The 56,146-nt window shown below is 62.0% G+C and carries 54 protein-coding genes and 2 pseudogenes (2 of these 56 cut by a window edge); 31 read left to right on the top strand and 25 right to left on the bottom strand.

Features of this window, described 5'->3' with window-relative positions:
- Positions 1-242, top strand: the final stretch of a protein-coding gene (locus tag REH34_RS12440) for an LrgB family protein (RefSeq protein ID WP_226506293.1). Its footprint begins 475 nt before the window's first position; the window shows 242 of its 717 coding nt (coding positions 476-717); its start codon lies beyond the left edge, outside the window; the stop codon is at positions 240-242.
- Between the two features lie 9 nt (positions 243-251).
- Positions 252-842: an LON peptidase substrate-binding domain-containing protein gene (locus tag REH34_RS12435; RefSeq protein ID WP_226506294.1), complete on the top strand. Its 591-nt coding sequence runs from the start codon at positions 252-254 to the stop codon at positions 840-842.
- 100 nt (positions 843-942) lie between these two features.
- Here REH34_RS12435 and REH34_RS12430 read toward each other — a convergent pair whose 3' ends face one another.
- Together REH34_RS12430 and REH34_RS12425 are read right to left on the bottom strand one after the other, a co-directional pair.
- Positions 943-2,277, bottom strand: a complete 1,335-nt coding sequence (locus REH34_RS12430) for a bifunctional DedA family/phosphatase PAP2 family protein (protein ID WP_226506295.1) — start codon at positions 2,275-2,277, stop codon at positions 943-945.
- Positions 2,278-2,997, bottom strand: coding sequence for a DNA-3-methyladenine glycosylase (locus REH34_RS12425; RefSeq protein ID WP_311971793.1), 720 nt, complete (start codon positions 2,995-2,997; stop codon positions 2,278-2,280).
- Between the two features lie 188 nt (positions 2,998-3,185).
- On the opposite strand from REH34_RS12425, the gene REH34_RS12420 reads away from it, so the two are divergent.
- The 15 genes from REH34_RS12420 to REH34_RS12350 all read left to right on the top strand — a co-directional run bounded on the left by REH34_RS12420 (position 3,186) and on the right by REH34_RS12350 (position 16,798).
- Positions 3,186-4,457 carry a glutamate-5-semialdehyde dehydrogenase gene (locus REH34_RS12420; RefSeq protein WP_311971792.1) on the top strand — a complete coding sequence of 424 codons (1,272 nt, stop codon included), beginning with the start codon at positions 3,186-3,188 and terminating at the stop codon, positions 4,455-4,457.
- A complete protein-coding gene (nadD, locus tag REH34_RS12415) occupies positions 4,458-5,138 on the top strand; it encodes a nicotinate-nucleotide adenylyltransferase (protein ID WP_226506298.1) in 681 nt (226 codons plus the stop codon).
- A 70-nt stretch (positions 5,139-5,208) separates the two neighbouring features.
- The gene (gene rsfS / locus REH34_RS12410) at positions 5,209-5,703 is read left to right on the top strand and encodes a ribosome silencing factor (protein WP_226506299.1); all 495 of its coding nucleotides are present in this window, start codon (positions 5,209-5,211) and stop codon (positions 5,701-5,703) included.
- A gap of 9 nt (positions 5,704-5,712) precedes the next feature.
- Positions 5,713-6,180, top strand: coding sequence for a 23S rRNA (pseudouridine(1915)-N(3))-methyltransferase RlmH (gene rlmH, locus REH34_RS12405; RefSeq protein WP_311971791.1), 468 nt, complete (start codon positions 5,713-5,715; stop codon positions 6,178-6,180).
- Between the two features lie 15 nt (positions 6,181-6,195).
- Positions 6,196-8,091: a penicillin-binding protein 2 gene (gene mrdA / locus REH34_RS12400; RefSeq protein ID WP_311971790.1), complete on the top strand. Its 1,896-nt coding sequence runs from the start codon at positions 6,196-6,198 to the stop codon at positions 8,089-8,091.
- Between the two features lie 31 nt (positions 8,092-8,122).
- A complete protein-coding gene (rodA, locus tag REH34_RS12395) occupies positions 8,123-9,226 on the top strand; it encodes a rod shape-determining protein RodA (protein WP_226506474.1) in 1,104 nt (367 codons plus the stop codon).
- A gap of 17 nt (positions 9,227-9,243) precedes the next feature.
- A complete protein-coding gene (gene mltB / locus REH34_RS12390; protein WP_226506302.1) occupies positions 9,244-10,254 on the top strand; it encodes a lytic murein transglycosylase B in 1,011 nt (336 codons plus the stop codon).
- Positions 10,254-11,264, top strand: a complete 1,011-nt coding sequence (locus REH34_RS12385; RefSeq protein ID WP_311971789.1) for a septal ring lytic transglycosylase RlpA family protein — start codon at positions 10,254-10,256, stop codon at positions 11,262-11,264. The genes mltB and REH34_RS12385 overlap by 1 nt, the downstream gene beginning before the upstream one ends.
- Positions 11,265-11,372: 108 nt before the next feature.
- Positions 11,373-12,533, top strand: coding sequence for a D-alanyl-D-alanine carboxypeptidase family protein (locus tag REH34_RS12380; protein WP_311971788.1), 1,161 nt, complete (start codon positions 11,373-11,375; stop codon positions 12,531-12,533).
- Between the two features lie 79 nt (positions 12,534-12,612).
- Positions 12,613-12,924, top strand: a complete 312-nt coding sequence (locus REH34_RS12375) for a DUF493 domain-containing protein (RefSeq protein ID WP_226506305.1) — start codon at positions 12,613-12,615, stop codon at positions 12,922-12,924.
- Positions 12,924-13,580, top strand: a complete 657-nt coding sequence (lipB, locus tag REH34_RS12370) for a lipoyl(octanoyl) transferase LipB (RefSeq protein ID WP_226506306.1) — start codon at positions 12,924-12,926, stop codon at positions 13,578-13,580. The genes REH34_RS12375 and lipB overlap by 1 nt, the downstream gene beginning before the upstream one ends.
- 1 nt (position 13,581) lies before the next feature.
- Positions 13,582-14,601 (top strand): lipoyl synthase, encoded by a 1,020-nt coding sequence (gene lipA / locus REH34_RS12365; protein WP_226506307.1) that lies wholly within the window; start codon positions 13,582-13,584, stop codon positions 14,599-14,601.
- A 219-nt stretch (positions 14,602-14,820) separates the two neighbouring features.
- Positions 14,821-15,774: an LD-carboxypeptidase gene (locus REH34_RS12360; protein ID WP_311971787.1), complete on the top strand. Its 954-nt coding sequence runs from the start codon at positions 14,821-14,823 to the stop codon at positions 15,772-15,774.
- A gap of 152 nt (positions 15,775-15,926) precedes the next feature.
- Complete coding sequence (locus REH34_RS12355) at positions 15,927-16,586, top strand: M15 family metallopeptidase (protein ID WP_311971786.1); 660 nt, start codon at positions 15,927-15,929, stop codon at positions 16,584-16,586.
- Positions 16,562-16,798 carry a hypothetical protein gene (locus REH34_RS12350; protein WP_311971785.1) on the top strand — a complete coding sequence of 79 codons (237 nt, stop codon included), beginning with the start codon at positions 16,562-16,564 and terminating at the stop codon, positions 16,796-16,798. Before REH34_RS12355 ends, REH34_RS12350 begins: the two co-directional genes overlap by 25 nt.
- A 49-nt stretch (positions 16,799-16,847) precedes the next feature.
- Here REH34_RS12350 and REH34_RS12345 read toward each other — a convergent pair whose 3' ends face one another.
- The 5 genes from REH34_RS12345 to leuS form a co-directional block, all read right to left on the bottom strand.
- Positions 16,848-18,176, bottom strand: coding sequence for a lytic murein transglycosylase (locus tag REH34_RS12345; protein ID WP_226506310.1), 1,329 nt, complete (start codon positions 18,174-18,176; stop codon positions 16,848-16,850).
- A gap of 62 nt (positions 18,177-18,238) precedes the next feature.
- Positions 18,239-18,403, bottom strand: a complete 165-nt coding sequence (gene arfA, locus REH34_RS12340) for an alternative ribosome rescue factor ArfA (RefSeq protein ID WP_226506311.1) — start codon at positions 18,401-18,403, stop codon at positions 18,239-18,241.
- A 49-nt stretch (positions 18,404-18,452) separates the two neighbouring features.
- Entirely contained in the window at positions 18,453-19,490 is a 1,038-nt protein-coding gene (gene holA / locus REH34_RS12335; protein WP_226506312.1) for a DNA polymerase III subunit delta, read from the bottom strand.
- A gap of 48 nt (positions 19,491-19,538) precedes the next feature.
- Entirely contained in the window at positions 19,539-20,144 is a 606-nt protein-coding gene (lptE, locus tag REH34_RS12330) for an LPS assembly lipoprotein LptE (protein WP_226506313.1), read from the bottom strand.
- 75 nt (positions 20,145-20,219) lie between these two features.
- Positions 20,220-22,826 carry a leucine--tRNA ligase gene (leuS, locus tag REH34_RS12325; protein WP_311971784.1) on the bottom strand — a complete coding sequence of 869 codons (2,607 nt, stop codon included), beginning with the start codon at positions 22,824-22,826 and terminating at the stop codon, positions 20,220-20,222.
- 228 nt (positions 22,827-23,054) lie between these two features.
- Between leuS and REH34_RS12320 the strand changes: the two genes are divergently transcribed.
- Both REH34_RS12320 and REH34_RS12315 read left to right on the top strand, forming a co-directional pair.
- The gene (locus REH34_RS12320) at positions 23,055-23,363 is read left to right on the top strand and encodes a hypothetical protein (protein WP_226506315.1); all 309 of its coding nucleotides are present in this window, start codon (positions 23,055-23,057) and stop codon (positions 23,361-23,363) included.
- Between the two features lie 192 nt (positions 23,364-23,555).
- The gene (locus tag REH34_RS12315) at positions 23,556-24,320 is read left to right on the top strand and encodes a YdcF family protein (RefSeq protein WP_226506316.1); all 765 of its coding nucleotides are present in this window, start codon (positions 23,556-23,558) and stop codon (positions 24,318-24,320) included.
- 76 nt (positions 24,321-24,396) lie between these two features.
- Here REH34_RS12315 and lnt read toward each other — a convergent pair whose 3' ends face one another.
- The 5 genes from lnt to miaB all read right to left on the bottom strand — a co-directional run bounded on the left by lnt (position 24,397) and on the right by miaB (position 29,814).
- Positions 24,397-25,920, bottom strand: coding sequence for an apolipoprotein N-acyltransferase (gene lnt, locus REH34_RS12310; RefSeq protein ID WP_311971783.1), 1,524 nt, complete (start codon positions 25,918-25,920; stop codon positions 24,397-24,399).
- A 15-nt stretch (positions 25,921-25,935) separates the two neighbouring features.
- Entirely contained in the window at positions 25,936-26,781 is an 846-nt protein-coding gene (locus REH34_RS12305; RefSeq protein WP_226506318.1) for an HlyC/CorC family transporter, read from the bottom strand.
- A 5-nt stretch (positions 26,782-26,786) separates the two neighbouring features.
- Positions 26,787-27,281, bottom strand: coding sequence for an rRNA maturation RNase YbeY (gene ybeY / locus REH34_RS12300; protein ID WP_311971782.1), 495 nt, complete (start codon positions 27,279-27,281; stop codon positions 26,787-26,789).
- On the bottom strand, positions 27,274-28,269 hold the full coding sequence (locus REH34_RS12295; RefSeq protein ID WP_226506320.1) for a PhoH family protein: 996 nt from the start codon (positions 28,267-28,269) through the stop codon (positions 27,274-27,276). The genes ybeY and REH34_RS12295 overlap by 8 nt, the downstream gene beginning before the upstream one ends.
- 219 nt (positions 28,270-28,488) lie before the next feature.
- Positions 28,489-29,814, bottom strand: a complete 1,326-nt coding sequence (miaB, locus tag REH34_RS12290) for a tRNA (N6-isopentenyl adenosine(37)-C2)-methylthiotransferase MiaB (protein WP_226506321.1) — start codon at positions 29,812-29,814, stop codon at positions 28,489-28,491.
- A gap of 152 nt (positions 29,815-29,966) precedes the next feature.
- Between miaB and REH34_RS12285 the strand changes: the two genes are divergently transcribed.
- Positions 29,967-30,293 (top strand): DUF1820 family protein, encoded by a 327-nt coding sequence (locus REH34_RS12285; RefSeq protein ID WP_226506322.1) that lies wholly within the window; start codon positions 29,967-29,969, stop codon positions 30,291-30,293.
- A gap of 75 nt (positions 30,294-30,368) precedes the next feature.
- On the opposite strand, the gene REH34_RS12280 is transcribed toward REH34_RS12285, so the two are convergent.
- The 4 genes from REH34_RS12280 to REH34_RS12265 form a co-directional block, all read right to left on the bottom strand.
- Positions 30,369-30,917, bottom strand: a complete 549-nt coding sequence (locus REH34_RS12280; protein WP_226506323.1) for a tetratricopeptide repeat protein — start codon at positions 30,915-30,917, stop codon at positions 30,369-30,371.
- Between the two features lie 142 nt (positions 30,918-31,059).
- Positions 31,060-32,346, bottom strand: a complete 1,287-nt coding sequence (gene hemL / locus REH34_RS12275; RefSeq protein WP_226506324.1) for a glutamate-1-semialdehyde 2,1-aminomutase — start codon at positions 32,344-32,346, stop codon at positions 31,060-31,062.
- Between the two features lie 44 nt (positions 32,347-32,390).
- Complete coding sequence (thiE, locus tag REH34_RS12270; RefSeq protein ID WP_226506325.1) at positions 32,391-33,017, bottom strand: thiamine phosphate synthase; 627 nt, start codon at positions 33,015-33,017, stop codon at positions 32,391-32,393.
- 86 nt (positions 33,018-33,103) lie between these two features.
- Positions 33,104-33,901, bottom strand: coding sequence for a hydroxymethylpyrimidine/phosphomethylpyrimidine kinase (locus tag REH34_RS12265; protein ID WP_226506326.1), 798 nt, complete (start codon positions 33,899-33,901; stop codon positions 33,104-33,106).
- Between the two features lie 277 nt (positions 33,902-34,178).
- On the opposite strand from REH34_RS12265, the gene REH34_RS12260 reads away from it, so the two are divergent.
- The 4 genes from REH34_RS12260 to REH34_RS12245 all read left to right on the top strand — a co-directional run bounded on the left by REH34_RS12260 (position 34,179) and on the right by REH34_RS12245 (position 40,776).
- Positions 34,179-36,578 carry a 7TM diverse intracellular signaling domain-containing protein gene (locus REH34_RS12260; RefSeq protein ID WP_311971781.1) on the top strand — a complete coding sequence of 800 codons (2,400 nt, stop codon included), beginning with the start codon at positions 34,179-34,181 and terminating at the stop codon, positions 36,576-36,578.
- A 71-nt stretch (positions 36,579-36,649) separates the two neighbouring features.
- The gene (locus REH34_RS12255; RefSeq protein ID WP_311972085.1) at positions 36,650-38,293 is read left to right on the top strand and encodes an acyl-CoA dehydrogenase family protein; all 1,644 of its coding nucleotides are present in this window, start codon (positions 36,650-36,652) and stop codon (positions 38,291-38,293) included.
- A 163-nt stretch (positions 38,294-38,456) separates the two neighbouring features.
- Positions 38,457-39,929 (top strand): AMP nucleosidase, encoded by a 1,473-nt coding sequence (amn, locus tag REH34_RS12250; protein WP_226506328.1) that lies wholly within the window; start codon positions 38,457-38,459, stop codon positions 39,927-39,929.
- A 280-nt stretch (positions 39,930-40,209) separates the two neighbouring features.
- Positions 40,210-40,776 carry a pseudouridine synthase gene (locus REH34_RS12245; RefSeq protein WP_311972084.1) on the top strand — a complete coding sequence of 189 codons (567 nt, stop codon included), beginning with the start codon at positions 40,210-40,212 and terminating at the stop codon, positions 40,774-40,776.
- Between the two features lie 121 nt (positions 40,777-40,897).
- Here the strand turns inward: REH34_RS12245 and REH34_RS12240 are convergent, their stop codons facing one another.
- On the bottom strand, positions 40,898-41,377 hold the full coding sequence (locus REH34_RS12240; protein WP_226506329.1) for an Lrp/AsnC family transcriptional regulator: 480 nt from the start codon (positions 41,375-41,377) through the stop codon (positions 40,898-40,900).
- 440 nt (positions 41,378-41,817) lie between these two features.
- Here REH34_RS12240 and REH34_RS12235 point away from each other — a divergent pair, with 440 nt between their 5' ends.
- Positions 41,818-42,933 (top strand): DUF6515 family protein, encoded by a 1,116-nt coding sequence (locus REH34_RS12235; protein WP_226506330.1) that lies wholly within the window; start codon positions 41,818-41,820, stop codon positions 42,931-42,933.
- A 3-nt stretch (positions 42,934-42,936) separates the two neighbouring features.
- Here the strand turns inward: REH34_RS12235 and REH34_RS12230 are convergent, their stop codons facing one another.
- From REH34_RS12230 to REH34_RS12220, 3 genes are all read right to left on the bottom strand, one after another.
- Positions 42,937-43,848, bottom strand: coding sequence for a cation diffusion facilitator family transporter (locus REH34_RS12230; protein WP_311971780.1), 912 nt, complete (start codon positions 43,846-43,848; stop codon positions 42,937-42,939).
- A gap of 12 nt (positions 43,849-43,860) precedes the next feature.
- Positions 43,861-44,280: a polyribonucleotide nucleotidyltransferase gene (locus tag REH34_RS12225; RefSeq protein WP_226506332.1), complete on the bottom strand. Its 420-nt coding sequence runs from the start codon at positions 44,278-44,280 to the stop codon at positions 43,861-43,863.
- Positions 44,281-44,444: 164 nt separating this feature from the next.
- Positions 44,445-45,821, bottom strand: a complete 1,377-nt coding sequence (locus REH34_RS12220) for an L-serine ammonia-lyase (protein WP_311971779.1) — start codon at positions 45,819-45,821, stop codon at positions 44,445-44,447.
- A 114-nt stretch (positions 45,822-45,935) separates the two neighbouring features.
- On the opposite strand from REH34_RS12220, the gene REH34_RS12215 reads away from it, so the two are divergent.
- Together REH34_RS12215 and REH34_RS12210 are read left to right on the top strand one after the other, a co-directional pair.
- Positions 45,936-46,862, top strand: coding sequence for a LysR substrate-binding domain-containing protein (locus tag REH34_RS12215; protein ID WP_226506334.1), 927 nt, complete (start codon positions 45,936-45,938; stop codon positions 46,860-46,862).
- A gap of 86 nt (positions 46,863-46,948) precedes the next feature.
- A complete protein-coding gene (locus tag REH34_RS12210) occupies positions 46,949-48,082 on the top strand; it encodes a glycerate kinase (protein WP_311971778.1) in 1,134 nt (377 codons plus the stop codon).
- Between the two features lie 248 nt (positions 48,083-48,330).
- Here REH34_RS12210 and REH34_RS12205 read toward each other — a convergent pair whose 3' ends face one another.
- The 4 genes and pseudogenes from REH34_RS12205 to REH34_RS12190 form a co-directional block, all read right to left on the bottom strand.
- On the bottom strand, positions 48,331-48,846 hold the full coding sequence (locus REH34_RS12205) for a DUF4142 domain-containing protein (RefSeq protein ID WP_311971777.1): 516 nt from the start codon (positions 48,844-48,846) through the stop codon (positions 48,331-48,333).
- Between the two features lie 101 nt (positions 48,847-48,947).
- A pseudogene (locus REH34_RS12200) lies at positions 48,948-50,261 on the bottom strand (SDR family oxidoreductase).
- A 47-nt stretch (positions 50,262-50,308) separates the two neighbouring features.
- Positions 50,309-50,542 (bottom strand): hypothetical protein, encoded by a 234-nt coding sequence (locus REH34_RS12195; protein WP_311971776.1) that lies wholly within the window; start codon positions 50,540-50,542, stop codon positions 50,309-50,311.
- A 56-nt stretch (positions 50,543-50,598) separates the two neighbouring features.
- Complete coding sequence (locus REH34_RS12190) at positions 50,599-50,766, bottom strand: PLDc N-terminal domain-containing protein (protein ID WP_311972083.1); 168 nt, start codon at positions 50,764-50,766, stop codon at positions 50,599-50,601.
- Between REH34_RS12190 and REH34_RS12185 the strand changes: the two genes are divergently transcribed.
- From REH34_RS12185 to hrpB, 4 genes and pseudogenes are all read left to right on the top strand, one after another.
- On the top strand, positions 50,690-50,986 hold the full coding sequence (locus tag REH34_RS12185; RefSeq protein ID WP_311972203.1) for a hypothetical protein: 297 nt from the start codon (positions 50,690-50,692) through the stop codon (positions 50,984-50,986). The genes REH34_RS12190 and REH34_RS12185 overlap by 77 nt on opposite strands.
- A gap of 149 nt (positions 50,987-51,135) precedes the next feature.
- Positions 51,136-51,807, top strand: coding sequence for a glycosyltransferase (locus REH34_RS12180; protein WP_311971775.1), 672 nt, complete (start codon positions 51,136-51,138; stop codon positions 51,805-51,807).
- 262 nt (positions 51,808-52,069) lie between these two features.
- A pseudogene (locus tag REH34_RS30195) lies at positions 52,070-52,179 on the top strand (manganese catalase family protein); the annotation flags it as partial.
- Between the two features lie 699 nt (positions 52,180-52,878).
- Entirely contained in the window at positions 52,879-55,407 is a 2,529-nt protein-coding gene (gene hrpB, locus REH34_RS12175) for an ATP-dependent helicase HrpB (RefSeq protein WP_311971774.1), read from the top strand.
- A 132-nt stretch (positions 55,408-55,539) separates the two neighbouring features.
- Here hrpB and REH34_RS12170 read toward each other — a convergent pair whose 3' ends face one another.
- Positions 55,540-56,146 carry the 3' portion of an NAD(P)-dependent alcohol dehydrogenase gene (locus REH34_RS12170; protein WP_311971773.1) on the bottom strand. The gene runs 407 nt beyond the window's last position, so only the last 607 of its 1,014 coding nucleotides appear in the window; the start codon falls outside the window, past its right edge; its stop codon occupies positions 55,540-55,542.

Here is a 56,146-nt window from a genome sequence, read left to right as displayed (position 1 = left end):
CGGTATTCGTGTTGATCACTGGTGTCATCGGGGCCATCTTCGGCCCTGGGATGTTGTCTATGCTGGGAGTGGAGAACCCAGCTGCGCGCGGCATGGCCCTGGGGCTCACGGCGCACGCGGTGGGGACCTCAGTGGCGATCCAGGAAGGTGAGGAATGTGGGGCTTTCGCCGCATTGGCGATGAGCTTGATGGGGGTCTCGACCGCCGTATTGCTGCCATTGGCGGTCAGTCTGTTCGTTTAAGGAAATCCTATGATTTTGCCGCTGTTCCCGCTCAATACCGTGCTGTTTCCGGACTGCGTGCTCGATTTGCAAATATTCGAGGCGCGCTACCTGGACATGATTACCCGCTGCATGAAGCAGGGCACCGGATTCGGGGTGGTATGCCTGTTGGAGGGCGATGAGGCCGGCAATGGCGAAGTGCTGCACGCACCGGTGGGCTGCGAGGCGATGGTGGTCGACTTCAATCCGCAGAACAACGGCCTGCTGGGGATTCGCGTCAAAGGCACCCGGCGATTCGAAGTCAAAAGCTGCGAGACCCAGCGTGATCGGTTGCTTCTCGGCGAAGTGGAGTACCTGTATGAATTCCGCGAGGAGCCACTGAGTTCCGACGAGGACGACCTGTTGGCGCTGCTCAACGCCTTGGCGGAGCATCCGATGGTCGCCGCTCTGGGCATGCTTGATGGCGCAAGGACCCAGCAATCGTTGGCCAATCAGTTGGGTTATCTGCTGCCCTTCCTCAACGGCGACAAGCTGCGCTTGCTGTGCCTGGATGACCCCCGCGAGCGCCTGGATAATATCCAGACGCTGCTTGATGAGCTGCAGGGCGAGTTGTTCGACTGAAGCGGTTCTGGCCTTGCAACGAGGGGGGCTGGCCCCCGACAAGAGCAATCAGCCACTGCGGATGCGTTGTCGTTACCCGTTTTCGGGGACAAGCCCCTTGCTACAGGGTTTGAGCACCATACTGATAATGCGCCATGGCATGGGGCAGGGTGGTTGCCAGATGCCAGCCTAGAATGGCTGCAACCGCTGGCAGTATCCACCACCATACGCGCCCGGCCACGGCAGGCATCGACCCACCAAAGTGTCGGTTGGCCGCGAGGCTGACCGCACACAGGCAGCAGGCGAGCATGGCCCCGGCCAGCACGTCGGTCGGCCAGTGCACACCCAGGTAGATGCGCGATGCGGCGATCATCGTCGCCGGGATGCACGCCAACACCAGCCACATGATGCGCATCCGCGGCGCCTGGCCGAGGCCAGCCAGGAGCGCCAAAGTCAAAAACAGTGCAAACGACGCCGAAGCATGGCCGCTGGGCATGCTATAGGTGCTCAATGGATCGTTCAGTATCTCCGGGCGCCCGCGGGCGAAGAACATCTTCAGGCTGGCATTGCACAGTGCGGTGCCGAGCAGTGCGCCGACGGCAAAGAGGAAATGCCGCCACTGACGGTGGATTGCCAGGATCAGCACCACGGCGGCGGCCAGCATGAACTGTGTGCGGAAGTCGCCCATGGCCGTGGTCATCGCCACGAAGGGATCCATTGCCTCGCTGCGGTGCTCCTGCACCAGTTGCATGAGGCCATTGTCGAGATGGGTCAGGTAGGGCCAGCCGATCAGCAATGCCAGTAGCATGGCCAGGCTCATCAAGGCCACCCACAGGGTCGCGCGGGTATGGCGGCGCAGGCTGCTATTGATGCTCAGGCCGACGAGGATCGCCAGGCCACCGGCGACCGCCCCCGCCTCCGGCCAGAAACCGGGCGGCAGCGGCAAGCGGAAGGCCGCACCGGTGGCCCAGCCGGGGAGTAGATAAGCGATAGACCAGCCGGCCGCAGCCAGCACGCTGACCAGTGCGAAGCGGATCAGCGGCATTTCCAGCATGCCGGCGATCAGCGGCAGCATGGGCCGCAACGGGCCGATGAAACGGCCGATCAGCAAGCCCTCGACGCCATAGCGATGGAAATAGTTTTCGGCCCTCTCCATCCATTGCGGGTGGCGCGCCAGCAAGGGAATACGCTTGATGTCCTGATGATAGCGACGGCCGATGGCGTACGACAACGCGTCGCCCAGCAGGCCGCCGGCATAGCCCAGCAGTAATGTCTGGCCAAGCGACAGGGCGCCGTGACCGGCCAATACGGCAATAGCGAAGAGCACCACGGTGCCGGGCACGATCAGCCCGGCGATCGCCAGGCATTCGACGCAAGCCACTACGAAAATCGCCAGGCCCAGCCACTGTGGGTGAGCGGTCAGCCAGCCAGTAAGGCCGTCAAGCCAAGAGCCCATCTATCGGTTTCCTTTTATCGGTGCGGCGGTGGTCGGTGAGGGGTTGATCTGCAAAGCGTAGTCCTGCCCCTCTCGCTGCCCCCGACGCAGCGGATTGCGCGTGCAATGCCGAGCGTATTCAGGATCGACGAAGCGATAGGGCAGATGTTCATCGCGCCCGGCGGGGATGCCCAGGCGAGTGGTCTGGATGACCTGGGGGACGAGGATGCCGGTGTCCTCGACAAAAAAATGTTCGGGATCGAAGCGCTGGGCGTCCCATTGCGGCACTTTCAGGCCCAGTGCCTTGCACAGAAGCGTCTGCCCTGCGCACAGGCGCTCGGGCGGGCGCAGTTGGCCATTGGCGTCGGGATTGTTGAGCTGCATCTGCGCCAGCGCGTTGCTGTCGCTGACCTCATCGACCCAGGGATAGGCCGACTTGATCAGCACGGCATTGCCAGGCCCGGCAGCGCTGAAATTCAACGAATCGCCACCACGGGCGTAATACATATAGATGTGGCCGCCATCGAGGAACAGCGCTCGGCGTTTTTCGGTGTAGCCCAGCGAAGCATGGCTGCCTTTTTCTGCCGCGTAGTAGGCCTCGGTCTCGATGATGCGCGCTGACAACCAGTAAGGCCCTTGGCGATGCCGGATGATCTTGCCCAGCAGGTCGCGGGCAAGGACTTGCGCGTCGCGATGGAAAAACTCGTCGGGCAAATGCCGGCGGACGGCGGTGGCGGGCATGTCAACATCCAGATGGGTGTGCGGATTTGGGAGCGGCAGCCGGCAGATGATAGCAACCGGCACCTTAATCGGACCTGAATGACCGGCATTTGTTGCCCAATTTCGACCATCCGCCTGCCACCGCTGTGCGTGGCGCGGCGCGGCAGCTATAATCAGCCGCTTTCCCCTTTGCCAAGACCACAGAGACCATGACTGAGTCCGTGCTTGACTACATGACCCGCCTGGGTCGCGCTGCCCGCGAAGCCGCTCGCGTGATCGCTCGTGCCAGCACCGGTCAGAAGAACCGTGCCTTGCTGGCGACTGCCACGGCGCTGGACGCTGCCCGCGAACAACTGGTCGCTGCCAATGAGCTCGACCTGGCCGCCGGCCGCGCCAACAACCTGGAGCCAGCGTTGCTCGAGCGCCTGACCCTAACCCCGGCCCGTATCGACAGCATGATCGTCGGTTTGCGTCAGGTGGCAGCGCTGCCTGATCCGGTCGGCGCCATCCGTGACATGAGCTACCGCCCCTCGGGTATTCAGGTTGGCAAGATGCGCGTACCGCTGGGCGTAGTGGGGATCATCTACGAATCCCGCCCTAACGTGACCATCGATGCCGCCAGCCTGTGCCTCAAGTCCGGCAACGCCACTATCCTGCGCGGCGGCTCCGAGGCCATTCATTCCAACCGCGCCATCGCCACGTGCATCGCTCAGGGCCTGGAAGCGGCGCAACTGCCGGCCAGCGTCGTACAAGTGGTCGAGACCACTGACCGTGCGGCCGTGGGTGCATTGATCACCATGCCCGAGTACGTCGACATCATCGTCCCCCGCGGCGGCAAGGGCCTGATCGAGCGTGTCAGCCGCGATGCCCGCGTGCCGGTCATCAAGCACCTCGATGGCATCTGCCACGTCTATGTCAGCGCCAATGCCGAGCTCGACAAGGCCCAGCGCATCGCCTTCAATGCCAAGACCTATCGCTACGGCATCTGCGGTGCCATGGAGACCCTGCTGGTAGATGCCAGCGTCGCCGCACGATTCTTGCCGCCGATGGCTGCCCAGTTCCGCGAAAAAGGCGTCGAGCTGCGCGGCTGCCCGCGCACTCGCGACCTGATCGAGGCGCTGCCTGCCACCGAAGACGACTGGCACACCGAGTACCTGGCGCCGATCCTGTCGATTTGCGTGGTCGACAGCCTCGACGAGGCCATCGAGCACATCAATCACTATGGTTCCCACCACACTGATGCGATCGTCACCGAACATCAGGGTCAGGCCCGGCGCTTCATGGCCGAGGTCGACTCGGCGTCGGTGATGCTCAACGCCCCGACTTGCTTCGCCGACGGCTTCGAGTACGGCCTGGGTGCGGAAATCGGTATTTCCACGGACAAGATCCACGCCCGTGGCCCGGTCGGCCTCGAAGGCCTGACCTGCGAGAAATATGTAGTGGTCGGTGACGGCCAGTTGCGCGGCCAGGAGTCCATCTGATTGGCTGAAGTCGGCCAGTCCGGGGCACCTACCGTTCGACCGCAGCGCATTGGCGTACTGGGCGGCACCTTCGACCCGGTGCACATCGGTCACCTGCGCAGCGCCCTGGAAGTAGCCGATGCGCTGGCGCTCGACGACTTGCGCCTGACGCCGAACTTCCGGCCGCCGCATCGCGATACTCCGCAGGTGTCGCCCGAGCAGCGTCTGGCGATGGTGCGCAGCGCTGTCAGCGGGGCGGCGCCGTTGAGCGTCGATGACCGCGAACTGCGCCGCGATACGCCGTCGTACACCATCGACACCCTGGAATCGATGCGCGCCGAGCTGGCGCCTCAAGACCAACTGTTCTTGCTGCTGGGCTGGGATGCCTTTTGTGGCTTGCCCTCCTGGCACCGCTGGGAAGAATTGCTGCTGCATTGCCACATCGTGGTGTTGCAGCGCCCTGACGCGGACAGCGAGCCACCGGATGCCCTGCGCAACCTGTTGGCCGCCCGTTCCGTCAGTGACCCGCAGACCCTCAAGGGGCCGGCGGGTCAGATCGCGTTTGTCTGGCAGACACCCTTGTCGGTGTCCGCCACCCAGATCCGTCAACTGCTGGCCAGCGGTAAGTCGGTGCGTTACCTGGTGCCTGACGCTGTACTGGCCTACATCGAGGCGCACGGGCTGTACCGTACGTCGAACTGAATAGGCGCACTTGAAGGCACGAACAGTCCTGTATTCAAGCGCCCGAATATACGAGCAAAACGAGTTTTATATGACGAACAAAGACGTAAGCAAAGTTAAGCGCAAAGGCACGTTCAAGAGCGCTCCCCTCGCAGTGCCGGCCCACACCGGGCCTGAGCTCGCTGGCGAAGAGCTGGTGAAGGTGGCCGTTGCCGCTCTGGAAGACGTAAAGGCTCTGGATATTCAAATCCTGGACGTGCGCGACAAGCAGAGCATCACCGACTTCATGATCATCGCGACCGGTACCTCCAACCGCCAGATCGGCGCGATGCTGGACAAGGTTCGTGACGCCGTCAAAGCCCAAGGCGTCAAGCCGCTGGGTGAAGAAGGCAAGGGCGACAGCGACTGGGTGCTGTTGGACATGGACGACGTGATCGTGCACATGATGACCAGCAACGCTCGTCAGTTCTACGACCTGGAGCGCCTGTGGAAAGGTGCCGAGCAGAGCCGTGCCGTCGATGGCAAGCACCACAGCCCGGAAGTCGGTCACTCGCAGTTCGACAAGCTCAACAAAGACCAGGAATAAGGAACCGCTGTGCGCCTGCGTCTGATTGCTGTCGGTTCTCGCATGCCCAAGTGGGTGGAAGATGGCTGGCACGAGTATTCCAAGCGCCTGCCATCCGAATTGGCGCTCGAACTGGTGGAAATACCGCTCAACACCCGGGGCAAGAATGCTGACGTGGCGCGCTTTATCCGTCAGGAGGGCGAAGCCATGTTGGCCAAGGTCGGCCCCAACGAGCGGATTGTGACGCTCGAAGTGCATGGCAAGCCCTGGAGCACCGAGCAATTGGCGGTGGAGCTGGACAGCTGGCGGCTGGATTCGCGCACGGTGAACTTCATGGTCGGCGGCCCCGAGGGGCTGGCGCCGCAAGTGTGCGCGCGGGCGGATCAACGCTGGTCGCTGTCGGCCCTGACACTGCCGCACCCACTGGTAAGAATCCTGATCGGTGAACAGCTGTATCGTGCCTGGACAGTCCTGTCCGGACACCCTTACCACAAATAATCTGCGCCCAGCCCGATGACCCAGCCGATTCGCCTCAAGGACCACGAGAAAGACGCCCGCACCGTGCGCAGCCGCGTCGTGGTCGGTGCTGTGGTCGTGTGTGCGCTGCTGTTGGTGCTGATCGCGCGTTTGTATTTCCTGCAGGTCATCCAGTACGACTATCACTCCACGCTGTCGGAGAACAATCGGGTGCACGTGCAGCCGATCCCGCCGACCCGCGGGCTGATCTTCGACCGTAACGGCGTGGTCATCGCCGACAACCGCCCCAGCTTCAGCCTCAGCGTCACTCGCGAACGGGCGGGCGACTGGCAGCAGGTGCTCGACCTCATCGTCGAGGTGCTGAGCCTGACGCCCGATGATCGCGAGCTGTTCGAAAAGCGCATGAAGCAAGGGCGGCGGCCGTTCGAGCCGGTGCCGGTGCTGTTCGAACTCACCGAGGAGCAGATCGCGCGGATTGCGGTCAACCAGTTCCGCCTGCCGGGTGTCGAGGTGGTCGCGCAGTTGGTGCGCCATTACCCCCAGGGTGAGCATTTCGCTCACTCGGTGGGCTACATGGGGCGCATCAACGAGAAGGAGCTCAAGTCCCTGGATACTGTGGCCTACAGCGGCACGCATCATATTGGCAAGACCGGTATCGAGCGCTTCTACGAGCCCGAGCTGCATGGCCAGGTGGGCTACGAAGAAGTTGAGACCAACGCACGTGGCCGCGTGCTGCGGGTACTCAAGCGCACCGACCCGGTGCCGGGCAAGGACATTGTCCTGAGCCTCGACATCAAGTTGCAGCAAGCTGCCGAGCAGGCACTGGCGGGACGACGTGGCGCGCTGGTGGCCATGGACCCGAGCACTGGCGAGGTGCTGGCGATGGTCAGCCAGCCAAGCTTCGATCCCAACCTGTTCGTCACGGGTATCAGCTTCAAGGCCTACGCCGAGCTGCGCGATTCCATCGACCGTCCGCTGTTCAATCGGGTACTGCGGGGGCTTTACCCACCGGGTTCGACCATCAAGCCGGCAGTGGCCATCGCCGGCCTTGATACCGGGGTGGTCAATGCCGGTACGCGGGTGTTCGACCCAGGCTATTACCAGTTGCCCAATTTCGATCACAAATACCGCAACTGGAATCGTACCGGCGATGGCTGGGTCGATCTCGACACGGCCATCATGCGGTCCAACGACACCTACTTCTACGATCTGGCGCACAAGATGGGTATCGATCGCTTGTCGACCTACCTCAACCGGTTCGGCATCGGCCAGAAGGTCTCGCTGGACATGTTCGAGGAAGCGCCGGGCCTCATGCCTTCGCGGGAATGGAAACGCGTGGCCCGCAAGCAGGTCTGGTATCCCGGCGAAACCCTGATCCTCGGTATCGGCCAAGGCTACATGCAGGCCACGCCGCTGCAATTGGCGCAGTCCACAGCGCTGATCGCCAACAAGGGCAAGTGGAATCGGCCCCGGCTGGCCAAGACCATCGAAGGCGTGCCGCCGGTTGACGACAACCCCATGGACGATATTGTCCTGCGCGACCCGGCCGATTGGGCCAAGGTCACCCACGGCATGGAGCAGGTGATGCAGGGCGCCCGTGGTACCGCGCGCAAGGCTGCGGCCGGTGCGCAATACCGGATTGCCGGCAAGAGCGGCACCGCGCAGGTGGTCGCGATCAAGCAGGGCGAGAAATACGACCGCAGCAAAGTCCAGGAGCGCCATCGTGACCACGCCTTGTTCGTCGGCTTCGCCCCAGCGCAAAGCCCGAAAATCGTGGTGTCGGTGATGATCGAGAACGGTGAGGCCGGCTCCGGAGTGGCCGCCCCCGTGGTACGTCAGGTGATGGACGCCTGGCTGCTCGGTCCCGATGGCCAGCTCAAATCCGAATACGCCAGCACCCCAGGTGCGGAGATCACGGCACGTGAAGAGTAATTTCGATCGCATCCTCTCCAGTGAGGATGTGATGCGCCGTCGCGCGACCTTTTTGCAACGTATCCATGTCGATGGGCCCCTGCTCATCCTGCTGCTGACCCTGGCGGCCGGCAGCCTGTTCGTCCTGTACTCGGCCAGCGGCAAGAACTGGGACCTGCTGATCAAGCAGGCGACCTCGTTCGGTATCGGCCTGGTGTCGATGTTCATCATCGCTCAGGTCGAGCCGCGGTTCATGGCGCGCTGGGTGCCGCTGGGCTATGTGATCGGGGTGGGCTTGCTGGTGGTCACCGACGTCATGGGCCACAACGCCATGGGCGCGACGCGGTGGATCAACATTCCTGGGGTGATTCGCTTCCAGCCGTCGGAGTTCATGAAGATCCTGATGCCGGCCACCATCGCCTGGTATCTGTCCAAACGCACCTTGCCGCCCCATCTCATTCATGTGGTGGCCAGCCTGGCGCTGATCGGCGTGCCGTTCATTCTCATCGTCCGTCAGCCCGATCTGGGGACCTCGCTGCTGATTCTGGCGGGCGGCACCTTCGTGCTGTTCATGGCCGGGTTGCGCTGGCGCTGGATCATCAGCGTGCTCGCCGCTGCGGTGCCGGTGGCGGTGGCGATGTGGTTTTTCATCATGCACGACTATCAGAAACAGCGAATTCTGACCTTCCTCGACCCCGAGAGCGACCCGCTGGGTACCGGCTGGAACATCATCCAGTCGAAGGCGGCCATTGGTTCGGGCGGGGTGTTCGGCAAGGGCTGGCTGATGGGCACTCAGTCGCACCTGGATTTCCTGCCTGAAAGCCATACCGACTTCATCATTGCGGTGATGGGCGAAGAGTTCGGCCTGGTGGGCATCTGCGCCTTGCTGCTGATTTATCTGTTGCTGATCGGGCGCGGCCTGGTGATCACGGCCCAGGCGCAGACGTTGTATGGCAAATTGTTAGCAGGCAGCCTGACGATGACGTTTTTTGTTTACGTTTTCGTCAATATCGGTATGGTCAGTGGCCTGTTGCCGGTGGTGGGGGTACCGCTGCCCTTCATTAGTTACGGCGGAACTTCGCTGGTGACCTTGATGTCAGCGTTTGGCGTTTTAATGTCGATCCACACGCACCGCAAATGGATCGCACAGGTTTGAAAAAGGTGAGCCACTCAATGCAATCAATGCGTAACTGGGCTACTCGATACGTTCCATGGGTCGGCCTGGTGGGCATCCTCGGTTCGTCGCAACATGCGGCGGCCGGCGATTACGAAGGCTCGCCTCAAGTGGCGCAGTTCGTCGGAGAAATGACACGTGATTACGGCTTTGCCGGTGAGCAGCTGATGGGCGTTTTTCGCGAGGTCGAGCGCAAGCAATCGATCCTCGACGCCATCTCGCGCCCGGCCGAGAAGGTCAAGCCGTGGAAGGACTACCGGCCGATTTTCATCACCGATGCGCGTATCGCCAGGGGTGTGGATTTCTGGCGTCAGCACGAGGTGGCGCTGGCGCGGGCCGAGAAGGAATACGGCGTGCCGGCCTCGGTGATCGTCTCGATCATTGGCGTGGAGACGTTTTTTGGTCGCAATACCGGCAATTACCGGGTGATCGATGCCTTGTCGACCCTGGCGTTCGACTATCCGGCGCGCTCCGACTTCTTTCGCAAGGAGCTGCGTGAATTCCTGTTGATGTCCCGCGAGGAGCAACTCGATCCGTTGACGATCAAGGGCTCCTACGCCGGTGCCATGGGGCTGCCGCAGTTCATGCCCAGCAGCTTTCGGGCGTATGCAGTGGACTTCGACGGTGATGGCCACATCAATATCTGGAGTGACCCCGATGACGCCATCGGCAGCGTCGCCAGCTATTTCCAGCGCCATGGCTGGGTCGCCGGCGAGCCAGTGGTCAGTCAGGCGACGGTGCGTGGCGATCAAGCCGACAGCGGTTTGAGCCCGGGCATTGATCCGGTCAAGACCGTTGGGGAGTTGCGGGCGCTGGGCTGGTCGAGTCATGATGCGCTGCGCGACGATATGTCGGTGACGGCATTTCGCCTGGATGGCGCCAATGGCCCTGAGTACTGGATGGGGCTGAAGAATTTTTACGCGATCACGCGTTACAACCGCAGCGTGATGTACGCCATGGCCGTACATCAGCTGGCGGATTTGCTGGTTCAAGCACGGGGCAACAAGTAATGCGGGTTACGCCGACAAGCGCACCACTCAAGCTGCTGGGCTTTACAGCAATGGCACTGTTGATCGTCAGTTGTTCGAGCACCAGCAGCCGCTCGCCTGTGCAAGGCGGCACGGCTGTTCGCTCGATGCCGGGGCTGGACATCAACCGCGCCCACAAGGACGGTGCCCCTTGGTGGGACGTCGACGTGTCGAAGATCCCCGACGCGATACCGACCCTGCACAGCGGCCCGTACAAGGCCAACCCCTATACCGTACTGGGCAAGACCTACTTCCCGCTCAACGACTCGGCCAGTTATGTGGCCGTCGGCACCGCGTCCTGGTACGGCACCAAGTTCCATGGCCAGAACACCGCCAACGGCGAGGTCTATGACCTGTACGGCATGAGCGCGGCGCACAAGACCCTGCCGCTGCCCAGCTATGTGCGCGTGACCAACCTGGATAACAACCGATCGGTGATCCTGCGGGTCAACGACCGCGGGCCGTTCTATTCCGACCGCATCATCGACTTGTCCTATGCCGCCGCGAAAAAACTCGGTTATGCCGAAATCGGCACGGCGCGGGTCAAGGTCGAGGGCATCGATCCACAACAATGGTGGGCACAGCGTGGTCGTCCGGCACCGCTGATGCTTGATCAACCCCAAGTGGTCGCCGCTGAAACACCCAAGCTGACGGCGTCCACTGGCACCGTTGAACAATATACGCCACCGCCCCAGCAACACGCGGCCGCGATCATGCCAGTGGCAATCGACGCAAAAAAAAACGCTTCTGCGCCAGCAGCTGGCCAGTATCTCCAGGTGGGAGCCTTCGCCAACCCGGACGCTGCAGAGCTCCTGAGGTCGAAGCTCAGCTCGATGGTCAAGGCCCCGGCCTTCACCAGCCCGGTGGTGCGTAACCAGCAAACTCTGTACCGCGTGCGCCTGGGGCCGATTGGCAACCCGGCGGAAGTCCAGCAGGTACAGAACAGTGTTCGCTTGGCCAATCTGGGCTCGCCGAGTGTGGTCACGGAATAACCCTCCGGTACTGGCTCGGTCCGCCGAACCGCAACAACGCCAGGCCTTCAGGCCTGGGAAACGATTTGCCCATCTGGGCATCTGCCCATCAGTAATCTCGAGAGACGGATGAACATCACCACCTTTGCCAAACGCCTATGCCTGCTTGTACCCCTGATGATCGCTCCAACTGCATGGGCGGCTGATCAGATGGTGCCCGCGCCGCCGCAACTGGCGGCCAAAGCCTTCGTACTCATGGAAGCCTCCAGCGGTCAGGTGCTAGTCGAGGACAACGGCGATCAACGCCTGCCGCCTGCCAGCCTGACCAAGCTGATGACTGCCTATATCGCCACGCTGGAAATCCGTCGTGGGCAGATCGGCGAAAACGACCCGGTAACCATCAGCGAAAACGCCTGGCGCACCGGCGGTTCGCGGATGTTCCTCAAGGTCGGTTCGCAAGTGTCGGTCAGCGACTTGCTGCACGGCATCATCATCCAGTCGGGCAACGACTCCAGTGTCGCCCTGTCCGAGCACATCGCCGGTAGCGAAGACGCTTTCGCCGACATGATGAACACCACCGCCGGCAAGTTGGGCATGGCCAACAGCCACTTCATGAACCCGACCGGTCTGCCGAACCCGGAGCACTACTCCACCGCGCACGACATGGCGGTGCTGGCCCGGGCGATCATCCACGAAGATCCAGCTCACTACGCCATCTACTCGCAGAAAGAGTTCTTCTGGAACAACATCAAGCAGCCTAACCGCAACCTGCTGCTGTGGCGCGACAAGACGGTCGACGGTCTGAAGACGGGTCACACCGACGAAGCCGGTTACTGCATGGTAGCTTCGGCCGTACGTGACGGCATGCGCCTGATCGCCGTGGTATTCGGTACCACCAGCGAAGCCAACCGCGCCGCCGAGACGCAAAAGCTGCTGACTTATGGTTTCCGCTTCTATGAAACCCAGACCTTCTACAAAGCCGGTGCAGAGCTGGCACAGGCGCCTGTCTGGAAAGGCACCGCGAGCACCGTGCGTGCCGGCCTGGCTGAAGACCTGACCATGACTGTGCCCAAAGGCCAGCTGAAAAACCTCGCGGCTACCATGACCATGGTGCCGCAACTGGTCGCACCGATCGCCAAAGGCGCGGTGATCGGCAAGGTCGAAGTGAAGATGGGTGACAAAGTGCTGCAAAGCACCGACCTGATCGCACTGGATCAGGTTGATGAAGGTGGCTTCATCCGTCGCCTCTGGGATAGCATTCGGCTATTCTTCCACGGCTTGTTCAACTGATATCGTGACCTGCGCGCCCCTGGCTCTTACCTGAGCCGGGGGCGATGTTGTCGCCACGGCTTACGAGGCCGTTACTGCCATGACCGATCCCAAAGTCCCAGCTTCTGCCGACGCCAAGTCTGGCGAAGATATAAAGTCCCACGAAATCAAGTTCCCTTGCCCCGACTACCCCATCAAGGTGATCGGCGAAACGGGTGCAGGCTACAAGGCCCTGGTGCTTGAGGTCCTCGGCAAACACGCCGAAATCGACCTTGCGACCCTGGCCGAGCGCCAGAGCAGCAACGGCAAGTACACCACTTTGCAGGTGCACATCATCGCGACCGGCGAAGATCAACTGCGCGACATCAATAGCGCGTTGCGAGCCACCGGCCACGTGCACATGGTGCTCTGATGCCGAGCGCATCCAGCGTGCTGGGCTTCCGCGAGTTGGGCCTGATGGCCTACGAGCCTGCCTGGCATGCCATGCAACGCTTCACTGATCAACGTAGCAGCGACACCCCCGACGAAGTATGGTTGGTGCAGCACACGCCGGTGTTCACTCAAGGCCAGGCTGGCAAGGCCGAACACCTGCTGCTGCCGGGGGATATCCCGGTGGTGCAGGTCGATCGCGGCGGTCAGGTTACTTACCATGGCCCCGGCCAGTTGGTGGTGTACCTGCTGCTGGACGTGCGGCGCCTGGGTTTTGGAGTGCGCGAGCTGGTCAGTCGTATCGAAAATGCCCTGATCGATCTGCTCGCCAGTTTCGGCGTCAGCGCCGCGGCCAAGCCGGATGCACCCGGTGTTTACGTAGAAGGTGCTAAAATCGCGTCCCTGGGCCTGCGTATCCGTCGCGGCTGCTCGTTTCACGGGCTGGCGCTGAACGTCGACATGCAACTTGAACCGTTCCAACGTATCAACCCATGCGGATACGCCGGGCTGGCAATGACCCAGCTGTGCGATCATGCAGGCAGCATTGAATTTGCCGAGGTTAGTGCCCGGCTGCGCGTGCAGCTCGTCAAACACCTCGACTACGCTGAGCAGACGACCCTGACGGGCGGAATCGAATGATATGACTACTGCTTTTGACACCACCGTGGAAAACCTGATCCCGACCACCAGCTTGCCGGTCAAGGCCGCACCTCATAAAGTGGAGGCGGGCGTCAAGCTGCGCGGTGCTGAGAAGGTCGCGCGCATCCCGGTCAAGATTATCCCGACCGAAGAACTGCCGAAAAAACCCGACTGGATTCGCGTACGCATCCCGGTTTCACCGGAAGTCGACCGCATCAAGCAGCTGCTGCGCAAGCACAAACTGCACAGCGTCTGCGAAGAGGCTTCGTGCCCGAATCTGGGCGAGTGCTTCTCCGGTGGCACCGCGACCTTCATGATCATGGGTGACATCTGCACCCGTCGCTGCCCGTTCTGCGACGTCGGCCATGGCCGCCCGAAAGCGCTGGATGCCGACGAGCCGATGAACCTGGCAGTGGCCATTGCCGACCTTCGCCTCAAGTACGTGGTGATCACTTCGGTAGACCGCGACGACCTGCGTGACGGCGGTGCCCAGCACTTCGCCGACTGCCTGCGCGAGATCCGCAAGCTGTCGCCGGGCGTGCAGCTCGAAACCCTCGTCCCGGATTATCGCGGCCGCATGGATGTGGCGCTGGCCATCACCGCAGCCGAGCCGCCGGATGTGTTCAACCACAACCTCGAGACCGTGCCGCGTCTGTACAAGGCTGCGCGCCCTGGTTCCGACTACCAGTGGTCGCTGACCTTGCTGCAAAAATTCAAGGAGATGGTGCCTCACGTACCTACCAAGTCCGGCCTGATGCTCGGCCTGGGCGAGACGGACGAGGAGGTGATCGAGGTGATGCAGCGCATGCGCGAGCACAACATCGATATGCTGACCCTCGGCCAGTACCTGCAACCTTCGCGCAGCCACTTGCCGGTGCAGCGCTTCGTGCACCCGGACGTCTTCGCCTGGTTCGCCGAAGAAGGCTACAAGATGGGCTTCAAGAACGTCGCCTCCGGGCCGCTGGTACGTTCGTCGTACCATGCTGACCAACAGGCGCATGAGGCCAAGGCCAAGCTGTAAGCGCGTCGACTCGCCTTGCTCACACAGGTCTGTGAGTACGGGGGGCGTGCATTGCGGGAGCAAAGCTTGCCGCGAAGAGGCCGTAACAAGCGCCGCCGTATTTTCAAGTTGAGCGCAGCGCTGTAGAAAAAGCCGACAGTTTCTATCGCATAGAAGCTGTCGGCTTTTTTGTGCAAGCTGTTAAAGTCGTTGCCATCAGCCACGCAGTGAGGCCTCGGGATGAACGTCAATCAGCAAATCGCCGCCCAACCCCGCGAGCAGGGCATCGCCGTCCCCCGGCTGCGGCCTGAAGGTCGTATCGCGATTATCGCCCCCGCCGGGCCCAGGGAATTCGATGTTGCCACGGCCGAGCGCTGGATGGCGGCCAGGGGCTACAGTCTGAAAATCTTCCCCGGCGTGCTGCAGCAGTCCGGCTACCTGGCCGGCAGCGATCGGGTGCGCCTCAATGACTTGCACGATGCCTTCGCGGATGATCAGATCGACGCGATCATGTGCCTGCGTGGCGGCTACGGCAGCCCGCGCTTGCTGGACAAGATCGATTATGCGCTGCTGCGTCGACATGCCAAGCCATTCGTGGGCTACAGCGATATCACCGCGTTGCACCTGGCGATCGCCAAAGAGGCGGGATTCATCACGTTTCATGGCCCGATGCTGACGTCCGAGGTGCTGGCCGATCGTAAGCCACCCACCGAGACGTCATTGCGCAGGCTGGTACGCGGCCAGTTCAAAACTGGCTCGGAGCTGGCACATCCCGCCACCTTGCCGTTGGTTTCGATTGGCCATGGCATCAGCCGCGGGCGATTGATGGGTGGTAATCTGGCGATGATCTCGGCGCTGGAGGGCACGCCTTGGGCGCTGGAAGCGGACGGGATCATCTTGTTCATCGAGGACGTCAACGAACCCCTGTACCGGATCGACCGCTTTCTCACACAACTGAGGCTGAGCGGCAAACTGGCGAAGATCGCCGGCGTGCTGGTGGGAGACTTCGCGGGTATCAGCGTGGACGAAATGACGCCTCTGTTGCGTCAGATGTTCGAGCCGCTGGGAATTCCCGTGGTCGCTGGCTGGCGCAGCGGTCATTGTGACCCCAACCTGACCCTGCCTCTGGGCGCCATGGTGCGCCTGGACGGTGGCGAGTGCCGCTTGTGGCTGGAGCAGGATGTGGTTTGCTGACTGGCGGGCTCAATGATAGTTGTCCCGAAATTTCTGTGTGTGGTGCCGCCACAGGCGTGGGCGGTTTGCCTGAATTGAGTAATCCTTAGAGTGGGTAGTGCGCGACGTGCCAGTAAACCGGTCGCGCTTACTCAAGCCAAGGAATGACAACAATGACATACCCGAAAAACAGCATCGCGGTCTCCTTCATTGCAACGGCCCTGCTGGTTGCCGCCAGCCACGCATCTGCTGAAGTACGACCCGTTACCGAAGCCCACTGCCAAGTCATGCAAGACGCCAATACCTTTGACCCCAATGGCCCCGTTGGCTGTGATCGCCTGCGTCTGGTCAGCTTTCCTTTCACTTCACACCAGGGGCTCCCGGGTCGGGGATCGGTGGTAGTGCTTGATGCTTTCGCAGAAAACGTCGATATCATTTTCGCCAAGCTCGATGCACGGGGTTTCCCCTTGGAGCAGGCTTTAGGTCTGGAGCATTTCCAGGGTGACGACGCAGCGTCAATGGCAGCCAACAACACGTCCGCTTTCAACGGCCGGCCGATAACCGGCGGTGCTTCGTGGTCACTGCATGCCTATGGGGCTGCGATTGATTTGAATCCCGTGCAGAACCCGTTTCTCACTATCAATGCTGATGCCACCGCCACCATCGACCCAGTGGCTTCCGCCCGGGCTTACGTCAATCGCTCGGCCGTACGTGCTGAAAAGCCCGAGCGCCGGGGCATGGCGGAAGAGGTATTGGATATTTTTGCCGAGAATGGCTTTATCCATTGGGCGGGTATTGGAATGCGCCGGTGGATTACCAGCATTTCGAGGTAGCGCCACGCAGGTTTATCGAGCATCTGGCACGTGTCGAGCCGGATGTAGCGCGCAACGACTTCAATGCATACCTGGGAATGTACAACGCTTGCATGGCGGAACAGCAAGGGCTGGATCCCGCTCGTCAGCGAGCCTCTTGCGTGGGCCGGGTGCTGGATTTCTACCGGCAGTGGCCGTTGCCATCTTCGAGCATGGCAACGGCGGCTGAATAGCGGGTGGTCAAATGATCATGGAGAAGCGGCCTGGGTCGCAGCCCGAGATTTACCTCAGGCTTTCCAGCAGCTTGTGTGTGGGATAGCCGTCAGCCGGCCAGCTCTGAGCCGCCTGTGCGCTGCGGATCGCCTTGCGGGTGTTGGCGCCAATGATGCCATCGGGGTTGCCGGCATCGTAGCCCTTGGCGGTCAGCAGCGTTTGCAGCTCGATACGCTCGGTGCGGCTCAGCGGCAAGTCATCCTTCGGCCACTGCCCTTGCAGGTAACCACCACCACCAAAGCGCTGTGACAGCAGGCTCACGCCTAGGGCATAAGCCGACGAGTTGTTGTACTTGAGGATGGCGCGGAAGTTATCCAGCACCAGAAAGGCCGGCCCGCGATAACCCGCTGGCAACAGCAGCGCGGCCTGCAATTGGTCCGAGCCTGGGGGGATGGCACTGCCCGCCGGCAAGTTCACGCCCATGGCCAGCCACTGGGCCACCGATTTGCGCTGCGCGCCGTCGGCCAACAGGTAATCGAAGCCCTGTGGCAACTGCACCTCGAAGCCCCACGGCTGGCCCTTCTGCCAGCCGGAGCTTTGCAGGTAATTGGCGGTGGAGGCCAGCGCATCGGCGGCGTCGTTCCAGATATCGCGGCGCCCGTCGCCGTCGAAGTCAACCGCATGGGAGTTGTAGGTCGTCGGGATGAACTGCGTCTGGCCCATGGCGCCGGCCCAGGAGCCGAGCATCAGTTCTGGGGTGATATCGCCGTTTTGCAGAATCTGCAGCGCCGCAATCAGTTGATCCTGAGCGAAGCCGGGACGGCGGCCCTCATAGGCCAGGGTCGCCAATGAGCGAATCACTGACTTGTCGCCCTGGATCTGCCCGAAGCTGCTTTCCATGCCCCATACCGCGACCAGTGCCTGACGATCGACGCCGTAACGCTGCTCGATGCGCGTCAGCACGTCGCTGTACTGGCTGAGCAAGCCTTGCCCGCGGCGTACGCGGGTGGGCGAAATGGCGCCGTCCAGATATTCCCAGATCGGCCGGCTGAACTCCGGTTGGCTGCGATCGGCAGTGACCACACTTGGGTCCAGGGTCACGTTGGCGAACGCGCGGTCGAAGATGTCTGGCCTGATGCCGGCCTGCAGGGCCTGCGCGCGGAAACCGCTCTGCCATTCGGCAAAGGTCTCGGACGGCACGGCAATACCGTCGGCGCTCATCGGCGCAAGCGTGGTGATCGGTGCAACTGTCTTGGTTTGCTGGCTACCCGGCAAGGGCTGGGTCACAGGGAGCGTATCGGCGGCGGTAGGTTTTTCGGCGCAGGCGACAAGTGCGATGAGGCTGAAGGCAGCAATGATCTGGCGCAGTGGGCAGAGGCGGGGACGACGAAGAGACATGCAGGGGTCCAGATTTTTTTTAATCAGACCGTGACCATATCATGCCTGCGGTTGGAGCGGGTTCAGGCGGCCAAAAAGTAGGAAGCCTCCCAATCTCTCGATTGGAAGGCTTCGCGGCGGTAGCTGCCTTTGCCTTTGCCTGCGGGTTCCTGACGGCTGCGGAACAAGGGCTGGGCGACGATGGATTTGGCCTTGTTGGGGCGGGCCTTGCCGGTTTTTCGACTCATGAGCGACTCCTTGGAAGAGGGCAATATCATAAGTCAATCAGCGTGCACGTCAATCGGCCGGTAGTGACAAGCGTTGTCCGGCCATCAGCAGTGTCAGGCGTGAGAGGCTGACCCAGCTCGAGCCGGGCGCCTGGCCTTTGATCTGCGCATCGATGCGTTGCGCATCCTGCAGCAACTGCGCCCAGCGGCTCGCCGAATAGCGTTGCAGCGCCTTGCTCATCAGCGGCTTGCGTTTGTCCCAGATCGGCGGACGCGCCTGGCTGAAGGCCTTGTCCAGCGGCACGCCCTGGCTGTACTGCAATGCCAGGCCAGCCAGCACCCGCAACTCTCGGGCCAGGGCCCAGAGAATGACCGGTGGCTCGACCCCTTCACCGCGCAGGCCTTCGAGCATGCGCAGGGCATGCACCGGTTCGCCGTTGAGCACGGCGTCGACCAGGCCAAACACGTCATAGCGAGCGCTATCGGCCACGGCGCCTTGCACGGTCTCGAGGCTGATCTGCTGACCATCGGCCAGCAGCTTGAGCTTTTCGATCTCCTGGGCGGCGGCCAGCAGGTTGCCCTCGACCCTGGCGGCAATCAGCTCGATGGCATCGGGATGAGCCGCCAGGCCTGCCTGCGACAGGCGCTGCCGAATCCACTGCGGCAACTGCGCAGCATCGATGGGCCAGATCTGCACGAACTGCGTGCTTTGCCCCTCGACCAGCGCCTTGCCCCACTTGGTTTTCTGCGCACTGCCATCGAGCTTGGGCAGGCTGATCAGCAGCACGGTGTCTTCGGCCGGCCGAGCGCAATACTCGATCAGTGCCGCAGCACCCTTGTCACCCGGCTTGCCGGAGGGCAGGCGCAGCTCCAGCAGGCGTCGCTGGGCGAACAACGACAGGCTGGCGCCCGCCTGCAGCAGCGTGCCCCAATCAAAATTGGCGTCGGCGCTGAATACCTGGCGTTCGTCGAAACCTTGCTGGCGTGCAGCCAGGCGAATGGCATCCGCAGCTTCCTGAGCCAGCAGCGGATCGTCGCCGCTGATAACGTAAACGGGCGCGAGGCTGCCTTGCAGGTGTTTGGCGAGTTGGGCGGGGGCGAGTTTCATCGGCAACGATTCGGTGGGGCGGCCTGGTTTCAGGCCGCCCCGGGCCGATTACTTCGCTGGCACTTCGAGCGGCGATTGCTGCGGGGTGGCGTCTTCGAGGCGCTTGGCTTCGTCAGCAGCATCCTGCTCGGCCTTGGCGCGAGCGTCGGCTTTTTCCTGCAGCGCGTCGAGACGCTCAGGCGTCATCTGCTGCAGGCGCAGCATCAGGTTCTGCACCAACTGGCGGCGCATTTCGCCACGTACCTGGTCAGTAGCACTTTGCGAGCCGGCCAGGTTGCTGCCGTCGTGGGTGACGGAGCTGTTCACTTCAGCGCTGTCTTCCAGCAACACGCGCTTCTCGTGGCCGATCAGCTGATAGTTGACCGTGGTGGTCAGCTCGTATTCAGCAGAGCGCGCCGAACTGGTATAGCTGGTGGTGCGCTGGGTTTCGGCTTCGTTCACCAGATTCAACTGGTAAGGTGCACCCGCGTGAACCTTGACGCCGCTTTGCTCGAGGCTGCGAGTCAGTTCCTTGATGGTGTAGCCATAGGCATCACGAGCGGTGACGCTGATATCGGTCAGGGCCATTTTCGTGGTGCCCGTGCCACGCAGCTGGAAACCACAGGCGCTCAGCGCGACGGCCAGACCTATCACCAGCAGATTGCGTTTGATCATTGTTGTTGCTCCCTTCAAACCTTGTGAGCCGACTCTGTGAGAGACGCCCGGAGTGGTCCCGGGCGTGCGATCCAATCAGCTGGCGACGATATTGACCAATTTACCCGGCACGACGATGACCTTGCGGATCGTCAGGCCGTCGATGAAGCGCAGTACGTTTTCGTTGCTGCGCGCCTCGGCTTCGATTTCTTCCCGGCTGGCGCTCGCGGGCATGTCGATCTGGCCGCGCAGCTTGCCGTTGACCTGGATCACCAGAGTGAGGGTGTCCTGCACCAGGGCGCTGTCATCCAGTACCGGCCAGCCAGCGTCTATCACCGGTTGGCTGTGGCCCAATTGATGCCACAGCTCATGGCTGATGTGCGGTGTGATCGGCGCCAGCAGCAGGGTGACCGTTTCCAGGCCTTCCTGTACCAGGGCGCGATCCTGAACGCTCGCGTTAGGAGCTTTCTCCAGCACGTTCATCAGCGTCATCACCTGAGCAATGGCGGTGTTGAATTTATGGTGCTGGCCGACGTCCTGGCTGGCCTGCTTGATGGCCAGGTGGATGGCACGGCGGACGGCCTTTTGCTCGTCGTTCAGCGCGGCGACGTCGAGCTTGGCTGGCAAGCCCTGGCTGACGTGAGCCTGGGCCAGGCGCCAGACGCGCTTGAGGAAGCGGTGTGAGCCTTCGACGCCAGAATCGGACCACTCGGCGCTCATGTCCGGCGGCGAGGCGAACATCATGAACAGGCGGCAGGTATCGGCGCCGTACTGATCGATCATCGATTGTGGATCGACGCCGTTGTTCTTCGACTTGGCCATCTTCTCGGTGCCGCCGATTTCCACCGGCAGGCCGTCAGCCTTGAGCTTGGCGCTGATCACCTTGGCCTTGCTGTCGCGTTCGAGTTCGACGTCGGCCGGGTTGAACCAGGTGTAGGCACCGTTGGCTTCGCGACGGTAGTAGGTGTCGGCGATCACCATGCCTTGGGTCAGCAGGTTCTTGAACGGCTCGTTGGAGTTCACCAGGCCTTCGTCACGCATCAGCTTGTGGAAGAAGCGCGCATAGAGCAGGTGCAGAATGGCGTGTTCGATACCGCCGATGTATTGATCGACCGGCAACCAGTGATCGGCTGCGGATTTTTCTACCAGGCCGCCTTCATAGTGCGGCGACGCGTAACGAGCGTAGTACCACGACGACTCCACGAAGGTGTCCATGGTGTCGGTTTCACGCTTGGCCGGTGCACCGCATTTCGGGCAGTTGCACTCGTAGAACTCAGGCATGCGCGCCAGAGGCGAACCGGCGCCGTCCGGCACCACGTCTTCGGGCAGCACGACCGGCAGCTGGTTTTCAGGCACCGGCACGTCACCGCAGGCATCGCAGTGGATGATCGGGATCGGGCAGCCCCAGTAGCGTTGGCGGCTGATGCCCCAGTCGCGCAGGCGGAACTGGGTGCGCGAGGCACCCAGATTCTTTTTGATCAGGGCAACTTCGATGGCATCGAACGCGCCTTCGAAGTCCAGGCCGTCGAACTCGCCGGAGTTGATCAGCGTGCCGTGTTCATTGTAGGCCGCCATCCACGGTGCCGGGGTCAGGTCGCCGACGCTGGTACGCACGACGGGCTTGATCGGCAGGTTGTATTTGACCGCGAATTCGAAATCGCGCTCGTCGTGAGCCGGGACAGCCATCACGGCGCCGTCGCCGTAGTGCATCAGCACGTAGTTGGCGACCCACACCGGCAGTTTTTCACCGGTCAGCGGGTGCTCGACGAACAGCGAGGTCGGCAGGCCCTTTTTCTCCTGGGTGGCGACGTCGGCTTCGGCGACGCTGCCGCTCTTGCATTCATGGATGAACGCTTGCAACTCAGGATTGTTGACCGCTGCCAGGGTGGCCAGCGGGTGCTCGGCGGCCACAGCCACATAAGTGGCGCCCATCAGGGTGTCGGGGCGCGTGGTGAAGACCTTCAACGTACCGGCTTCACCGATGCTGGCCTGGTGGTACGGGAACTGCACCTCCATGCCCTTGGACTTGCCGATCCAGTTGCGCTGCATGGTCTTGACCTGTTCAGGCCAGCCCGGCAGGTCATCGAGGCTCGACAGCAGTTCATCCGCATAGGCGGTGATCTTGAAGTAGTACATCGGGATTTCGCGTTTTTCGATCACCGCGCCGGAGCGCCAGCCGCGGCCGTCGATCACTTGCTCGTTGGCCAGGACGGTCTGGTCGACCGGGTCCCAGTTGACGGTGCCGTTCTTGCGGTAGATCACGCCTTTTTCGAACAGACGGGTGAACAGCCACTGCTCCCAACGGTAGTAATCGGGCTTGCAGGTGGTCACTTCGCGCGACCAATCCACCGCCAGGCCCAGGCTGCGCAGCTGGGTTTTCATGTAGGCGATGTTTTCGTAGGTCCATTTGGCCGGCGCGACGTTGTTCTTCATCGCGGCGTTTTCCGCTGGCATGCCGAAGGCGTCCCAGCCCATGGGCTGCAGGACGTTCTTGCCGAGCATGCGCTGGTAGCGGGAGATCACGTCGCCGATGGTGTAGTTGCGCACGTGCCCCATGTGTAGCTTGCCGCTGGGGTAAGGGAACATCGACAGGCAGTAGAAGGTCTCCTTGCCTGGCTGTTCACTGACTTCAAAGGACTTTTGCTCGTCCCAGAAGGTCTGGGCGGCGGCTTCGATTTCGCGGGGCTGATAGAGTTCGTGCATGGCTACTTTTTGCTGAGAAATGGATGACCTTATCCAGGCTGCCAAAGAGACGCAGCGGCCGGCATTGCGGTGTCGATTATATAAACGCCGTAGCATACATGACCCCCCCTTATTGAGGGAAACGCTGATTGCGCCGCGCCTTCCGTTGGTCGCGGCACGAGGCTGGTTTCGCAGGTGACGCTAAGCTTGTGACTGGGGAGTCAGTCATGTCTGCAATGAGGTGAACGGATGGTAGATTCGCATCTGAAAGCAATGGAGCCGGAGCTGTGTGAACGTCTTATCGATCGTCTAGGATTGGCGCTGGATGTGGCCCGCACCGCAGTTCGACTGCGCAACGAGGAGCCTCGGGAGTTGGAGTTGCGCGGGTTGTCCCGTGCCGAATTCGATTGGATCAACGCGTACCTGCAACTCAGCGGTACCGGGGTGCACGCCGATTGCGCGGACATCGATCCCGTGCCGGTGCAACGCACTGCCAATGTGGTTTGGCTCAAGGACAAGCGCAAGCGCAAGGCGCCACCCCGAACACGCGTTTTCTGAATGATGCGGGGCAGGGCTGATGCCGCTTTCGCGGGCAAGCCATGCCCCCACAGGTGTACGACTCAAGATCGGCTAGCAGTCTGGGAACAAAGCTTTCCCGCGAAGAGCCCGGTTCAGGCGCAGCGTCCGCCAGCTGTTGTCCAAACTTGCGCGAGCCCTTAGGCTGCCCGGCATCTTTCAGGGAGATGCCCCATGCCACTTCGTTTCATCCTCAAACAACTGCTCATGCCGCCGGGGATTCTGTTCCTGCTGTTGCTGCTTGCCTGGTGCTGGCGTCGCTCCCGGCCGCGGTTGGCCACTGGCTGCTTCGTGCTTGGCCTGGGTGGCCTGTGGCTGATGAGCCTGCCGGTGGTCACGTTGCATGTAGCCCGCTGGATGGAAAGCCAGCCGCCATTGGCACTGGATCAGTGGGCCACCCTGGCGCAGCGCGCCGACGCAATCGTTATTCTGGGGGCTGGGCGCGAGCGCGGCGATCCGGCCTGGGGCGGCGTGGATCAATCCACCGGCCTGGCGCTGGAACGCGTGCGCTTCGCCGCCCGGCTGGCCAAGGCCTCTGGCTTGCCGGTGCTGACGTCGGGTGGTTTGCACTATGGGACGCCGCCGTCAGAGGCGTGGATCATGGCGCAGTCGCTGCACGATGATTTTGGCGTCACCGCCCGCTGGCAGGAAGAAGCAAGCCGCACGACTTGGGAGAACGCTCAATTCAGTGCGCGGATGCTCAAGGCCGAGGGTATCCAGCGGGTCGTGGTGGTCACCCAGGCATGGCATATGCCGCGAGCGGTATGGAGTTTCGAGCATGCCGGGTTGACCGTGGTGGCCGGTCCGGTGGGGTTCATGGGGGTGGATCAGGACACCCCGCTGGGGGGGTGGCTGCCGGAGAGTCGAGCGTTCTGGCGCAATGCGCAGTTGCTCAACGAGGCGGTAGGGGCGGTGGGGTATCGGGTGTTCTACCGGTAGGTGAGCGGTTGCCGACTTGCCCCTTCGCCGCCGAAGGGGCCGGTATGGCAAACATAGTTGCCGTGAACTCATCCACTCAGACCGTCTTCGCCATCCGCGATGCCAACAGCGCCCAGCCAAACAGTGCCAGGCAGACGAACAGCATCGGCCAGGACCTCCAGCGCAGATACGGCGTCAGGCCCTCCATCGGCGTGACGTCGCCGTACATGATGCCTTGCTTGAACTGCGGGATCTGCTCGGTGATCTGCCCGTGCGGGTCGATCAGCGCCGTGACGCCATTGTTGGTGGCGCGGATCATCCAGCGGCCGGCTTCCAGTGCGCGCATCTGAGCCATCTGCAAGTGCTGCAGCGGGCCGATCGAGGTGCCGAACCAAGTGTCGTTGCTGATGGTGAGCAACAGATCGCTGCGCGCCGACTGGCCAGCGGCGAACTCGGGATACACCACTTCATAGCAGATGAACGTCGCGATCGAATAACCCTTGGCGCGCAGCAACGTCTGATCGCTGGCGCCTCGGGCGAAGTCAGACATGGGCAGGTCGAAGAAGCTGATCAGCCCACGCAGCAGGTCCTGCAGCGGCACGTACTCACCGAATGGCACCAGTTTTTGCTTCAGGTAGGTGCCTTCGCCCTCGCCAGTCACCGTGATGCCGTTGTAGAAGCGTCGCTCGCCATTGGATTCCTGGCGGATCGGTACCCCGGTGATCAGCGCTGAATTTCGCTCGGCGGCAACTTTGCCCATCATGGCCAGATAGCCCGTGGCCTGATCCAGCAGGATCGGCACGGCAGTCTCCGGCCAGATCACCAGGTCAGTGCGCCGGGCGGTGAACGTCATGTCGCGGTACAACGCCAGCTGCGCATTGACCTGCTCCGGGTCCCACTTCATTTCCTGCTCGATGTTGCCTTGCATGGCGGCGATGCTTAGTGGTGCACCAGCGGGTCGGGTCCAGGCATGGCTCTTGAGCGCCACACTTGCCGCCCAAGGCGCCACCAGCAACACCACGCCGGCCGCCATGAAGGCTTTGCGCTGACGCAAGCGCTGCCCTGGCAGGTTGCATAGCAATGCCGCGCTCAAGGCCAGAACGAAGGAAATCAGCCACACGCCACCCACCGGGGCCAGCCCGGCCAGCGGGCCGTCAAGCTGACTGTAGCCGGAGTACATCCACGGGAAGCCGGTCAGGAACCAACCCCGGAAGGCTTCCTGAGCCATCCACAGTGCCGCGAAGGTCAAGGCATCTGCCAGGGGGGCTTCGTTGCGCCGTAGCCAGCGCGCCCACAGCCAGGTTGGCAGGGCGAAGAACCAGGCCACTGCGGCACAGAACAACAACATCAGGAAGCCGGCCAGCAGCACCGAGGCGCCGCCGAAGTTATGGATGCTGACGTAGATCCAGCTGGTCCCGGCGCCAAAGATGCCGAAGCCGTAGCACCAGCCGCGGCCCAGCGCTTGACGCGGGGTCAGATCGCGCAAACCGAGGTACAGCATCCCCAGCGATATCAGCGCCAATGGCCAGATATCGTAGGGCGCCAGGGCCAGGGTGGTCAGGGCGCCGGCCAGCACGGCCAGCAGGTTACCGGGCCAGCCGGGGCGGGTGATCCAGCGCATCATGATCCTTAAGGGTCAAACCTGGCGAGAGAGAGGGGAGATACGCAGCAAGTGAATGCGGCGGCTGTCGGCATTGAGGATGCGGAAGCGATAGTCACCGATTTCGGTGGTCTCGTTGCGCTTGGGCAGATGGCCGAAGGCGCTCATGACCAGGCCGCCGACGGTATCGAATTCATCGTCGGAGAACTCGGTGTCGAAGAACTCGTTGAAGTTCTCGATCGGCGTCAGCGCCTTGATCAGGAAGTCACCGCTGGGCAGTGGCTTGATGTAGCTGTCTTCTTCGACATCGTGTTCGTCTTCGATATCGCCAACGATCTGCTCCAGCACGTCTTCAATGGTCACCAGGCCCGCCACGCCGCCGTATTCGTCGATGACGATGGCCATGTGGTTATGGTTGGCGCGGAACTCGCGCAGCAGCACGTTGAGGCGCTTTGACTCCGGCACGAACGTGGCCGGGCGTAGCAGATCCTTGATGTTGAAGGTGTCGCCGTTCTCCTTGAGGATCAGCGGCAGCAAGTCCTTGGCCAGTAGCACGCCGAGGACTTCGTCGTGACTTTCGCCAATGACCGGATAGCGCGAGTGGGCCGCGTCGATGACGGCCGGGAGGAATTCGCGAGGGGTCTGCGTGGCGCGGATGCTCATGACCTGCGAGCGCGGCACCATGATGTCGCGCACTTGCAGGTCGGCGACCTGGATGGCGCCTTCGACGATGGTCAGCGCTTCGCTGTCCAGCAGCTTGTTCTGGTGCGCCTCGCGCAACAGCTCGAGGAGCTCTTGGCGGTTTTTCGGCTCATGGGCAAAAGCTTGGGTGAGTTTACCCAGCCAGGACTTTTGCCCGTTGCTCGATCGGTCTTCGCTCATGGCGCTTACTCGTGTTCCTTTGTCGTTGCGTGGGTAGGGAAATCGTCTTCGTCATCGGCATAAGGGTCCGGGTGACCCAATTGTGCAAGCAACGTCCGTTCCAGTGCTTCCATCTCGTCGGCTTCTTCGTCATCGATATGATCGTAGCCGAGTAAATGCAGGCAGCCATGAATCACCAGATGAGCCCAGTGGCTATCGAGCGCCTTGCCTTGCTCTTGAGCCTCGCGTTCGACCACCTGGACACAGATGACCAGATCGCCGAGCAGCGGGATATCGAGCATGTCGTCAGGGACGTCAGCCGGGAAGGAGAGGACGTTGGTGGCGTAATCCTTATGCCGATAGGTATGGTTCAGCTCGCGTCCTTCGGCCTCGTCGACCAGGCGAATGGTCAACTCCGAGTCGCCTTTGCGCTGGCGCAGGGCCAGTTCGCACCATTGGCGAAAGTCGGCATCGCTGGGGCCGGCGCTCTGGCTGGCCCGTTGCAGGTCAATTTCAACCATGTTTGGCTTTGCCGGCCTCGACGTCGCGATTCTCGAAGCGCTCGTAGGCCTCGACGATGCGTTGCACCAGCGGGTGACGCACCACATCCTTGGGCTTGAAATGGGTGAAGCTGATGCCAGGTACGCCGTCCAGTACCTCAATGACATGCGCCAGGCCGGACTTGGTGCCCTTGGGCAGATCGACCTGGGTGACGTCACCGGTGATCACGGCCGTGGAGCCGAAACCGATACGGGTGAGGAACATTTTCATCTGCTCGACGGTGGTGTTCTGGCTCTCGTCGAGAATGATGAAGCTGTTGTTGAGCGTGCGGCCGCGCATGTAGGCCAGCGGGGCGATCTCGATGATCTGGCGCTCGATCAACTTGGTTACGTGCTCGAAGCCGAACATTTCGTACAGGGCGTCATAGAGCGGGCGCAGGTACGGATCGATCTTCTGTGCCAGGTCGCCGGGCAGGAAGCCGAGCTTTTCGCCCGCTTCTACCGCCGGACGCACCAATAGGATGCGGCGCACTTGCTCGCGCTCCAGGGCATCGACGGCGCAGGCCACGGCCAGGTAGGTCTTGCCGGTGCCCGCTGGGCCGATACCGAAGTTGATATCGTTGCCGAGGATCTCCTTCACGTAGCGCTGTTGGTTCAGCCCGCGAGGGCGGATCATGCCTTTGCGCGTACGCAAGGCCACGGCGACTTCGTTCTGGGCGGGGTTGCTCAGCTCCTGAACGGCCGACTCCTGCAAGTACAGGTGCACGGTATCGGGCGACAGCTCGCTGCCTTTGGTTTCCCGGTACAGGCGACGCAGCAGTTGCTCGGCGGAGGCGGTGGTGGAGGGCTCGCCAATGAGCTCGAACTGGTTTCCGCGGTTGCGGATCTCGATGTCGAGGCGTTGTTCGATGAGGCGCAGGTGCTCGTCGAACTGTCCGCACAGGTTGGCGAATCGGCGAGCTTCAAAGGGCTCGAGGATGAAGCGATGAGGTTCTATGGGTGCGTTCAAGGTCGTTTATGGCCGCCCGACGGCAATTTAGATGGACTCAAGGATAAACCCTGCAGCTTGTGTGCGAAAGCGGTTAATTGATGGCTCGCTGCGGCAGGGGCAAAGTGTTCTGACCGTTCATTTGCGTGATATATCCGGGCCTCTTCGCCGCCGAACGCACAAGCCCGCTCTCACACTGGATAAGGTTGTCAGTGGGAGCAAGCTTTGCGCGCGAAGCGTTCAGCGCAACGAGCCGCGCAGCGAGTGCGGTTGGGCATCGTCGATATGCACGTCGACGAATTGGCCGATCAAACGGGCATCGTCGCAGGTGAAGTTGACGATCCGGTTGTTCTCGGTACGCCCTTGCAACTGGCCTGGGTCCTTGCGTGAATAGTCCGTGACCAGAATGCGCTGGGTGCTGCCAACCATCTGTCGGCTGATCTCGAAGCCCTGCTGGTTGAGGCGCTGTTGCAGTGCGTTGAGGCGCTGCTTTTTCACCTCTTCCGGGGTGTCGTCGGCAAGGTCGGCGGCCGGGGTGCCCGGGCGCTGGCTGTAGACGAACGAGTAGGAAAAATCGAAGCCGACATCCGCTACCAGCTTCATGGTCTGTTCGAAGTCTTTTTCGGTTTCGCCAGGGAAGCCGATGATGAAGTCCGAGCTGATGCAGATATCCGGTACCGCCGCGCGCAGCTTGCGAATCCGTGACTTGTACTCCAGCGCCGTGTGGTTGCGCTTCATGGCCGCCAGGATGCGGTCCGAGCCCGATTGCACTGGTAGATGCAGGTGCTTGACCAGTTGCGGGACTTCAGCGTGGGCCAGTATCAGGCTGTCGGAGAACTCCAGCGGGTGCGAAGTGGTGTAGCGGATGCGCTCGATACCCTCGATGGTGGCCACGGTGCGGATCAGCTCGGCGAGGTCGGCCAGGCGGCCATCGTGGGTCAGCCCGCGATAACCGTTGACGTTCTGCCCCAGCATCGTCACTTCACGCACGCCGTTGTCGGCCAGGTGGATGATTTCACCCAGCACGTCGTCGAACGGCCGGCTGACTTCTTCGCCGCGGGTATAGGGCACCACGCAGAAGGTGCAGTACTTGCTGCAGCCTTCCATGATCGATACATAGGCGGTGGGGCCATCGATGCGCGGTTCGGGCAGGTGGTCGAATTTTTCGATCTCGGGGAACGAGATGTCCACCTGTGGCAGCTTGGTGGTGCGCACGGCGTTGATCATTTCTGGCAGCCGGTGCAGCGTCTGCGGGCCGAATACTACGTCGACGTAGGGCGCGCGGTCGCGGATGGCCTGGCCTTCCTGGCTGGCGACGCAGCCACCGACGGCGATCACCATGTCGGGTTTTTCCAGTTTCAGTTCGCGCCAGCGGCCCAGTTGCGAGAACACGCGGTCCTGCGCCCGCTCGCGGATCGAGCAGGTGTTGAGCAGGATCACATCGGCGTCTTCAGCGCGGGCAGTGACTTCCAGGCCTTGATGTTCACCCAGCAGATCGACCATGCGCGAGCTGTCGTACTCGTTCATCTGGCAACCGTGGGTTTCGATATAAAGCTTCTTGGCCATGCTGGATCATCTGGTCATTCAAAGAACCGCGCATTATAGGGGTGTGGTCGCGCACTTGATAGGGGGCGGCAGTGCTATCGGGGATTGCCTGCCGGGCGGCTGTGCTATAGTTTGCGCCCTCTTTCCAGTCCTCATGCCGTTACCTGCCCACGATGACCAAACGCGAAGCTCCAATCTACAAAGTGATTTTCCTCAACCAGGGCCAAGTATTCGAGATGTATGCCAAGCAGATCTATCAAAGCGATCTGTGGGGCTTTCTCGAGGTCGAGGAGTTCGTGTTCGGCGAGCGCAGCCAACTGGTCGTCGACCCTAGCGAAGAGAAGCTCAAGGCGCAGTTCGAAGGGGTGGTGCGCAGTTTCGTGCCGATGCATTCGATCGTGCGCATCGACGAAGTCGAGCGACTGGGTACGCCGAAAATCAGTGAGGCGCGCGGCGTCAGCAATGTCATGCCGTTCCCGATGCCCATGCCTGAAAAGTAAATCCTGATAGCCTCTCGCAACGCCCACGGGGTAGAAACGCTATCCCTGTTGGCGCCGGCTCTGCCCGCGAAGCTCTCAGGGCAGCGGTGCGAACGGCGTACGCCCGTCAGCCGTTTGCAGCTCCAGCAGGTATTTGCGGAAGATCTGCCCCAGCACCTGAGTGGCCACTTCGAGTTCTTCGCGCTTCATTTGCGCCGACACCTGATCAGCGGTATCCAGCGCATCTTCCTGGCCATTGACGGCCGCCATCTTCAGCACGATATAGGCCTGAACGTTATTGGCCGGCACGCCTTCGCCGCGGAAGAACATGATCCCCAGATGATATTGCGCGTCGGCATGGCCCTGCAGCGAGGCCTGCTCGAAGTAGTTGAGCGCTTGGGTCAGGTCGCGCGGGCCATTTTTGCCGTCGTAATAGAACTCGCCCAGCTCATATTGCGCCTGCGCGTCTCCGGACTTCGCCGCTTGCTGACACGCGGAGAGCGCCTGCGGTAGGTTCTCGGGCTGAGTATTGAGGGTGCACCGGCCCGTCGCTGGTATCAGCAACGAGTTTCCCCCTGCCTGCGCCAGCAGGGGTTGAAGGAGCAACAGGCAGCCCAAAGCAAGGGCGCGGCCGGTGCGGTTCATGGGGATCGACTTACCTCTGCAAGGATGCGGGCTAGCCCGTCCTGTAAATACTGTAGGTACATTATGAAATAAGCCGGGGCCTGGTTACAAAGTCTTTGCGGTTTTTTCTGAAATGAAGCCCGCTCCCACAGGTGTTTCAAAGTCAGTCGTTGAGCTTGGCGAAGGCTCGCTCGGCAGCATCGAGGGTGATTTTCAGCTCGGCATCACCATGGGCGATCGACGTGAAGCCGGCCTCGAACGCGCTCGGCGCCAGGTACACACCGCCCTCGAGCATCAAGTGGAAAAAGCGCTTGAAGCGCTCGGCATCGCTGGCCATCACGTCGTCGAAGGTGACGATGTCGTCGGCACCGCTGAAGTACAGGCCGAACATGCCGCCCGCCTGGGTGGTCACGAACGGGATGCCAGCGGCGTCGGCACGTTGCTGCAGGCCATCGAGCATGCGCGTAGTGTAGTCGCTCAATTCAGCGTGAAAGCCCGGGCGGCTGATCAGTTCGAGAGTCTTCAAGCCGGCGGCCATCGCCAGCGGGTTACCCGACAGCGTCCCTGCCTGGTAGACCGGGCCCAGCGGCGCGATATGCGACATGATCTCGCGCTTGCCGCCAAAGCAGCCTACTGGCATGCCGCCTCCGATGATCTTGCCAAAAGTGCTCAGGTCCGGTGTCACGTTGTAATAAGCCTGAGCGCCGCCCAGGGCGACACGGAAACCAGTCATCACTTCATCGAAAATCAACACCACGCCGTGCTGGTCGCACAGGCGGCGCAGGCCCTCCAGGTAGCCCGGCGCAGGCGGCACGCAGTTCATGTTGCCGGCCACCGGCTCGACGATGATGCAGGCGACTTCTTCGCCGACTTCGCCCAGCATCTGCTCGAGGGCGCCGAGGTCGTTGAAGGGCAGGGTCAGGGTATGTTTGGCGAATGCCGCAGGCACGCCGGGCGAACTCGGCACGCCCAGGGTCAAAGCTCCCGAGCCCGCCTTGACCAACAGGCTGTCGGAGTGACCGTGGTAGCAGCCCTCGAACTTGATGATGCTGTCGCGGCCAGTAAAACCACGGGCCAGGCGGATCGCGCTCATGGTGGCTTCGGTGCCGGAGCTGACCATGCGCACCATTTCCATCGACGGCACGATGGCACAGACACGCTCGGCCATCAGCGTCTCCAGCTCGGTCGGGGCGCCGTAGGACAGGCCGTGTTCGAGCTGGCGGCGGACGGCGTCGAGGACATCCGGGTGGCTGTGGCCGAGGATCATCGGCCCCCACGAGCCGACGTAGTCGACATAACGCTTGTCGTCCTCGTCAGTCACATAGGCGCCTGCTGCATGCTTGAAAAACAGCGGCGTGCCGCCGACGCTCTTGAATGCACGGACCGGCGAGTTGACGCCACCGGGGATGTGTTTCTGGGCATTGGCGAACAGCGATTCGGAGCGGGACATGGCAATAACTCTCAGTAGACAGGTGGCTGATGGGCGCGAGGCCGTCAGGCAGACTTGTACAATTCATTGAAGGCGCGGGCGCGGCGGGTGACTTCAGCCGTTGTATCGACGCCGAACAGGTCGCTGATCACCGCCAGCAGGCTGGCACCGTTTTCCACCAGCTGCGGGGCGTTGGCGAGGGTGATGCCGCCGATCACGCAGATCGGCAGCTTCAGCTCGGCCCTGGCCTGGGCCAGTACGTCGAGGGGCACGACTTGGGCTTCCGGCTTGGTCGATGAGGCAAAAAATGCCCCGAAGGCCACGTAGCTCGCGCCTTCACGCGCGGCCTGGCGAGCCATCTCGAGGCTGCCGTGGCAGGTCGAACCGATGATCGACTGCGGGCGCAGCAGTGCACGGGCAGGTGTCAGCGGGCCGTCGGTCTGGCCCAGATGCACGCCGACGCCAAGACGCGCTGCCAGTTCGGCGTCGTCGTTGATGATCAGGCGGGTCTTGTAGGGCTCGCACAGCTTGAGCAGGGTCTCGGCCTCGCGCAGACGGCGGGCCTCATCCGTGCTTTTGTCGCGGTACTGCAGCAGCGTGACGCCGCCATCGAGCGCGGCCGTCACGTACTTGATGAATTTACCAGCCAGCAACTGGCCGTCGGTAATGGCATACAGGCCACGTAGTTTCATGCAGCAAGCCTCTTGCGTCGCGATCCGATCGGGGTAGGGTCCAGCGGCGCTGGACTCAGGGCGGGGAGCACCGGTGGGTGCTCCGATCAGGAACAGAAGTCTAAAGGCAGCCGGCGCGGCACGAACTGGCCTTTGCCCAGCTGTTCGGCATCGCGCAGCGTGCGCCAAGTATAGTCGAGCGCCGTTTTGACCGCGCTGCCCAGTTGCTCGCCCAATGCCAGGCGGCCGGCCAGGGCACTGGCCAAGGTGCAGCCCGAGCCGTGATAGCTGCCGGGCAGGCGCTCGCAGGTGTAGGTCTGGCAGCTGCCATCGCGGCTGTACAAACGGTTATGGATCTGTTGCTCGTCGCCATGGCCGCCGGTGATCAACAGATGCCGCACATAGGGCAGCAGTTTATCGGCGCACTCGTCGGCGCTGCCTTGCGGCAATTCCGCGAGGATGCGCGCTTCGGGCAGATTGGGCGTCGCGATGGTCGCGAGTGGCAACAGCCGTTCGCGCATGGCGTATCCGACCTCATCCTTGCCCAGCCGACCGCCGCCACCGGCGCGCAGCACAGGGTCGCAGACCATCGGCAGATGCGCATTGGCCAGCAGCAGCTCGACCACCGTGTCGACCATCTCCAGCGAGCCGAGCATGCCCAGCTTGACGGCTGCCACCGTGGAATCGTTGAGCACGGCGTTGGCCTGGGCCAGCACCCACTCGCGATCAAGCACGCGAAAATCGCTGACATTGACGGTGTCCTGCACCGTCAGCGCAGTTACAGCGGGCGCTGCGTGACAGCCCTGGGCGATGAGCGCTTCGATATCGGCCTGCAGACCGGCGCCACCACTGGGATCGTGGCCGGAGAGGCAAAGAACTACGGGGCGTGAGCTATAAATATTCATGGTGGGCGAGCTTATCACGAGCGGGGGTCGATGGAGGAGGGTGCGCGCTTGATGGCATATAGCCAGTTACTTCGTCGGAAAGTCTATGTGGCGACTCGTGTATTATCGGCTGAAAGGTCCGGAATAGAGCCTTGGAATCGATATTTTCATTCGCGTCCTACACAACCTTATAGCTATGCTAGGATGCAGCCATATTGAATAACAGGCACTGCGGGTGACGTCGTCTCAAAGGGAATGGGGGCTTCCCGACGTACCTGACAGGCTTCCCCGGGGCTGTATGCGCTATTTGCTGATATTACTTTTTACCTGGCTGCCCATGCTGGCCAGCGCCGTCGATTTCGACGAGTCCACTCGTAGCCTGCCCCTGGGGCGCACGATGCAGGTCCTCGAGGACAGCAGTGGCGAGGCGACCATCGATGAGGTTAGTGCGCCTGAAGCCCAGGCGCGATTTCATCGCAACACGGATGAGGTCCTCAACGCCGGCTATTCCAAGTCGGCATTCTGGATCCGCCTCGATCTGCGCTATGCGCCCCGGCAAAGCGGGGTAGCGCGCAACTGGCTGCTTGAACTGGCCTATCCGCCGATGGACCACGTCGAGCTCTATCAGGCCGATGCCGACGGGCACTTTTATCGTTCGCAAGTCACCGGCGACACCTTGCCCTACTCGAACCGGGTGATCCGCCAGAACAACTTCGTGTTCGACATCCCCTTTGTGCCGCAACAGGCGCAGACCCTCTACCTGCGCGTGCAGAGCGAAGGCTCTGTGCAGGTACCGCTGACCCTGTGGTCAAGCAACGCCTACCTCGAGGCCCAGCCCGAGCGCCTTTACGTATTGGGGATGATCTACGGCGTGTTACTGGGGATGCTGGTCTACAACCTGTTCATCTACCTCAGCGTGCGTGACACCAGCTACCTCTATTACATCCTCTACATCGCCTCGTTCGGCCTTTATCAGGTGTCGGTCAATGGTGCCGGCGTCGAGTTCCTGTGGCCCGAGAATCCTTGGTGGGCCAACGCCGCGACCCCGTTGCTGATTGGCGCTGCGGCGTTTTTCGGCTGCCAGTTCTCGCGCAGCTTTTTGCAGACCCGCGAGCACAGCCGCGTCTTCGATTGGCTGCTCAAGGGGCTGATGGTCTACGGTCTCGTAGTGATGGTGATGTCGCTGGGTGCCAGTTATGGTCTGGCGCTGCGCCTGGCCACATTGCTCGCGCTGCTGTTCACCGTGGTGATCTTCAGCGCTGGGGTCAAGGCCTGGTGGCGGGGGCAGCGCCAGGCGCGCTATTTCATGATCGCCTGGACCGCCTTCCTCGCCGGCGGCGTGGTCAACACCTTGATGGTGCTGGGCTATCTGCCCAATATATTCATCACCATGTACTCCAGCCAACTGGGCTCGGCACTGGAGGTCGGGCTGCTATCGCTGGCCCTTGCCGACCGCATCAATGCCATGCGCGAAGAGCAGTCGCGGATTCTGGTGGAGGCTGGGCACAAGCTCGAGCTGCTCAACCAGCAGCTGTCCAACAGCAACCGCCTGAAGGACGAGTTCCTGGCCACCGTCACCCACGAACTGCGCACCCCCATGAACGGCGTGATCGGCTCGCTGGAGCTGATGCAGACGGTGCCGATGAATATCGAGCTCGAGCAGTATCAGCAGACTGCCGCCACCTCGGCACGCGACATGATGCGCATGGTCGACGACATCCTTATCCTCACCGAGCTGCAGGCCGGCAAGCTCTACCCCCGTCACGAGCCGTTCCGCCTGCAGGGGCTGCTGGATGGCGTGCATTTGCAATTCGCCCGCCAGGCTCACAACAAGGGCCTGGCCTTCGCCCTGGATATCCTCAGCATCCTGCCCGACAAGCTGGTAGGCGACTCGCGCAAGCTGGCGCTGTGCCTGAGCTGTCTGCTCGACAATGCCGTGAAGTTCACCCGCCAGGGCGTAGTGCGTCTGCAGGTGCTGGGCGAGGTCGATGACGAGAACAACCTGGCGCTGACCTTCAAGATCATCGACACCGGTATCGGCTTCAGCTATCTGGACGAAGACACCCTCTACCAGCGCTTCTATCAAGTCGACAGCTCCATGACCCGCGAGTACGGCGGCCTGGGGATTGGCCTGGCGATCTGCCGACAACTGGCGGAGTTGATTGGTGGTCAGTTGCACCATCAATCGGAACCCGGGCGGGGCAGCTGTTTCACCCTGACCGTCAAGCTGGCGGTGGTCGAACCGCTGCCGATGCATACGACCATCTCGCGCAAGCTGCCCGAAAGCACGCGGCGCTCGGCGCACGATTGCACGCTGTTGCTGATCGATGACAACAGCGTCAACCAGCTAGTGTTGCGCGGAATGCTGCTCAAGCTCGGCTATCGGGTGCGCACTGCCGACTGTGCCAACGCGGCCATCGAGCAGATGCAGAGCGAGAACTTCGATGCGGTGTTGCTCGATTGTCACTCACCCATGACCGATGGCGCGGTCGTCTGCGCGCGCTTGCGTGAAGTGCCGCGCACCAAGGACATCCCCGTGCTGGGGATCGTCGCCAGCCTCGAACGCAGTGACCGCGACCGTTACCTGGCGGCCGGAATGACCGAATGCATGCATCGGCCGGTGCGTTTCGAAGAGCTGCAAAGCCTGCTGCACAGCTGGCTGTTGGCACATAAACAAAGCGAGCAGGTCGGCGGTTAGGCGGTTTTGCCTCTTTGATCGGGGCGATGCCCGTGATTCACTGGGGCATCGACCCGTCGGAGCCGCCCGTGATGAATCTCCATCAGTTCGCCGAAACCCACGAAGTCAGCAATCAGCCGCCCTCCCTGGACGGCCTCAATCTCTACCTGGCCGACCTGCCGCTGCAGCAATGGACCCAGCGCTTCGGCGCCGGTTGGGCTGCCCCCCGGCTTGAGGGCTACGGCGCACTGGCGGGCGGGCCGCTGATGACCGCCGGGTTCCTGGCCAATCGCAACAAACCTGTGTTCAGCAGTCATGACCGCTATGGCCACCGACTCGACCTGGTGGAATATCACCCCGCTTACCATCAACTGATGGCCACGGCGATCGAACATGGCCTGCCATCGCTGCCCTGGACCGATCCGCAGGCGGGCGCTCACGTGGCGCGGGCGGGGCTGGCGTACTTGCACTTTCAGGCCGAAGCAGGCAGCGGCTGTCCGTTGACCATGACCTTCGCCTGCGTGCCCGCGCTGCGCTTGCAGCCGGAGCTGGCCGAGCGCTGGCTGCCCAAGGTGCTCTCGACCCACTACGACCCACGCAACCTGGAAGTCGGCCTCAAAAGCGGCGCTACTATCGGCATGGCCATGACCGAGAAGCAGGGCGGCACCGACGTGCGCGCCAACACCACTCGGGCTTACCCGGTGGGCGCGCCGGGGCCCGGGCAGGCCTATGAACTGCTGGGCCACAAGTGGTTCTGTTCGGCTCCCATGTGCGATGCCTTCCTAACCCTCGCGCAGACCGACAAGGGCCTGAGCTGCTTCCTGCTGCCACGTCATCGCCCGGACAACACCCGCAACGAATTCTATATCCAGCGCCTCAAGGACAAGCTCGGCAACGTCTCCAATGCTTCCAGCGAAGTGGAGTTTCGCGGCGCCCTGGCGTGGATGATCGGTGAGGAAGGCCGCGGTGTGCCGACCATCATCGAGATGGTCGCCATGACCCGTTTCGATTGCATGATCGGTTCCAGCGCGCTGATGCGCCAGGCCTTGACCCAGGCGGCGCATCACTGTGCCCATCGACGTGTGGGCGGGCGGGTGCTGGCCGAGCAGCCCTTGATGCAGAACGTGCTGGCCGATCTGGCGCTCGAGAGCGAGGCGGCGCTGGCGTTGACCCTGCGCATGGGCCAGGCGCTGGACCAACTGGGGGATCCGCAGCAGGCGCGCTTCGCTCGGCTGGTGACGGCGGTGGGCAAGTACTGGATCTGCAAGCGCGCGCCGGCGATGATCAATGAAGCGGCGGAATGCATGGGCGGCGCGGGGTATGTGGAGGACAGTATCCTGCCGCGACTGTACCGCGAGGCACCGGTGAATTCGATCTGGGAGGGGTCGGGCAACGTCCAGTGCCTGGACGTGCTGCGAGCGCTTTCCAAGGAGCCTGGGGTGCTCGACAGCCTGTTCGCCGAGCTGGGCGATGGCCATGGCGACCGGCACCTGGCCACGCATATCGGGCGTCTGCGCGCGGCCTTTGCCGACCCCCAGGACGCGCAATACCGTGCACGGCAACTGACCGAAGACATCGCCCTGGCGCTGCAAGCCAAATTGCTCCTGGAGGCGGGCGACAGCCTGGTCAGCGATGCCTTTATCGCCAGCCGTCTGGAGGGCAGTGGGCGCACCTATGGCGCATTGCCGCGGGGCGTCGATGCCGCTGCGCTCGTCCAGCGGGCAATGCCGCTATAACCCGGTGGGAACGGCTTCTGTCCGCGAAGCTTTGTGGATGTTGGAAAGTCGAGAAGCTTCGCGGGCTGAGTCCGCGCCCACCGGAGTGGTGTCTGGAAAAACGCGACACATCAACCGGATACAGGCAAGATGCAGCTCTGCAAGATCAGAAAGGACGTGCACCGTGACCCAAACTGCCCCAGCTTTCGTTGTCGTTGAAACCGCCGAGCAAGCCGTCGACCAGCTCGCCCTGCTGCACGATCAGGCGACCCAGTCTCTGAGCCAGGCACTCAAGCGTTATCTCAAGGATCGCAGCGAACCCGACGCTGCCGAGCGCGCGCTGTTCCGCTATCCCGAATTGCGCATTACCTACGAATTCCACGGCGAAGTGCCCAGTACTACCCGCGCCTACGCCAAGCTGCAGGCCCCAGGCGTCTATTCGGTGACCGTGACCCAGCCGGCCGCCTACCGCAAGTACCTGGTCGAGCAATTGCGCCCGTTGATGCGCGACTTCGAGGTCAAGGTCGAAGTGGGCGTCAGCGAGCAGAACATCCCTTATCCGTATGTCGTCGACCAAGGCGATGAGCTGGCCGGCACCGGTGTCACCGCCGCAGCGCTGGCGCGGGTGTTCCCGAGCACCGACCTGTCCGCCGCCACCGATGGCATCGCTGATGGCCTCTACGACTGGGCCAACGTCGATCCGTTGCCGCTGGCACTGTTCGACGGCGCGCGGGTGGACTTCTCCTTGCGTCGCCTGGTGCACTACACCGGCAGCGACTGGCGGCACGTGCAGCCGTGGATCCTGCTGACCAACTACCATCGCTACGTCGACCAGTTCGTCAGCCACGGCCTCGAGCAATTGCAGAGCGATCCGCGCTTCGTGCGTATGGTCATGCCCGGCAACGTCATCATCGACAAGGGCATGGACCAGACCGAGGCTCAGGCCCTGGTCGACAGCGTGGTCTGGCACCGCTACCAGATGCCCGCGTACCACTTGATCGCGGCCGATGGCGACGGTGTCACGCTGGTCAATATCGGCGTCGGCCCATCCAACGCCAAAAACATCACCGACCACCTCGCGGTGCTGCGTCCGCACTGCTGGCTGATGATCGGTCATTGCGGCGGCCTGCGTCAGTCGCAGACCATCGGCGACTATGTGCTGGCTCACGCCTACATGCGTCAGGACGGTATTCTGGATCGGGTATTGCCACCCAATATCCCGATCCCGGCCCTGGCCGAAGTGCAGATGGCCCTGCAAGAGGCGGCGGCGCAGGTGACGGGTGAACGCGGCGACGAGCTGAAAAAGCGCTTGCGCACCGGCACCGTGCTGACCTACGACGACCGTAACTGGGAGCTGCGTTGGGCGCAGGAGCGGCCGCTGATCAACCTGTCGCGTGCCGTGGCGGTGGACATGGAGAGCGGTACCATCGCCGCCCAGGGTTACCGTTTGCGGGTGCCTTATGGCACGCTGTTGTGTGTGTCGGACAAACCGCTGCACAGCGAGATCAAGCTGCCGGGCTCGGCCAACGCCTTCTATAACCGCGCGGTCAGCCAGCACTTGAAGATCGGCATCGCCGCGCTTGATCTGCTGCGCAATCAGCTCAACTCGTTGCACTCGCGCAAACTGCGCAGCTTCGACGAGCCGCCGTTCCGCTGAAAGGAGTGGTCTGCGATATCTTCATCGTTATCGCGGGCCCCTTCGCGGGCGAGCCTTGCTTGCACAGTGGATCTGCGTATTCCTGTGGGAACGGGCTCTGCCCGCGAAGGGGCCGTCAAGGTCTCCCTCGATCTCCCGGCATTTGCTCAAAGGCACCCGGCCCACTAGCATAGGCGGCCCTGCTGCCCGTGAATCCTCGTCCATGTCCAAACCTCCCCGCCCGGCCGCCGCCCGGCCTGCGTCTCGTCGCCAGGGCGCGCCTGCGTCTGCCAATCGCCGTGTGGCCAAAGCACCGCCTGCCGAGCCGCGCTTGCTGGTGTTCAACAAGCCGTTCGATGTACTGACCCAGTTCAGCGATGGCGAAGGGCGGGCGACGCTCAAGGATTTCATCGACGTGGCGGGTGTGTACCCGGCCGGTCGCCTGGACCGCGACAGCGAAGGCTTGCTGCTGTTGACCAACGACGGACAACTGCAGGCGCGGATCGCCGACCCCAAACACAAGTTGGCCAAGACGTACTGGGTGCAGGTAGAAGGTTCGCCCACCGACGAGCAATTGCAGCGGCTACGCGAAGGTGTCGAGCTCAACGACGGCATGACCTTGCCCGCCCAGGCGCGCATGTTGGAGGAGCCGGCATTATGGCCGCGGGATCCGCCGGTACGCTTTCGATTGAGTGTGCCGACGCACTGGCTGGAGTTGGTGATCAAGGAAGGACGCAATCGCCAGGTGCGGCGGATGACCGCCGCCGTGGGGCTGCCGACCTTGCGCCTGGTGCGCGTGGCCATCGGTCCGTGGACGCTGGATGGCCTCGAACAAGGGCAGTGGCGCGAGGTGCCGGCTCGGCTTTAGTTCGCGCGCGCCACTTTGCGAGCAGCTTTGCTGCCCACAGTGTGGACCAAGCGCAAGTCGACATCTGTGGGAGCAAGGTGGCGCGTTCAGCGGCGAAGGCGTCAGCAGGCTCGCCGCCGGATCACCCGCGCAAATGCAACAACGGCAACTCCGTGCTCGCCAGCACCTGATTGAGCACAAAGCTGGAGCGCACGCTGGTCACGCCGTCGATACGGGTCAGGTGCCCGAGCAGCAGCTTCTGGTAGTGGTCCATGTCCGGCACCACCACCTTCAATTGGTAGTCAGCATCCATCCCCGTCACCAGGCTGCATTCCATCACCTGGGGCAGAGTGCGTATGGCCGCCTCGAAATGCTCGAAACGCTCCGGAGTGTGGCGGTCCATGCCGATCAGCACATAGGCCGTCAGGCTCAACCCGAGCTTTTTGCGGTCCAGCAGGGCTACCTGACGGGAGATATAGCCGTCATCCTCCAACTGCTTGACCCGCCGCGAGCAGGGTGAAGGCGACAGGCCGATACGCTCGGCCAGTTCCTGGTTGGAGATGCGCGCATCGCGCTGCAGTTCAGCAAGGATGCTCAAGTCGTAGCGGTCCAGCTTGCTCATTACACGGCCCTGAATGATAGCGATTGCGTGGGATTATCTATCCGCAGCGAAAAATTGCGCAAGCAGTGATTTTGTGAGCACATTTCGCAATCCTGTCCTCATCGTACGGCTCTATGCTTATACACAGAATCACTGCCCGGACACGAGTCCACAGCAGCAGGCCCAAGCAGGCCGGCTGCGGCCGCCAACCCCACCGGGTCGGGCTGGCCCCCGGGCTGCACACTGTCCAGAAGACGGCGTGATGTGAGCCGATGCCAAAAGCGTCGCGCCAGGACGAAGTTCATCGAGGGAGGCCGACGGGTCTCCCTTTTTTTATGCGCAGATTTCATTATCAAAAGCGCATACACGGCCGATAATAATTTTGCCATCTGGGCCAGGCCGCGCGAACCGCATGCCTGTTTTCCAGTCTTATCTGTACCGCCCTATCCCGTGAGGAATCCATGAATTCGCCCATCTGGCGCCTGGCTGGCGTCGGTTTGCTGTACCTGAGCGTGAGTGCTCAAACCTGGGCCGACGACAACGGTCCGCAAAATCGGCCAGAAGGGGGCGGGCAGAACCGCGCCCCACAACAAGAGCAACGTGGTCAGCAGCAAGGTCAGCAGGTCCAGCAACAGATGCAGCAGAGGGTGCAAGAGCAGCAACGCAACCAGCAGCAGGAGCAGCGTGGCCAGCAGCAACAGATGCAGCAGCAGGTGCAGCAACAGCAACGCGAACTGCGTGGCCAGCAACAAGAGCAGCAACGCGGTCAGCAGCAGCAACAGCAGCAGACCCAATGGCAGCAGCGCCAGCAGGAATTCAACCAGCGTCAGGCCCAGCGCGTGCAGGAACAGCAAAGCCATGGCCCGCAAGTGCCGGCGCCTCAACCAGGCCGCCAGGATGGCCCGGCGATCCAGGGCAAGCCAGGCGTGGTGTGGCAGACGCAGCAGCCGATTCGCGGTAACAACGAAGGGCCACGGGGCGATTACGGCCCTGGTCGCGGCAATGATGGCCGCGGACCTGGTGGACCAGGTCGGGGTAACGGCTGGGGACCAGGACCGCAGTATCGTCCGGGCTACACCATTGATCGCTTTCCCGGTCAACAATACCGCGTGCCGTACCGTGGCCAGGACTTCTTCTATTCCGGCGGCTACTGGTACCGTCCGCAAGGTCCGCGCTATGTAGTGGTAGCGCCGCCCTATGGCATTCGTACGCGCGAGTTGCCGGACTATGCGACCCGCATGTGGATTGGCGGCGCGGTGTTCTTCCTCGCGGCAGGCACCTACTACCAGTACATGGATGACAGCCAGGATTACGTGGTAGTCAATCCGCCACAAGGTGTGCCGGAGTCTCAACCGCAGCCAGCGCAGACGGGCGGCATCGACGTGTCGTTCTACCCGGCCAACGGCCAGAGCCCGTCGCAGATGGAGCAGGATCGTTACGATTGCCAGCGCTATGCCGCGCAGCAGAGCGGCTTCGACCCGGCCACCGCGACCTACGCGCCAGCTGATTCGGTGGCTTACGTGTACCGTCAGAACATGGGCAATTGCCTGGCCAGCCGCGGCTACCAGGTCAACTGACGATCACACCACCAGTGGCGCGCCCGGAGCGTCGGTCGTCGGGGTTTCCTTGGGGTCGGCGTGTACCAGCACCTCGGCCAACGGGAACTCGGCGTGGATGGCTGCCTCGGCCTTGTCGCACAAGGCGTGCGCAGCCGACAGGGTCAATTGCCCCGGCAGTTCCAGGTGCAATTGCACGAACCAGTGATTGCCCGACATCCGCGTGCGCAAATCATGGGCGCCCAACACTCCAGGTACGCTGCACGCCAGCGTCAGCATCTGCTCGCTGACGTCTAACGGCAGCTCCTTGTCCATCAGGATGGCGCTGCTCTCGCGCGCGATGTGCACCGCGCTCCAGAGTATGTAGAGAGAGATCCCCAGGCCAAACCACGCGTCCAGCTGAGCCCAACCGAAGCGCGACAGCACCAGGGCCACCAGAATACTGGTGTTGAGCATCATGTCGGAGCGGTAGTGCAGCGAGTCCGCGCGGATCGCCGTCGAACCGGTTTCCTTGATGACCTTGTGCTGAATCAGCAGCAGCCCCGCCGTCATGATCAGCGACAGCACCATCACCGCGATACCGAGATCGGCCTGGCCCATAGGTTCGGGATGGCGCAGCCGCTCGACGGCCTGGACCGCGATCACCACGCCGCTGAAGGCAACGAACATCGCCTGCGCCATGCCCGCCATCGCCTCGGCCTTGCCGTGACCATAGCGGTGATCTTCATCGGCGGGGCGCAGCGCGTAATGCACTGCCAGCAGATTGAGAAAGGAGGCCGCGCCGTCGAGGACGGAGTCGGTGAGGCCCGCCAACAGGCTCACCGACCCACTGAGCCACCAGGCGATCGCCTTGGCGACGATCAGCGTGCCCGCCACTGTGAGAGAAGCGCGAGTGGCGAGACGCAGCAGGCTGACGTGGCGATCGGTCGGTGTCATCTAGAACTCGGGTCAGGCGGCGGGGATGAGGCCGTACGCAGCCAGTTGCTGCGCGCTGCCGCGGTGTTCGATGAGGCGCGGGTCGTCGAGCGGCAGGTTGCGGCCCAACTCGGTTTGCAGGATGGCCTGCAGCTTGCTGCGGTCGACCTTGCCATCGGCGCCGATCGCCTGCTGAAGTTTTTCCGGCGCGACCTGTGCGGTCTTGCCGCCTTCCTGGTAGATAGCGCCCGTGGCGAAGTCGACACCGAAGGCGATCAGGCCGGGGATCACATAAAACAGAATACCGATGGCATCGAGGCCGGCGACCAGAGGGTCGATCTTGCCTTCGATCTGGCCACGGCGGTCAGGCCAGAAGAGGGTACCGCACGCCGTAATCTGGGTGAGCAGCACAGCAACCAGAACACCACCAACGACACGGAAAGGGATGCGCATGAATATCTCCTGAGGGAAGTCGCCACAATACAGGCAAAAGGCCCGTGCTGTACCTCAGACCTGCGAAAGCGGGCCGGGTTCGCCGTTATACCGTTAGCGCCCGGTGTCCGCTACCCTGGTTTTATTGCCTGTTGCTACATCAGTCCCATCACAAAATCCGCAAATCAACACTCAACCAGATTCACCGCCAACCCACCCCGCGACGTCTCCTTGTACTTGTCATGCATATCCGCGCCGGTATCGCGCATCGTGCGAATGGCATGATCAAGCGAAATAAAGTGATCGCCATCACCGCGCAATGCCATCTGCGCCGCATTGATAGCCTTCACCGCAGCAATCGCATTGCGCTCGATGCACGGCACCTGGACCAGCCCGCCGACCGGATCGCAGGTCAGGCCGAGGTTGTGTTCCAGGCCGATTTCCGCTGCATTCTCGACCTGCTTGGGCGTGGCTCCCAGCACCTCGGCCAGGCCGGCGGCGGCCATGGCGCAGGCCGAGCCGACTTCGCCCTGGCAGCCCACTTCAGCGCCGGAAATCGACGCGTTTTTCTTGCACAGAATACCCACCGCAGCCGCCGCCAGGAAAAACCGCACGACATCGTCGGCGCAGGCTTCAGGGTTGAATTTCATGTAGTAGTGTAGCACCGCCGGGATGATCCCCGCCGCACCGTTGGTAGGCGCGGTGACCATGCGCCCGCCCGCAGCGTTCTCCTCGTTCACCGCGAGGGCGAACAGGTTGACCCACTCCATGGCGCTGAGCGTCGAGCCGATGACGTTCGGCTTGCCGATTTCCTGCAGACTCTGGTGCAGGCGCCAGGCGCGGCGCCTCACGTTCAAGCCTCCCGGCAAGATACCCTGGGCATTCAGGCCCTGGTCGACGCAACGGCGCATGGCCTGCCAGATGAAATCGATTTTGCTGCGAATTTCGTCCTCGCTGCGCCAGGTCTTTTCGTTCTCCATCATCAATGTGGCGATGCTCATGCCGGTTTGCGCGCACAGGTTCAGCAACTGCGCTGCCGAGTTGAAGTCGTAGGGCAGTTCGGTGGTGTCACTGTCGAGCTTGCCACTCGCGGCCTGGGCTGCGTCGATGACGAAACCGCCGCCGACTGAATAGTAGGTCTGCTCGATGCACTGGCCGTTCTGCAAATAGGCCAGCAGGGTCATGCCGTTAGGGTGATAGGGCAGGCTCTCCTCCAGCAGACGCATGTCGCGCTGCCAGTCGAAGACCACGGCATGCTCGGCGCCCAGCGACAGGCACTGGCGGGCGATCACCTCGTCGACACGCCCCGCTACGGCAACGGGGTCGACCTGGTCAGGCCATTCGCCCATCAATCCCATCAGCGTCGCTCGGTCGCTGCCATGGCCGATACCCGTGGCCGACAGCGATCCATACAGCCGCGCTTCGATACGTTCGACCAGGCCGAGCTTGCCGCGCTCGCGCAGTTCAGCGGTAAACAGCGCCGCCGCCCGCATCGGCCCGACCGTATGCGAACTGGACGGGCCGATACCGATTTTGAACATGTCGAAGACACTGATAGCCATGATGAACCCATAATGATCGCGTGATGGATGCTTCCACCCCTGGGGCTATCTTTGGTGGAATCCGATGCGCAAACAAACGATAGTTCCTATGTCACCGTTTAGTGGGGCTCAACAATGAGCAAGATTCTCAACGCGCAGATGCATGCCTGGTTGCAGGTCTTCGCCTGCGCGGCGCGGCATTTGTCCTTTACCCGCTGCGCTGATGAATTGCATGTGACCCCCGGGGCGATCAGCCAGCAGATGAAACAACTGGAAGATCGCCTCGGCTTTGCGCTGTTTCACCGCGTCGGCCGCGGCCTCGAGCTCACCGCTCAGGGCCAGCGCCTGGCCATCGTTGCCAATGAAGTGCATAGCCGCATCGATGACGAGTTGCGCCTGCTGCATTCCGGCGCCATTGGTGGCATCTTCAAGCTGCGCTGTATTCCCTCGTTCCTGAGCAAGTGGCTGATGCCGCGCTTGCCGGCGCTGGAGCAACGCTTCCCGGACGTGGAGTTGCGCATCATCGCCGAGGACAGCAGTGGTTCGTTGCGTGACGATGATTTCGACTTGGCCATCGACCTCAACGACGGCAGTTACGCCGGGCTGATGACCACGCCGTTGCTGGAGGAAGAGCTGTTCCCGGTGTGCTCCCCCAGCCTGCTAGAGGACCGGCCGCCTTTGGATGGGCCCGGCCAGTTGGTACATTACCCGCTGCTGCACGACATCACCGCCTGGCGCGGCAGCTACGAATATGCCGAATGGGAGTTCTACCTGTCCGCCATCGGCGCTCAGGGTATCAACGTGCGCCGGGGCCACACCTTCAACCGCAACCACTTGACCATCGAGGCCGCCCGCCTTGGTATGGGCGTGGCTATCGCCCGTCGCGCGTTGATCACCAACGAGCTGGAACAGGGCTCGCTGATCGTGCCGTTCGGCCAGCCGATAAAGGCGCGTAAAAAGTATGTGTTGGCCTACCGAGAAGGCGCATTGAACACCCCCTCGCGGCGGGCAATTCATGATTGGCTGGTGACGCAGGCGGTGGGGTCGGGGAATACGTTGTGAGTCAGGGCTGTGATGCCGCTGCTGGCCCCTTCGCCGCCGAACCTGCCGACCCCTATTTCCTACAATAACAACCCCTGGAGCGCTCAATGAAAATCGTCATCGCCCCTGACTCCTTCAAAGACAGCCTCAGCGCCGAAGGCGTCGCCAACGCCATCGCGCAAGGCGTGCGCGACGCATTCCCGGATGCCGAGCTGATCCTGTGCCCCATGGCCGACGGCGGCGAAGGCACTGTCGATGCCATCCTCGCCGTGTTACCCGGCGAGCGTCGCCGTGCCTCGGTCCGCGGCCCGCTAGGCACAGAGGTCATCGCCCACTGGGGTTGGCTGCCAGAATCGCGCACGGCCATCATCGAAATGGCCGAAGCCAGCGGCCTGCAACTGCTCACCCTGGAGCAACGCGACGCGTCCCACAGCTGCACTTACGGCACCGGGCAATTGATCCTCGAAGCGGTAGAGGCCGGGGCGGAGAAAATCATCCTCACCATCGGCGGCAGCGCCACCAACGATGGTGGCGCCGGCATGCTGCGGGCGCTGGGCGTGCGCTTCTACGATTTCTCCGGCAGTGAACTGCCCCCCGGCGGCGTGGCATTGGCGCAACTGTCGCAGGTCGACCTGACGCACTTCGATCCACGCTTGCAAGCGCTGCACTTTTCCGTCGCCGCCGACGTCGATAATCAGCTGTGCGGGCCCCACGGCGCGTCGTTCATTTTCGGCCGCCAGAAGGGCGCCAATCCCCAGCAGATCGAGGCCTTGGACCACGCCTTGGTGCACTTCGCCGACTGCTGCGCCCAGGTGCTCGATCACGATCTGCGTGATGAGCCCGGGGCGGGCGCCGCTGGGGGTATGGGCTTCGCGGCCAAGGCATTTCTGGGTGCCGAATTTCGCCCGGGTGTCGAGGTGGTCGCGGACTTGGTCGATCTGGAAGACAAGGCCCGAGGCGCCGATCTGGTCATCACCGGCGAAGGCCGCTGCGACGCCCAGACGCTGCGCGGCAAGACCCCTATGGGCGTGGCCCGTTTGGCCCAGCGCCACGGCGTGCCGGTGGTGATCCTGGCGGGGACCTTGGGCGAGGGCTATCAGGCGTTGTACGAGCATGGCATCGATGCCGCGTTCGCCATCGTCTCCGGGCCGATGACCTTGGCGGATGCCTGTGCTGATGCGCCACGGTTATTGCGCGAGCGGGCGCGGGATGTGGTGCGGTTGTGGCGGTTAAAAAAATAGGTAGCGATGTGCCTGTGGAAGCGGGCTCTGCGTTCGCTCGGGTGTTTCTGAATCGCGCTAGCTAGATCGGATTCGCAATCGCCGAGTGGAACAAGCTTCTTCTTCGCACCAGATACGCCATGGAGCAGACACAGCAGCTTCATGATAAGGCTTCGAGCGGCGAGGGACGGTGAGTTGTATCGCCAAAAGAAGCCGGTGAAATTGCCGGTAATGTCCTTCGGATTACAGGACATTTCCGGCAGTGTGGATTATTGGCCGGCATCGCCGCCATGAGCCTTGGCCAAGGTTTTGGCTTGCTCAAGGTGCGCCTTCAGCTTTGGCAGGGTTTCGGTGGCGAAGGCCTTCAGCTGAGCATCATCCCCATTCTTGATTTCGTCCTCGAAGATTTCGATGGTCGCTTCATGCGCCTTGACCTGGTTGTTAGCGTAGGCTTGGTCGAATGATTTGGCCGAGCGTAGATCCAGGATCATCGCTTTAGCCTTGTCCAATAGCTCGGCGTCTGTAGACACCTCGAGCTTCTTCTGGTCGGCAATGGATTTCAGCTTTTCATTGGCAGCTGTGTGGTCTTTGACCATCATGGCGCCGAAAGCTTTCACATCGGCAGCGGTACCTTTTTCCTGGGCAAGTTTCCCTGCTTCTACTTCTGCTACTCCCTTGGCTGAAGCGTCTTCCACAAAGTCATCAGCGTCGGTCGCGGCAAAAGCGGCGTGGGAAGCCAGGGATACAGAGATGGCTAGGGCGGCAGCATAGAATTTGTTTTTCATGATTCAGTCCTTTTAATTGTTTTTAAACGTCTGAGTTTCCAGACTCACCTCATCTGACCCATTCGTGACGGACGTGGTTTCATCGCATCTTCATGGCACGATCAACGCCGTTTTCGCAGCAGTGCTCCTGCACAGCCGCCTATGAGCGCCACCGCAGCAAGCCCAATCAATATCCGGTGGCCAGGCTTGGCCTTGCGCCATCCGCCTTCCACGCTTCGTATAAAGTCTGTAGGCGCAAACAAGTTGCCTGATGATCGGGAGGCCGGGGCGCTGCGCTGTATTCCACGTCGGGTGAGCCATCCGGATAGGTAGCCGAAACCAGGCACGAGAAAGTGCGCTAGGCGGGCTGCCCGTGCGGCGCTTCCAACCGTGGTGCTGGCCCGCGGTTTGACAGCGCAGGCAACCATCGCTTTTGCCACCAGATGAGGGTCGTACACCGGCGGTGGCGGCTTGAGCGCGTGACCGGTGAAATTACCGCCGTCTCGAAAGCCCGGTGTGTCCATTACCGCGGGGTAGATATCGCAGATATGGATGTCGGGCGAGTCGGTGAGCTCACCTCGCAACGCCTCGGTCAAGCCCCGTAAACCGAATTTGCTCGCCGAGTACGCGGCTGCATACGGCTGCGGTACCCAGCTACCTACAGACAACGTGTTGATGAGAATCCCGGATTGCTGTGCCTTGAAATAGGGCCACGCAACATAGGCCCCCCTTAAATAGCCAATCAAGTCGGTTTGAATTACCTGTTCGTGAGCGGCGAGTGGCGTTTCTTCAAAGCTACCGACGGCACCTACCCCAGCGTTATTGATCCAGATATCGATCCGGCCATGACCAAATGCTGCGGCACTGTCGGCCAAGGCCCGCATCTGTTCACTGCTGGTGACATCAGTGAGGACGGCGACGGCATCGGTGCCGCATTCCGTGCATTCATCCAGAACGTCAAACAAGGCCTCTTCATCACGCGCGGCCAGCACCAGGCGTGCACCCTTGCATCCAAATGCCTTCGCGGCGGCTCTGCCAATGCCACTGGAGGCACCGGTAATGACCACTACCTTTCCATACTAGGGCCCAGGGATGCTGCCGACGGGCCTGCCGGGGAGAGCAGGGCCGCTTTCATTCGCAGGTTCAGACGGGATGACGACGTCGATCTTGGTAAGAGAGAGGGCCGCCCCGTCGACTAGAGTAAGCGTGAGGCCATCGATAGTCCCCGCCACCCTATCCGGGAACACAGGTTCCCCAGCAACATCGAGATCGTCATAAAGGAACTGCTGCTCCTCCAGCCAACCCACAGCCGTCAGCAGGTCAGGGTCGAGGTAATACTTGCCATCAAGGAAAAAACCGGTGAACTGATGGGTGCGCTCCAGGCTTTCCACGCGGTAGCGCTCGCCTGGTTTCATACCTGTGGCTGGGTTGAACATGGTTGGCCTCCTTTCGTAGATGCATAAGTGAGGGTGGCAACTTCAGGCTATCGGGGGTTTGACTCATCCATTTCAGCGTTATCGGGATCCATGTCGGGCACACCTTCCTCATACGGGGTGGGGGATTCTTCCTCTGGCGTATCGCCGTCGTTATCAGGCAAATCATCTATGCCAGGTTCATCACTGGGGTTCAAATCAGTGCGGCCCGGGCTCAATGGATCGGTGCTTTCGGGCGGGTAACTGCTGCCGCCTGCTAGATCGTTCAAGTTTGGATCTGACATTGTTGTCTCCGTTAACCTGCGCCAGACAGCGCCGGAAGGCTTTTATGGAATCGACTTCAGCCTTTACTGTGGCTGTCGGATGTCGGTGGGATAGCTACGCCTCTTGGCCCTGCAATTCCCCAAATGCCCAATCCAACTAGCGGCAAGATGAAGATCAATATTGTCCAGCCAAGCTTGGTGCTGGAGCTCTTTGTGCTGCGCCAAACACTAGCCAAGACAAAGATGTCCAGCAGGAGAATAATCACGGCCAAAGCCGTCCAGAAAATTGAAATTTCCATGGTCTATCCCTTTTGTAATGGGTCACTTACAGAAGAGGGATACCGCCTCTGGCAAGTTCCACCGGGCTTCCAGTCGGTGGACTGCCGCTCGCTAGCAGGGCGAGTGCGTATGGGCACCAGTAAAAAAGAGATTTATCCGCTGGATTTCGTTCAAGCGGACTCGTGAGTGCTGTCGCTGTGCGCAAGGTGCCGGGCGACGAATGGCGGGCTAAATCGACCGCCGCTGGTCATATCTATCTGTAACGAACGTTCGATAGATAGGTCAGATTTTTGACCTTAACCAGCACGACGTCGGAACGCCCAGGTGATTTGCCCATGATCGCAATCATTGTCCCCGCGCATAACGAACAAGATTTTATCTCCGGATGCATCGAATCACTGATTGCTGCTGCGGCTCATCCGGCGCTTGACGGTGAGCCTGTTCGGATCGTCATTGTCATGGACGCCTGCACGGACGGCACTGCCCAAGTCGTTAGCAGCTATCCAGTTCAGGCGTTGAGCGTGGATTTCCACAACGTAGGAAAATCGAGGGCTGCAGGTGCGGATGCCATGTTGAGCCAAGGTGCGCGCTGGCTTGCCTTTACCGACGCCGACACGCTTGTACCCCCTTCCTGGTTAGCGGATCAATTGGACTGCGCTACTGATGCCGTTTGCGGTACGGTCAAAGTCGATGACTGGTCTTTACATCCTGACCCCGTTCGCACCCGGTACGATTCCTTGTACACCCCTGTCGAGGGGCACCGGCATATCCATGGGGCCAATCTGGGTGTCAGCGCGCAATCCTACCTGCGAGTCGGGGGTTTCAAACCGTTGCCAGCTCACGAAGATGTGATTCTGGTTGCCGATTTGGAGGCATCAGGTGCAACGATCAAGTGGACAACGAAGAACTGCGTAACTACTAGCGCTCGAATTGACTGTCGTTGTCGAGAAGGATTTGGAGACTACCTCCGGTCGCTGGTAGTCACTCCCAGCCTAGACATTGGATGATGGCAACGATACGGGGCATCGGTCTGCTGAGGCATTTGCAAGAAATGGACTCTGCCATGATCTTGCGGCAGCGACTCCAGTTAGATATCGCTTACCCCCACCATAGAAAATTTCCATTGAACGAATACGGGCACGCCCTTCGTCTCCTCGCCGAAAAATTTATGGATCGGCAGTCAGAGCGATAGCTCTCATTACCTGACGTCGCTGCTGCATTTCCTCCCGCGTCATCGAGCGAAGCGGCACCTTCTCCAAATAGATCGCGGACATGCATGCCTTGGAGGCCATGAAGACACGCACAATGTCGATCCAATGAGCAGTCCCGTCACCGGTGCAGACCTTGGGTCCGGTCTGGTTCAAGGCAAAGACGCCTAAGAAATACCCTGCGACTTCTAATGGTCGCGGGATCTCAGAGGGATTAATGATGAATAAAGGTAAAGTTGAAAAGGCACCGGACGAGTTTCCGGATTGGATGAGCCGCGCTGTAGCCGGTTTTAATGTGGACTCTCGATTGGCATGTAGAGGTTTGCAGGTTTCGATAGCTGTGAAGGTATTTGGCGTCGGGACTCTATTACCCAACGACCTCTCCGACCGCCCAGATGTGAGCCACGACTTTCGAACCGATTGATCCGTCGGCTCAAGCAGGACCACCCATACAAATCCAACGCAATATCTATAGATAAGGTGAAAACATGGCACGTACTACTGCGTCCTCAGACCGCCGCCATCTTTTCTGGATTACCTGATACCAGCAGTACTATAGCGGCTGCTGGGTTAGAGCCGCTGCCAGTCACTGTTACCAGCCCGTCGAACGCGCTGGCGTTTGCCGGTATCCCACGACTGGCGCGTGAACCGGGAGGTAACACCATGGTATGCCCACCAGCATGATGGATCGCGGCTATGCCCCTTGATCCGTCCTGAGGATCGCTTTGCGTCACGTACCCAAGGCAGGGGCCGTATGCAGTAGTTCCCCACTTACGGATCTGTGCGGGGGCAGGTAGCTGCCATCCCTGCCGCGACCAGCGACCGTGTTCGCTGTCACGTTATACTCCCCGCCCTACCCGGGAGCCCTGTATGCAATCCTTACCCATCGACGCGGCCTTGCCAGCGCTGCGCCATGCCTTGTCCACTCGCCACGAAGCGGTCCTCGAAGCGCCACCCGGCGCTGGCAAGACCACCCGCGTGCCGCTGGCGATGCTCGGCGAGGCGTGGCTCGGCGACCAGACCATCCTCATGCTCGAACCCCGGCGCCTGGCCGCCCGCGCCGCCGCCGAACGCCTGGCCAGTGAGTTGGGCGAGAAGGTCGGCGAGACGGTGGGTTATCGCATCCGCCTTGAAAGCCGTATCGGCCCGCGCACCCGCATAGAAGTGGTCACCGAAGGGATTCTCACTCGGCGCTTGCAGGATGATCCGGCGCTGGAAGGCGTCGGCCTGTTGATTTTCGACGAATACCACGAACGCAGCCTCGACGCCGACTTGGCCCTGGCCTTGAGCCTGAACGGCCGCGAGCTGCTGCGCGATGATCCACCGCTAAAGATCTTGCTGATGTCCGCGACCCTGGAAGGCGAGCGGCTATCGGCCTTGCTCGATAATGCCCCGGTGATCCGCAGCGAGGGGCGGATGTTTCCGGTGGTTACGCGCTGGGGCAAGCCGTTCGCGGCGGGTGAATATATCGAGCCGCGCGTGTACAGCACCGTGCTCGATGCTCTGAACGACGAGTCCGGCAGCCTGCTGGTGTTCCTGCCGGGCCAGGCCGAGATCCGCCGCGTCGCGCAGCAATTGAGTGAGGCACTGACCGGGCGCGACGACGTGCTGATCTGCCCGCTGCACGGCGAGCTGGACCTGAACGCGCAGCGGGCGGCCATCGATCCAGCGCCGCTCGGCAAGCGCAAGGTGGTACTGGCCACCAACATCGCTGAAACCAGTTTGACCATCGATGGGGTGCGGGTGGTGATCGATGCCGGGCTGGCGCGGGTGCCGCGTTTCGACCCTAACAGCGGCATGACCCGGCTTGATACTCAGCGCATTTCTCGCGCCAGTGCGACCCAGCGGGCCGGCCGGGCAGGGCGGCTGGAGCCGGGCGTGTGTTATCGCTTGTGGTCGGAGGCGCAGCACGAGCAGTTGGCCGCCTATGGCAGTCCCGAAATCCTGCAGGCGGACCTCGCCGGGCTGGCGTTGCAACTGGCGCGCTGGGGCGTGACGCCGGACCAATTGGCGTGGTTGGATGCGCCACCGGCCGCCGCTTATGCACAGGCGGGGGATTTGTTGCAGCGCCTGGGGGCAGTGGCGGAGCAAGGCGACACCACGCTAACGCCTCACGGCCAGGCCATGGCGCAATTGCCCGCGCATCCGCGTATCGCTCATCTGTTGTTGCGTGGGCAGGCGCTGGGGCTGGCTGAGTTAGCCTGTGATGTGGCGGCGATGCTTGGCGAACGTGACATTTTGCGGGGTGCGGGTGCCGATCTGCATAGCCGTCTGGCGTTGTTGAGCGGCGAGCAGCGCGCGGCTCGCGGGGCGCAAGGTGGGGTGCAGCGGATCAAGCAGTTGGCGCGGCAGTATCGCGGGTATTTGCCGAAGCGGCTCGCCTCCCTGGCCGTCCCTGATCCTGAGCACACTCGCTGGTTAGGTGCCCTATTGGCCTTGGCCTATCCAGATCGCGTCGCCCATCAACGCCGCCCCGGTGGCGCCGAATACCGTCTGGCCAACGGCCGCGCCGCATTGTTTGGCGAGGCCGATGCCCTGATGAAAAACGAATGGATCGTTATCGCCGACCTCGGCAGCCGTCAGGGCCAGCGCGAAGAGCGCATCTACCTGGCCACCGATTTCGATCCGCAACTGTTCGATGATGTCTTGGCCGAACAGGTGCGCAGCGTCGAGCAACTGGACTGGGACGAGCGCGAAGGCGTGATGGTCGCCGAGCGCCAGCGCAAGGTCGGCGCGCTGATCCTCAGCCGCGAACCCTTGACCGGCCTGGATGCCGACGCCCGGGCGCGCGCGTTGCTCGGGCTGGTTCGGCGCAAGGGCCTGGCGTTGCTGCCGTGGACGCCGGAGCTGCGCCAGTGGCAGGCGCGTGTTGGCTTGCTGCGCAGTCTGGATGTGGCCGCCGGCAAGCCGAGCGACTGGCCGGATATCAGCGACGAAGCCTTGTTGGCGAATCTGGAAGACTGGCTGCAGCCCTATCTGGGCAAGGTTTCGCGCCTGAGTCATTTTGCGCAGTTGGACCTGTCCTCGATCATCCGCAACCTGCTGCCCTGGCCGTTGCCGCAACGCCTCGACGAGCATGCTCCGCAGCATCTGTCGGTGCCGTCGGGCTCGTCTGTGCGTCTGGACTACAGCGAAACGCCGCCGGTGTTGGCGGTGCGTTTGCAGGAACTGTTCGGGCTGGCGCAGACCCCAAGCGTGGCTCAGGGCCGGCAGCCGGTGCTGTTGCATCTGCTGTCCCCGGCGCGTCGGCCGGTGCAGGTGACGCAGGATCTGGCGAGTTTCTGGGCCAATACCTATGAGCAGGTGAAGAAGGATTTGAAGGGCCGGTATCCGAAGCATTATTGGCCGGACGATCCGTTGGTGGCTGAGGCGACCGCGCGGATAAAACCGCGGAAATAACCGTTTGGGCCAGAGTTGCTAGTGGCGAGGGGGCTGTTCCCGATACGGTGCGTCAGTCGCAAATGTGTTGTCTGACGCAACGTATCGGGAGCAAGCCCCTTGCCACAGGGTTAAACCCACAAGCCTGGTGAATCAACCAGCAACCCGAATCACCACCTTGCCAAAATGCGTCCCACTGCGCAGATGCTCGAACGCCGCCCGCGCCTCGGCAAAACCGAACACTTGATCTATCACTGGCGCTATCTGCCCCTGCGCTGTCGCCTGCACACAGGCCTCCAGCAACGACCGATCGCCCACATTGGTCGAGCGCAAACTCGCTCCCGCCCCCATCAGATCGAAGTAATCCAGCGGCGCGCCGGTTTCGCCGAGAAAGCCCACCAGCACTACCTCGCCATGAAAGGCCACCGCCCGCAGCGATTGCTTGAGGGTGGCTGGCCCGCCGACCTCGACCACCCGATCCACGCCTTGGCCACCGGTCAATTCACGCACCATCAAGCCCCAGTCAGGCGTATCGCGATAATTGATCACCTCATCGGCGCCGAGAGCCCTGAGGCGCTGCGCTTTATCCGCGCAAGACGTCGTAGCGATCACCCGCGCGCCCATGGCCTTGGCATATTGCAGCGCAAACACCGACACCCCGCCGGTCCCCAGCGTCAGTACCGTTTGCCCCGGGCCGACCGGCAGCTGGCCATTGACTGAATTCCACGCAGTGACCGCTGCGCAGGGCAGCGTCGCGCCT

The organism is Pseudomonas baltica, from assembly GCF_031880315.1.
GTDB lineage: Bacteria > Pseudomonadota > Gammaproteobacteria > Pseudomonadales > Pseudomonadaceae > Aquipseudomonas.
Note: the sequence above shows the minus strand (reverse complement) of the source record. Positions and strands in the feature narration are given on the sequence as shown.

Bases quoted from the DNA above. Each gene is read 5' to 3' on its own strand.
- REH34_RS12435 (WP_226506294.1), top strand. From the start codon at position 252: ATGATTTTGCCGCTGTTCCCGCTCAATACCGTGCTGTTTCCGGACTGC.
- REH34_RS12430 (WP_226506295.1), bottom strand. From the start codon at position 2,277: ATGGGCTCTTGGCTTGACGGCCTTACTGGCTGGCTGACCGCTCACCCA.
- REH34_RS12425 (WP_311971793.1), bottom strand. From the start codon at position 2,997: ATGCCCGCCACCGCCGTCCGCCGGCATTTGCCCGACGAGTTTTTCCAT.
- REH34_RS12420 (WP_311971792.1), top strand. From the start codon at position 3,186: ATGACTGAGTCCGTGCTTGACTACATGACCCGCCTGGGTCGCGCTGCC.
- rsfS (WP_226506299.1), top strand. From the start codon at position 5,209: ATGACGAACAAAGACGTAAGCAAAGTTAAGCGCAAAGGCACGTTCAAG.
- mrdA (WP_311971790.1), top strand. From the start codon at position 6,196: ATGACCCAGCCGATTCGCCTCAAGGACCACGAGAAAGACGCCCGCACC.
- rodA (WP_226506474.1), top strand. From the start codon at position 8,123: ATGCGCCGTCGCGCGACCTTTTTGCAACGTATCCATGTCGATGGGCCC.
- mltB (WP_226506302.1), top strand. From the start codon at position 9,244: ATGCAATCAATGCGTAACTGGGCTACTCGATACGTTCCATGGGTCGGC.
- REH34_RS12385 (WP_311971789.1), top strand. From the start codon at position 10,254: ATGCGGGTTACGCCGACAAGCGCACCACTCAAGCTGCTGGGCTTTACA.
- REH34_RS12380 (WP_311971788.1), top strand. From the start codon at position 11,373: ATGAACATCACCACCTTTGCCAAACGCCTATGCCTGCTTGTACCCCTG.
- REH34_RS12375 (WP_226506305.1), top strand. From the start codon at position 12,613: ATGACCGATCCCAAAGTCCCAGCTTCTGCCGACGCCAAGTCTGGCGAA.
- lipB (WP_226506306.1), top strand. From the start codon at position 12,924: ATGCCGAGCGCATCCAGCGTGCTGGGCTTCCGCGAGTTGGGCCTGATG.
- lipA (WP_226506307.1), top strand. From the start codon at position 13,582: ATGACTACTGCTTTTGACACCACCGTGGAAAACCTGATCCCGACCACC.
- REH34_RS12360 (WP_311971787.1), top strand. From the start codon at position 14,821: ATGAACGTCAATCAGCAAATCGCCGCCCAACCCCGCGAGCAGGGCATC.
- REH34_RS12355 (WP_311971786.1), top strand. From the start codon at position 15,927: ATGACATACCCGAAAAACAGCATCGCGGTCTCCTTCATTGCAACGGCC.
- REH34_RS12345 (WP_226506310.1), bottom strand. From the start codon at position 18,176: ATGTCTCTTCGTCGTCCCCGCCTCTGCCCACTGCGCCAGATCATTGCT.
- arfA (WP_226506311.1), bottom strand. From the start codon at position 18,403: ATGAGTCGAAAAACCGGCAAGGCCCGCCCCAACAAGGCCAAATCCATC.
- holA (WP_226506312.1), bottom strand. From the start codon at position 19,490: ATGAAACTCGCCCCCGCCCAACTCGCCAAACACCTGCAAGGCAGCCTC.
- lptE (WP_226506313.1), bottom strand. From the start codon at position 20,144: ATGATCAAACGCAATCTGCTGGTGATAGGTCTGGCCGTCGCGCTGAGC.
- leuS (WP_311971784.1), bottom strand. From the start codon at position 22,826: ATGCACGAACTCTATCAGCCCCGCGAAATCGAAGCCGCCGCCCAGACC.
- REH34_RS12320 (WP_226506315.1), top strand. From the start codon at position 23,055: ATGGTAGATTCGCATCTGAAAGCAATGGAGCCGGAGCTGTGTGAACGT.
- REH34_RS12315 (WP_226506316.1), top strand. From the start codon at position 23,556: ATGCCACTTCGTTTCATCCTCAAACAACTGCTCATGCCGCCGGGGATT.
- lnt (WP_311971783.1), bottom strand. From the start codon at position 25,920: ATGCGCTGGATCACCCGCCCCGGCTGGCCCGGTAACCTGCTGGCCGTG.
- REH34_RS12305 (WP_226506318.1), bottom strand. From the start codon at position 26,781: ATGAGCGAAGACCGATCGAGCAACGGGCAAAAGTCCTGGCTGGGTAAA.
- ybeY (WP_311971782.1), bottom strand. From the start codon at position 27,281: ATGGTTGAAATTGACCTGCAACGGGCCAGCCAGAGCGCCGGCCCCAGC.
- miaB (WP_226506321.1), bottom strand. From the start codon at position 29,814: ATGGCCAAGAAGCTTTATATCGAAACCCACGGTTGCCAGATGAACGAG.
- REH34_RS12285 (WP_226506322.1), top strand. From the start codon at position 29,967: ATGACCAAACGCGAAGCTCCAATCTACAAAGTGATTTTCCTCAACCAG.
- REH34_RS12280 (WP_226506323.1), bottom strand. From the start codon at position 30,917: ATGAACCGCACCGGCCGCGCCCTTGCTTTGGGCTGCCTGTTGCTCCTT.
- hemL (WP_226506324.1), bottom strand. From the start codon at position 32,346: ATGTCCCGCTCCGAATCGCTGTTCGCCAATGCCCAGAAACACATCCCC.
- thiE (WP_226506325.1), bottom strand. From the start codon at position 33,017: ATGAAACTACGTGGCCTGTATGCCATTACCGACGGCCAGTTGCTGGCT.
- REH34_RS12265 (WP_226506326.1), bottom strand. From the start codon at position 33,901: ATGAATATTTATAGCTCACGCCCCGTAGTTCTTTGCCTCTCCGGCCAC.
- REH34_RS12260 (WP_311971781.1), top strand. From the start codon at position 34,179: ATGCGCTATTTGCTGATATTACTTTTTACCTGGCTGCCCATGCTGGCC.
- REH34_RS12255 (WP_311972085.1), top strand. From the start codon at position 36,650: ATGAATCTCCATCAGTTCGCCGAAACCCACGAAGTCAGCAATCAGCCG.
- REH34_RS12240 (WP_226506329.1), bottom strand. From the start codon at position 41,377: ATGAGCAAGCTGGACCGCTACGACTTGAGCATCCTTGCTGAACTGCAG.
- REH34_RS12235 (WP_226506330.1), top strand. From the start codon at position 41,818: ATGAATTCGCCCATCTGGCGCCTGGCTGGCGTCGGTTTGCTGTACCTG.
- REH34_RS12230 (WP_311971780.1), bottom strand. From the start codon at position 43,848: ATGACACCGACCGATCGCCACGTCAGCCTGCTGCGTCTCGCCACTCGC.
- REH34_RS12225 (WP_226506332.1), bottom strand. From the start codon at position 44,280: ATGCGCATCCCTTTCCGTGTCGTTGGTGGTGTTCTGGTTGCTGTGCTG.
- REH34_RS12220 (WP_311971779.1), bottom strand. From the start codon at position 45,821: ATGGCTATCAGTGTCTTCGACATGTTCAAAATCGGTATCGGCCCGTCC.
- REH34_RS12215 (WP_226506334.1), top strand. From the start codon at position 45,936: ATGAGCAAGATTCTCAACGCGCAGATGCATGCCTGGTTGCAGGTCTTC.
- REH34_RS12210 (WP_311971778.1), top strand. From the start codon at position 46,949: ATGAAAATCGTCATCGCCCCTGACTCCTTCAAAGACAGCCTCAGCGCC.
- REH34_RS12205 (WP_311971777.1), bottom strand. From the start codon at position 48,846: ATGAAAAACAAATTCTATGCTGCCGCCCTAGCCATCTCTGTATCCCTG.
- REH34_RS12195 (WP_311971776.1), bottom strand. From the start codon at position 50,542: ATGTCAGATCCAAACTTGAACGATCTAGCAGGCGGCAGCAGTTACCCG.
- REH34_RS12185 (WP_311972203.1), top strand. From the start codon at position 50,690: ATGAAGATCAATATTGTCCAGCCAAGCTTGGTGCTGGAGCTCTTTGTG.
- REH34_RS12180 (WP_311971775.1), top strand. From the start codon at position 51,136: ATGATCGCAATCATTGTCCCCGCGCATAACGAACAAGATTTTATCTCC.
- hrpB (WP_311971774.1), top strand. From the start codon at position 52,879: ATGCAATCCTTACCCATCGACGCGGCCTTGCCAGCGCTGCGCCATGCC.